At 69.3% G+C, this 55964-nt stretch carries 51 protein-coding genes, 4 tRNA genes and 3 rRNA genes (1 of these 58 only partly in view); 32 read left to right on the top strand and 26 right to left on the bottom strand.

Translation table 11 applies throughout. The annotated features are described in order from the left end of the window. Window positions 1–6: 6 nt before the first annotated feature. Complete coding sequence (locus ACMCNK_RS20660; protein WP_412738034.1) at window positions 7–1086, bottom strand: Glu/Leu/Phe/Val family dehydrogenase; 1080 nt, start codon at window positions 1084–1086, stop codon at window positions 7–9. Between the two features lie 148 nt (window positions 1087–1234). Here ACMCNK_RS20660 and ACMCNK_RS20655 point away from each other — a divergent pair, with 148 nt between their 5' ends. From ACMCNK_RS20655 to ACMCNK_RS20630, 6 genes are all read left to right on the top strand, one after another. Further along, on the top strand, window positions 1235–2074 hold the full coding sequence (locus tag ACMCNK_RS20655; protein WP_412738033.1) for a hypothetical protein: 840 nt from the start codon (window positions 1235–1237) through the stop codon (window positions 2072–2074). Window positions 2075–2376: 302 nt separating this feature from the next. Then, window positions 2377–2586 (top strand): BldC family transcriptional regulator, encoded by a 210-nt coding sequence (locus tag ACMCNK_RS20650; protein ID WP_014687221.1) that lies wholly within the window; start codon window positions 2377–2379, stop codon window positions 2584–2586. Window positions 2587–2722: 136 nt separating this feature from the next. Continuing rightward, a complete protein-coding gene (locus ACMCNK_RS20645) occupies window positions 2723–3499 on the top strand; it encodes a class I SAM-dependent methyltransferase (RefSeq protein ID WP_412738032.1) in 777 nt (258 codons plus the stop codon). Beyond that, on the top strand, window positions 3496–4071 hold the full coding sequence (locus tag ACMCNK_RS20640; RefSeq protein ID WP_412738031.1) for an RNA 2'-phosphotransferase: 576 nt from the start codon (window positions 3496–3498) through the stop codon (window positions 4069–4071). Before ACMCNK_RS20645 ends, ACMCNK_RS20640 begins: the two co-directional genes overlap by 4 nt. Before the next feature lie 45 nt (window positions 4072–4116). Then, a complete protein-coding gene (locus ACMCNK_RS20635) occupies window positions 4117–4680 on the top strand; it encodes a hypothetical protein (RefSeq protein WP_412738030.1) in 564 nt (187 codons plus the stop codon). Continuing rightward, window positions 4677–5972: a PrsW family intramembrane metalloprotease gene (locus ACMCNK_RS20630; RefSeq protein WP_412738029.1), complete on the top strand. Its 1296-nt coding sequence runs from the start codon at window positions 4677–4679 to the stop codon at window positions 5970–5972. The genes ACMCNK_RS20635 and ACMCNK_RS20630 overlap by 4 nt, the downstream gene beginning before the upstream one ends. A 7-nt stretch (window positions 5973–5979) precedes the next feature. Here the strand turns inward: ACMCNK_RS20630 and ACMCNK_RS20625 are convergent, their stop codons facing one another. Beyond that, window positions 5980–6228 (bottom strand): hypothetical protein, encoded by a 249-nt coding sequence (locus tag ACMCNK_RS20625; RefSeq protein ID WP_412738028.1) that lies wholly within the window; start codon window positions 6226–6228, stop codon window positions 5980–5982. A 214-nt stretch (window positions 6229–6442) separates the two neighbouring features. Here ACMCNK_RS20625 and ACMCNK_RS20620 point away from each other — a divergent pair, with 214 nt between their 5' ends. Then, window positions 6443–6793 carry a hotdog fold thioesterase gene (locus ACMCNK_RS20620; RefSeq protein ID WP_412740932.1) on the top strand — a complete coding sequence of 117 codons (351 nt, stop codon included), beginning with the start codon at window positions 6443–6445 and terminating at the stop codon, window positions 6791–6793. Between the two features lie 48 nt (window positions 6794–6841). After that, window positions 6842–7234, top strand: a complete 393-nt coding sequence (locus ACMCNK_RS20615; RefSeq protein WP_412738027.1) for a hypothetical protein — start codon at window positions 6842–6844, stop codon at window positions 7232–7234. A gap of 7 nt (window positions 7235–7241) precedes the next feature. Here the strand turns inward: ACMCNK_RS20615 and ACMCNK_RS20610 are convergent, their stop codons facing one another. Continuing rightward, window positions 7242–7559 (bottom strand): hypothetical protein, encoded by a 318-nt coding sequence (locus tag ACMCNK_RS20610; protein ID WP_412738026.1) that lies wholly within the window; start codon window positions 7557–7559, stop codon window positions 7242–7244. A gap of 108 nt (window positions 7560–7667) precedes the next feature. Between ACMCNK_RS20610 and ACMCNK_RS20605 the strand changes: the two genes are divergently transcribed. The 3 genes from ACMCNK_RS20605 to ACMCNK_RS20595 all read left to right on the top strand — a co-directional run bounded on the left by ACMCNK_RS20605 (window position 7668) and on the right by ACMCNK_RS20595 (window position 10463). Continuing rightward, the gene (locus ACMCNK_RS20605; RefSeq protein ID WP_412738025.1) at window positions 7668–8312 is read left to right on the top strand and encodes an HAD family hydrolase; all 645 of its coding nucleotides are present in this window, start codon (window positions 7668–7670) and stop codon (window positions 8310–8312) included. A 57-nt stretch (window positions 8313–8369) separates the two neighbouring features. Then, on the top strand, window positions 8370–8786 hold the full coding sequence (locus ACMCNK_RS20600) for a hypothetical protein (protein WP_412738024.1): 417 nt from the start codon (window positions 8370–8372) through the stop codon (window positions 8784–8786). 75 nt (window positions 8787–8861) lie between these two features. Further along, the gene (locus tag ACMCNK_RS20595; protein ID WP_412738023.1) at window positions 8862–10463 is read left to right on the top strand and encodes a diguanylate cyclase; all 1602 of its coding nucleotides are present in this window, start codon (window positions 8862–8864) and stop codon (window positions 10461–10463) included. A 13-nt stretch (window positions 10464–10476) separates the two neighbouring features. Here ACMCNK_RS20595 and ACMCNK_RS20590 read toward each other — a convergent pair whose 3' ends face one another. Both ACMCNK_RS20590 and ACMCNK_RS20585 read right to left on the bottom strand, forming a co-directional pair. Then, complete coding sequence (locus tag ACMCNK_RS20590) at window positions 10477–10791, bottom strand: winged helix-turn-helix domain-containing protein (protein ID WP_412738022.1); 315 nt, start codon at window positions 10789–10791, stop codon at window positions 10477–10479. Then, on the bottom strand, window positions 10788–11261 hold the full coding sequence (locus ACMCNK_RS20585) for a hypothetical protein (protein WP_412738021.1): 474 nt from the start codon (window positions 11259–11261) through the stop codon (window positions 10788–10790). Before ACMCNK_RS20585 ends, ACMCNK_RS20590 begins: the two co-directional genes overlap by 4 nt. A gap of 34 nt (window positions 11262–11295) precedes the next feature. Between ACMCNK_RS20585 and ACMCNK_RS20580 the strand changes: the two genes are divergently transcribed. Then, on the top strand, window positions 11296–12435 hold the full coding sequence (locus tag ACMCNK_RS20580) for a hypothetical protein (RefSeq protein WP_412738020.1): 1140 nt from the start codon (window positions 11296–11298) through the stop codon (window positions 12433–12435). A 286-nt stretch (window positions 12436–12721) separates the two neighbouring features. Continuing rightward, window positions 12722–13195, top strand: a complete 474-nt coding sequence (locus tag ACMCNK_RS20575) for a hypothetical protein (protein ID WP_412738019.1) — start codon at window positions 12722–12724, stop codon at window positions 13193–13195. A 404-nt stretch (window positions 13196–13599) separates the two neighbouring features. Here ACMCNK_RS20575 and ACMCNK_RS20570 read toward each other — a convergent pair. From ACMCNK_RS20570 to ACMCNK_RS20540, 7 genes are all read right to left on the bottom strand, one after another. Further along, window positions 13600–13673: transfer RNA gene (locus ACMCNK_RS20570), tRNA-Phe, on the bottom strand. Window positions 13674–13687: 14 nt separating this feature from the next. Then, window positions 13688–13761 (bottom strand) — tRNA-Asp (locus ACMCNK_RS20565). Between the two features lie 44 nt (window positions 13762–13805). Further along, a tRNA-Glu gene (locus tag ACMCNK_RS20560) sits at window positions 13806–13878 on the bottom strand. A 133-nt stretch (window positions 13879–14011) separates the two neighbouring features. Beyond that, window positions 14012–14980 (bottom strand): MerR family transcriptional regulator, encoded by a 969-nt coding sequence (locus ACMCNK_RS20555; protein WP_412738018.1) that lies wholly within the window; start codon window positions 14978–14980, stop codon window positions 14012–14014. Further along, complete coding sequence (gene idi / locus ACMCNK_RS20550; RefSeq protein ID WP_412738017.1) at window positions 14970–15536, bottom strand: isopentenyl-diphosphate Delta-isomerase; 567 nt, start codon at window positions 15534–15536, stop codon at window positions 14970–14972. Before idi ends, ACMCNK_RS20555 begins: the two co-directional genes overlap by 11 nt. 34 nt (window positions 15537–15570) lie before the next feature. After that, window positions 15571–17058 (bottom strand): phytoene desaturase family protein, encoded by a 1488-nt coding sequence (gene crtI, locus ACMCNK_RS20545; RefSeq protein WP_412738016.1) that lies wholly within the window; start codon window positions 17056–17058, stop codon window positions 15571–15573. Between the two features lie 46 nt (window positions 17059–17104). Continuing rightward, the gene (locus tag ACMCNK_RS20540; protein ID WP_412738015.1) at window positions 17105–18268 is read right to left on the bottom strand and encodes a polyprenyl synthetase family protein; all 1164 of its coding nucleotides are present in this window, start codon (window positions 18266–18268) and stop codon (window positions 17105–17107) included. Between the two features lie 70 nt (window positions 18269–18338). On the opposite strand from ACMCNK_RS20540, the gene ACMCNK_RS20535 reads away from it, so the two are divergent. From ACMCNK_RS20535 to rrf, 6 genes are all read left to right on the top strand, one after another. After that, window positions 18339–19235, top strand: a complete 897-nt coding sequence (locus ACMCNK_RS20535) for a phytoene/squalene synthase family protein (RefSeq protein WP_412738014.1) — start codon at window positions 18339–18341, stop codon at window positions 19233–19235. 1 nt (window position 19236) lies between these two features. Then, on the top strand, window positions 19237–20601 hold the full coding sequence (locus ACMCNK_RS20530; RefSeq protein WP_412738013.1) for a cryptochrome/photolyase family protein: 1365 nt from the start codon (window positions 19237–19239) through the stop codon (window positions 20599–20601). Between the two features lie 375 nt (window positions 20602–20976). Next, complete coding sequence (locus ACMCNK_RS20525; protein WP_412738012.1) at window positions 20977–22341, top strand: dihydrolipoyl dehydrogenase family protein; 1365 nt, start codon at window positions 20977–20979, stop codon at window positions 22339–22341. Window positions 22342–22779: 438 nt separating this feature from the next. Next, a 16S ribosomal RNA gene (locus ACMCNK_RS20520) occupies window positions 22780–24298 on the top strand. Window positions 24299–24742: 444 nt separating this feature from the next. After that, window positions 24743–27851, top strand: a 23S ribosomal RNA gene (locus ACMCNK_RS20515). Between the two features lie 131 nt (window positions 27852–27982). Continuing rightward, window positions 27983–28099, top strand: a 5S ribosomal RNA gene (gene rrf, locus ACMCNK_RS20510). Together the 16S, 23S and 5S rRNA genes form the textbook arrangement of a ribosomal RNA operon. A gap of 207 nt (window positions 28100–28306) precedes the next feature. Here the strand turns inward: rrf and ACMCNK_RS20505 are convergent. From ACMCNK_RS20505 to ACMCNK_RS20485, 5 genes are all read right to left on the bottom strand, one after another. Next, window positions 28307–28633 (bottom strand): STAS domain-containing protein, encoded by a 327-nt coding sequence (locus tag ACMCNK_RS20505; protein WP_412740931.1) that lies wholly within the window; start codon window positions 28631–28633, stop codon window positions 28307–28309. Window positions 28634–28763: 130 nt separating this feature from the next. Beyond that, window positions 28764–29435 (bottom strand): NADPH-dependent F420 reductase, encoded by a 672-nt coding sequence (locus tag ACMCNK_RS20500; protein ID WP_412738011.1) that lies wholly within the window; start codon window positions 29433–29435, stop codon window positions 28764–28766. Between the two features lie 335 nt (window positions 29436–29770). Continuing rightward, on the bottom strand, window positions 29771–30412 hold the full coding sequence (locus ACMCNK_RS20495) for a DUF6518 family protein (RefSeq protein ID WP_412738010.1): 642 nt from the start codon (window positions 30410–30412) through the stop codon (window positions 29771–29773). A 186-nt stretch (window positions 30413–30598) separates the two neighbouring features. Continuing rightward, complete coding sequence (locus tag ACMCNK_RS20490) at window positions 30599–31147, bottom strand: DUF6194 family protein (RefSeq protein WP_412738009.1); 549 nt, start codon at window positions 31145–31147, stop codon at window positions 30599–30601. Between the two features lie 89 nt (window positions 31148–31236). Next, a complete protein-coding gene (locus ACMCNK_RS20485) occupies window positions 31237–32091 on the bottom strand; it encodes a hypothetical protein (RefSeq protein ID WP_412738008.1) in 855 nt (284 codons plus the stop codon). Between the two features lie 256 nt (window positions 32092–32347). On the opposite strand from ACMCNK_RS20485, the gene ACMCNK_RS20480 reads away from it, so the two are divergent. The 5 genes from ACMCNK_RS20480 (at window position 32348) to ACMCNK_RS20460 (ending at window position 39848) form a co-directional block, all read left to right on the top strand. Beyond that, complete coding sequence (locus ACMCNK_RS20480) at window positions 32348–33943, top strand: methyl-accepting chemotaxis protein (RefSeq protein ID WP_412738007.1); 1596 nt, start codon at window positions 32348–32350, stop codon at window positions 33941–33943. An 89-nt stretch (window positions 33944–34032) separates the two neighbouring features. After that, window positions 34033–34563: a hypothetical protein gene (locus ACMCNK_RS20475; protein ID WP_412738006.1), complete on the top strand. Its 531-nt coding sequence runs from the start codon at window positions 34033–34035 to the stop codon at window positions 34561–34563. Window positions 34564–34580: 17 nt separating this feature from the next. After that, on the top strand, window positions 34581–36113 hold the full coding sequence (locus ACMCNK_RS20470; protein WP_412738005.1) for a flotillin family protein: 1533 nt from the start codon (window positions 34581–34583) through the stop codon (window positions 36111–36113). 230 nt (window positions 36114–36343) lie between these two features. Then, complete coding sequence (locus ACMCNK_RS20465) at window positions 36344–38593, top strand: ATP-binding protein (protein ID WP_412738004.1); 2250 nt, start codon at window positions 36344–36346, stop codon at window positions 38591–38593. Window positions 38594–38630: 37 nt separating this feature from the next. Further along, window positions 38631–39848 carry a PP2C family protein-serine/threonine phosphatase gene (locus ACMCNK_RS20460; protein ID WP_412738003.1) on the top strand — a complete coding sequence of 406 codons (1218 nt, stop codon included), beginning with the start codon at window positions 38631–38633 and terminating at the stop codon, window positions 39846–39848. Window positions 39849–39911: 63 nt separating this feature from the next. Here ACMCNK_RS20460 and ACMCNK_RS20455 read toward each other — a convergent pair whose 3' ends face one another. Continuing rightward, window positions 39912–42074, bottom strand: a complete 2163-nt coding sequence (locus tag ACMCNK_RS20455; protein WP_412738002.1) for an FG-GAP repeat domain-containing protein — start codon at window positions 42072–42074, stop codon at window positions 39912–39914. A 545-nt stretch (window positions 42075–42619) separates the two neighbouring features. Here ACMCNK_RS20455 and ACMCNK_RS20450 point away from each other — a divergent pair. Next, window positions 42620–43738: a hypothetical protein gene (locus ACMCNK_RS20450; RefSeq protein WP_412738001.1), complete on the top strand. Its 1119-nt coding sequence runs from the start codon at window positions 42620–42622 to the stop codon at window positions 43736–43738. Between the two features lie 349 nt (window positions 43739–44087). On the opposite strand, the gene ACMCNK_RS20445 is transcribed toward ACMCNK_RS20450, so the two are convergent. After that, window positions 44088–44159, bottom strand: a tRNA-Lys gene (locus ACMCNK_RS20445). Window positions 44160–44607: 448 nt separating this feature from the next. Here ACMCNK_RS20445 and ACMCNK_RS20440 point away from each other — a divergent pair. The 3 genes from ACMCNK_RS20440 (at window position 44608) to ACMCNK_RS20430 (ending at window position 48265) form a co-directional block, all read left to right on the top strand. Beyond that, a complete protein-coding gene (locus tag ACMCNK_RS20440) occupies window positions 44608–45360 on the top strand; it encodes a ParB/Srx family N-terminal domain-containing protein (protein WP_412738000.1) in 753 nt (250 codons plus the stop codon). Window positions 45361–45660: 300 nt separating this feature from the next. Then, on the top strand, window positions 45661–46065 hold the full coding sequence (locus tag ACMCNK_RS20435) for a hypothetical protein (RefSeq protein WP_412737999.1): 405 nt from the start codon (window positions 45661–45663) through the stop codon (window positions 46063–46065). A gap of 250 nt (window positions 46066–46315) precedes the next feature. Then, on the top strand, window positions 46316–48265 hold the full coding sequence (locus ACMCNK_RS20430; RefSeq protein WP_412737998.1) for a VCBS repeat-containing protein: 1950 nt from the start codon (window positions 46316–46318) through the stop codon (window positions 48263–48265). Between the two features lie 59 nt (window positions 48266–48324). Here ACMCNK_RS20430 and ACMCNK_RS20425 read toward each other — a convergent pair whose 3' ends face one another. From ACMCNK_RS20425 to ACMCNK_RS20405, 5 genes are all read right to left on the bottom strand, one after another. Then, window positions 48325–48882, bottom strand: a complete 558-nt coding sequence (locus ACMCNK_RS20425) for a hypothetical protein (protein WP_412737997.1) — start codon at window positions 48880–48882, stop codon at window positions 48325–48327. Window positions 48883–49053: 171 nt separating this feature from the next. Further along, entirely contained in the window at window positions 49054–49365 is a 312-nt protein-coding gene (locus ACMCNK_RS20420) for a hypothetical protein (protein WP_412737996.1), read from the bottom strand. A 51-nt stretch (window positions 49366–49416) separates the two neighbouring features. Continuing rightward, window positions 49417–50235 carry a tryptophan synthase subunit alpha gene (gene trpA, locus ACMCNK_RS20415; RefSeq protein WP_412737995.1) on the bottom strand — a complete coding sequence of 273 codons (819 nt, stop codon included), beginning with the start codon at window positions 50233–50235 and terminating at the stop codon, window positions 49417–49419. After that, window positions 50232–51428, bottom strand: coding sequence for a tryptophan synthase subunit beta (gene trpB / locus ACMCNK_RS20410; protein WP_412737994.1), 1197 nt, complete (start codon window positions 51426–51428; stop codon window positions 50232–50234). The genes trpA and trpB overlap by 4 nt, the downstream gene beginning before the upstream one ends. 26 nt (window positions 51429–51454) lie before the next feature. Further along, window positions 51455–51811, bottom strand: a complete 357-nt coding sequence (locus ACMCNK_RS20405) for a winged helix-turn-helix transcriptional regulator (RefSeq protein WP_412737993.1) — start codon at window positions 51809–51811, stop codon at window positions 51455–51457. A gap of 179 nt (window positions 51812–51990) precedes the next feature. Between ACMCNK_RS20405 and ACMCNK_RS20400 the strand changes: the two genes are divergently transcribed. Next, complete coding sequence (locus ACMCNK_RS20400) at window positions 51991–52884, top strand: SDR family NAD(P)-dependent oxidoreductase (protein WP_412737992.1); 894 nt, start codon at window positions 51991–51993, stop codon at window positions 52882–52884. Between the two features lie 4 nt (window positions 52885–52888). Here ACMCNK_RS20400 and ACMCNK_RS20395 read toward each other — a convergent pair whose 3' ends face one another. Further along, on the bottom strand, window positions 52889–53500 hold the full coding sequence (locus ACMCNK_RS20395; protein ID WP_412737991.1) for a DUF4360 domain-containing protein: 612 nt from the start codon (window positions 53498–53500) through the stop codon (window positions 52889–52891). A gap of 76 nt (window positions 53501–53576) precedes the next feature. Then, window positions 53577–54227 carry a DUF4360 domain-containing protein gene (locus ACMCNK_RS20390; protein WP_412737990.1) on the bottom strand — a complete coding sequence of 217 codons (651 nt, stop codon included), beginning with the start codon at window positions 54225–54227 and terminating at the stop codon, window positions 53577–53579. Between the two features lie 349 nt (window positions 54228–54576). Between ACMCNK_RS20390 and ACMCNK_RS20385 the strand changes: the two genes are divergently transcribed. The 3 genes from ACMCNK_RS20385 to ACMCNK_RS20375 all read left to right on the top strand — a co-directional run. After that, entirely contained in the window at window positions 54577–55242 is a 666-nt protein-coding gene (locus ACMCNK_RS20385) for a DUF4360 domain-containing protein (protein ID WP_412737989.1), read from the top strand. Between the two features lie 253 nt (window positions 55243–55495). Then, window positions 55496–55807 carry a hypothetical protein gene (locus tag ACMCNK_RS20380; protein WP_412737988.1) on the top strand — a complete coding sequence of 104 codons (312 nt, stop codon included), beginning with the start codon at window positions 55496–55498 and terminating at the stop codon, window positions 55805–55807. Between the two features lie 36 nt (window positions 55808–55843). After that, window positions 55844–55964 carry the 5' portion of a BTAD domain-containing putative transcriptional regulator gene (locus ACMCNK_RS20375; protein ID WP_412737987.1) on the top strand. It continues 2255 nt past the right edge of the window, so only the first 121 of its 2376 coding nucleotides appear in the window; its start codon is at window positions 55844–55846; its stop codon lies beyond the right edge, outside the window.

Raw genomic sequence — 55964 nt, 5'->3', positions numbered from 1 at the left:
GGCGGGTCAGCCGAGGTAGATGGTGCGCAGCCGGCCGACCTCAGCCATGCGCCGCTCGGCGAGCCGGTCGGCGGCGACCGCCGGCGGCACACCCTCGTCGTCGGCGAGGCGCAGGATCTGCCGGGTGGTGTCGAAGATCTTGGTGGCACGCAGCTTCGCGCGCTCGAAATTGAATCCCTCGATCTCGTCGGCCACCTGGATGACCCCGCCCGCGTTCACCACGTAGTCGGGGGTGTAGAGCACACCGCGCTCGGCCAGCAGCTTCTCGATGCCGGGGTGAGCGAGCTGGTTGTTCGCCGCGCCGGTGACCACCTTGGCACGCAGGCGCGGGACGGTGTCGTCGTCCAGCGCGCCGCCCAGGGCGCACGGGGCGTACACGTCGATGTCGCCGCTGATCAGGGCATCGGTGTCGGCCACCAGATCGATCTGCGGGTACGTCGTGCGCGCCCACTTCAGCGCGGTCTCGTTGACGTCCGTGGCGACGACCGACGCGCCGTCGTCGATCAGATGCGCGACCAGGTACCGGCCGACCTTGCCCAGACCCGCGACGCCGACGCGGCGCCCGGCCAGGGTGGGGCTGCCCCACAGGTGCTCGGCGGCGGCACGCATGCCCTGGAAGACACCCCACGCGGTCAGGATGGAGGAGTCCCCGGCGCCGCCGTGCTCGACGCTGCGGCCCGTGACGTAGCGGGTTTCGCGGGCGATGACGTCCATGTCCGCGACGTACGTGCCGACGTCGCAGGCGGTGTAGTAGCGGCCGCGCAGCGAGTCGACGAACCGGCCGTACGCCCGCAGCAGCGCCTCGCTCTTGAGCTCGCCCGGGTCGCCCCAGATCACGGCCTTGCCGCCGCCGAGGTCCAAGCCTGCGAGGGCGTTCTTGTAGGCCATTCCGCGCGACAGGCGCAGCGCGTCGGTGACGGCCTCCTCCTCGGTCGCGTACGGGTAGAAGCGGGTGCCTCCCAACGCGGGCCCGAGGGCGGTGGAATAGATGCTGATGATCGCCCGCAGGCCGGTGTGCCGGTCCTGGCAGAACACGACTTGTTCGTGCCCGTCGGCGTCGCTGCCGTCGTTGATGAACACGCCCATCGCTTGCTCTCCTGATTCTTGGTGAGGGCCCTCGTGAGGCCCTGATCGGCGGGGTGTGCCGACACCGCGAGCCTAATCGGGAAATCGACCTTCGGATTGCCCCCGCGCGGGAAGTCAGCTGGGGCCGATTTCGTGAAAGACTCGCGCCGTGCCGTCACTGTTCGCGTCGTACCTGCGGGTTTACGAGCCGCTGACCGCCTTCGACCGCGACCGGCAGGTTTTCTGGCGCCGGTACGCCAACGAGGGGCGTGCGTTGGGGCCGGTGGAAGGGCCGGTCCGGCAGCGCACCGCGGTCCTGGAGGCGCTGGGCGCGGGCTGGACCCGGCTGCCTGATCTGCCCGACGAGGCGTATGTCCTGGAGTGGGAGGACACGCTGCTGGTGTGCCCGTGGAACCTGCGGCTACGGGTGGCCGAGGCCGCCTTGAACGCGCGCAGCGGGGTGCCCAGCGTGCTGGCGGATGCGTTCGTGCCGCCGGTGCTGGCCGGGCAGGCCAAGGCGATCGTGGAGGACTGGCGCAACGGCGCGAAGGTGCTGGAGCGGGGTGTGCCGAGGGTGCACGAGCAGATCGCGACGTGGGGCGTGCCGTTGCGCTGGTTCGCGTTCGTGGATCTGGAGGAGCGGGAGATCGCCCTGGGCGGGCGCCGTCGGACGCTGCGGTACCGGACCGAGATCAGCAAGGCGCGCCGCCGCGCCCATCGCGGGGTTTCGGTGCTCCGCAAGGCACTGGGCGAGGCCCCGATCACCGAGGCGGTCGAGGAGGGGGCGCGGTGGCTGGAGGAGTTCCATCCGCGTTCGATCGTCGAGCTCGACTACGGCGGCCTCGTGAATCTGCTGCCGGACGAGATCCTGGCCGAGGACGACTCGCCCGGGCTGGTGGCGGCGGGCCTGTCGGCGCTGTCGCGGGGTGACGCCGAGGCGGCCACGGAGGCGTACGAGAAGTTGGTCGCGCGGTGGCGGGGCGTGCAGTTGCTGGAACGCTGCAACTGATCGATCACCGTTATCACTCTGACGTGGTGAAATCGGACGAACGGGCATGATCGAGGCGTGAGAGAGCGCTCCCAAGACGAACACTCTTCGTAATCGCCGCCCCTCGAAGCGTGATTTTCGGTCCAAACGGGACACTTTCTGGCGTAGAAAACAGGGATAAATCGGTCATGCTTCAACCGTCTATCTAGGGACGTTCGGCCGTTCGGCCCATGTCGGACATCGGGGACTAGCCGGACCATGAGAGACGCACCGGCCGGCGGGACCCCGGCCGATGTCTTTAGGTACCTGTGGAGGAGTAACCGATGGCATCGCGTACGCACGATCCTGAGCCGCTGTTGACCCCAGCCGAGGTGGCGTCGATGTTCCGCGTCGACCCGAAGACCGTCACCCGGTGGGCGAAGGCCGGCAAGCTCAGCGCAATCCGCACGCTGGGCGGGCACCGTCGCTACCGGGAGTCGGAGGTTCGCGCACTGCTGCAGGGGCAGATTCCCACGCAGCGACAGGGCGACTGACGCAACCAGTCGACCAAGGGACCGGAGCAAGGGGCGAGCGCTGGGGTAGGCGATCGCCCCTTCTTCGTGTCCGGGATCAGATCCGCTCCCGGGTGGCAAGTTGCTCCGGCGGCGCCAGGCGCCAAGAGTGGTGACAATGGACCAGCCACCCATCGGTGACGTGATCGGCGAGTTGCTCCGCGACGCGTACGCGGTGCAGACCGGCAAGGGGCCGCGCCCCCTCGCGGGTGGCCGCCTGCCGCGGCCGGTCATCGAGATCATCGAACGCGACGACGGCCTGATCAACGGCGCCCCCGCCGACCAGTACCTCGGCGGACCCGACCAGTGGCAGCCGCACGACCACCGCGCGCTGCGCCTGGTTCGTGGCGCGGTGCTCGACATCGGGGCCGGGGCCGGACGCATCGCGATCGAGCTGCAACGCCGGGGCACGCCGGTCACCGGGCTGGACGTCTCCGCCGGGGCCATCGAGGTCGCCCGGCGGCGCGGCCTGCGCGACACGGTGCGGTGCACGGTCGACGAGTACGCCCGAGCCCCTGCCCGCTACGACACGTTCCTGCTGCTCGGCAACAATCTGGGGCTGCTCGAGAGCCGCGAACGGGCGCCCGCGTTCCTCGCCGCGCTGGCGGCTCTGGCCCGGCCCGGCGCCCGGATCGTCGCCCAGGGCACCGACCCGTACGGCACGACCGATCCGGTGCAGGTGGCGTACCACCGGCGCAACCGGGCGTGCGGGCGGCTCGGCGGCCAGCTGCGCCTGCGGCTGCGGTACCGGCTGCTGGCCACCGACTGGTTCGACTATCTGGTCTGCTCCGTCGACGAGCTGGAAACGCTGCTGGCCGGCACGGGCTGGCGGCTGATATCGATCGACGACACCGACCGGCCGTACTACCTTGCCGTCATGGAGCTGACCGGATGACCCCACTCACCCGCGAGCAGGTTCGCGTGAGCCGGCGCATCTCGATGCTGCTGCGGCACCGCCCCGAACAGGCCGGGCTCACCCTCGACCACAACGGCTGGACGCCGGTCGCCCCGCTGCTCGTCGCGCTCGGCATCGACCGGGCCGTACTGGACGTCGTCGTCTCCGGGAACGACAAGCAGCGCTTCGTGATCGAGAAAGGGCCCGACGGGGTGGACCGCATCCGCGCCCGGCAGGGCCACTCCCGCCGGGTCGCGGTCGATCTGGACCTGCCCCCGGCCGAGCCCCCGGTCACGCTGTACCACGGCACCCCGGCGACGAACCTGCCGTCGATCCGGCGCGACGGGCTGCGGGCCGGGAGCCGGCACCACGTACACCTGTCGCCGGACGTGCCGACCGCGGTGGCCGTCGGCCGGCGTCGCGCCGCGGACGTCGCGGTGCTGCGCGTGGCCGCGGCCGAGATGGCGGCCGCCGGGCACGTCTTCCACCGTACGGACAACGGGGTCTGGCTCACCGCGGTCGTCCCGTCCGGCTACCTCGCCGGCGACCGGTTCACGGAACTCGCCACCTAGCCGGTCCGACCGGCACCGCCCCCGCTGAGCCGTTAGCGTTTAGTGATGCGGGGGTTCACTCGGCAGCAGCTGACGAATCTCCTCGGTGTCCTTGCCATCGCCGTCACACTCGCCGGACTCGCATTCGGGCTGCCCGCGCTGGATCGCTCGCTGCCCGCGGAGCGGTTCGTCGCGGACGACCGGCCGTACGCGATCGGGGCCGGGGTCAGCATCGTGCCGCCACCGGGCGCCACGGTCGACGTGACCGGGACACGGCCCCGCGACGACCGCGGCACCGCATTGTTTCGCCTCGGCCCGGTCCGGTACGCGATCTCCGTGCAGCCGTTCGACGGCACGCTCGCCGCCGCCGCGACCCGGCTACGCGAGCGCATCACCGGCACCCCCGGCTACCAGGTCACGGGCACGCAGCTGGCGATCGCCACGGCCAGCGGGCTCGCCGGCCTGGAAGGCGGATACAGCGCACCCGGGCGCGGCGGCCGGTACGCCGTCTTCGTCGCCGACGGGCGCACCATCGAGGTCACGGTCAGTGGCAGCGAACTGGACCTGGGGCTGCGGCTACCGATGATCGACACGAGCACCCGTACGCTCAGCTACCGGGCGGTCTCGTGATCGAGCACGCCGGCGTGCAGCCCGGTGGCGCGCCGATGGCCGGGCTTGCCCGGCAGCCGGCCGCCTGGATCGTTGCCGCGTTGCTGATCGCGGGCGGGCTGCGGATCGCCCAGATCGGCGGGCGGTTCGTGACCACGTTCCCGTTGGCCACGCTCACCGCCACCGCGCTGTTCGCGCTGCTCGCCGTACCGTTCTGGTGGTTCGTCACGGAGCTGGACTTCCTCGAACGTGAGCCGGCCGTGCTGCGCGCGGTCGCGTTCGGGTGGGGTGGGCTGGTGGCCACGACCGTGTCCATCCCCGCGGGCACCGCCCTGGAGAACATCGTGGCGAAGCTCGCCTCGCCCGGCTTCGCGGCCGGCTGGGGCGCGGCCCTCACCGGCCCCACCGTCGAGGAGATCGCCAAGACCCTCGGCATCGTGGCGATCGTGCTGATCGCCCGATCACAGATCAACAGCGTGCTCGACGGCGTCGTCTACGGCGCGCTGGTCGGGCTCGGCTTCCAGATCGTCGAGGACATCGTGTTCTCGCTCGGCGCGGTCGCGCTGGCCGGACGTACCGACGACGTGCAGCCCGTGGTGACCACGTTCCTGCTGCGTGGCTTTCTGTCGGGGGTGTGGAGCCACACCCTGTTCGGGGCGCTGGCCGGGGCCGGGATCGGCTACCTGGTCGTCGGAACGGACCGGTCGCGGGCGGCCCGGCTGTCCGTGGCGCTGCTCGCGGTGTTCGGCGCCTGGTGCTCGCACGTGCTGTGGAACGCACCCCTGTTCGGCGACGGCCTCGGCAACGGCGCCGCCGGGCTGCTCGCGGTGCTCCTGCTCAAGGGCCTGCCGCCGCTGCTGCTGGTCATGTTGCTGGTGCGGCGGGCGCACGACCACGAGGCCGACTTCTACTCCGCGCACCTGGCCGGGCTGCGCGACCCGGGCCTGATCACTCGCGGGGAACTGGCCGTCCTGCGCTCGGGCGCCCAGCGTGCGGCGGCCCGGCGGCATGCGCAGCTCCGGCACGGCCGGCGCGGCTTCGTCGCCGTACGCCGGTTGCAGCGCGCCCAGGCCCGCCTCGCGGTCGAGCTGAGCCGCGCCGCCCGGTGGCCCGGCCCGGGCGGACCCGCGGTTGCCCGGCGGTGTGCCGAGATCCGCGCCCAGCGTGCCGTGCTCACCGGGCTCGGCCTGCCCGAGGCGGTCGCGCCGCGCGGCGGCCGCGACGCGTGGGTCAGACACGCCTGGAGCGTGGTGACCGTGGCGGCGGCCGTCGTGATCGTCTGGGCGGCGCTGACCGCCCTGGGCGGCCATTGAGATCGACTCAGGATGTCGGCGGGAGGCCGCCGTCGCCGTCCACCACCGCGTCGGGGGTGCCGTCCTGGTCGAGGTCGACCATGGTGATGTCGACCTTGCCGTCCTGGTCCGTGTCGAACTGGAACAGGTCCGGCTTACCGTCGCCGTCCGTGTCCGACACCCACACGTCCGTGCGGCCGTCGCCGTCGGTGTCGCGCGCGATCAGGTCGACGCGGTCGGTCCCGCGGGTCTCGATGATCTCCCGGGGTTCAGTCATGAACTGCCTCCTCCTGTGGATGGGCTGCTTCGATACCCACCAAACGTAAGGTCGAAGCACAACACCACGCGCGGCGCGGTGTGACCGTGGTCGCAGGCCGGGCCCGACACGGCCGGTAACGTCTGCCGACGTGGACACAGCGGCGAACGGAACACCCGCCAACGGATTCGTCGAGCTGAGCGGCAGCGGCAGCGCCGGGGCCCTGGGCGACCGGATGGGCATCGAGATCCTCGAGGCCACCCCCGAGCGGATCGTCGGCCGGATGCCGGTCGACGGCAACACCCAGCCGTACGGCCTGCTGCACGGCGGGGCGTCGTGTGTGCTCGCCGAGACGCTCGGCTCCGTCGGGGCCGCCCTGCACGGCGCGACCGTCGACCGCCCGTACGCGGTGGGGGTGGACATCAACGCCACCCATCACAAGGCGGTGCGCGCCGGTGTCGTCACCGGGGTGGCCACCCCGGTGCATCGGGGCCGGACCGCGGTGACGTACGAGATCGTCATCACGGACTCCGACGGTGCCCGGGTCTGCACCGCCCGGCTGACCTGCCTGCTTCGGGGGGCATGAACCCGGGTTCCGGCGCGATTCTTGACCGATCCACGTACCTTTTTTCTCGTGACGCACGTACCCCAGCACGCCTTCGACGACGCCGCGCAGGTGCTGCACTGCGCGCTCAGCGGGGACAGCGATGCCGTGGTGGGCACGTTCGACGCGGTGGTGGACCGTTCCGGGGTGGTCGGGGCGTGGGATGTCGCCTGGTGCCTCGCCGCCACGATGGTCGGCCGCAACGTCGTACGCGGCGGCGCGTGGACCCTCGACTTCCCCGGCATCGACGACGCGCGGTACGACAAGCGCTGGGTGGCGCGGTTCGTCAGCGCGTACGTCAACGGCGACGTGCCGACCGGGGAAGCCCTGTTCAGCGCTGCGATCGCGGACGGGCAACTGCCCGACTGCCTGCTCACGCTGGCCGGCTCGACCGTGGCGACACTGCGCCACCGCGCGGCCTGACGTACGGTCAGAGATCGTCGCTGTTCCTCAGGTACAAGGCCTTGGCGTACTGTGCCGCAGCGGCCTGGTGGTACATCGTCGCCTGGGACATGTACCACCCGTTGTCCGACAACGCCTTTTTCGCCCGGGTCATCCCGGACCACCTGATGTCCGCGTCCACCTCGGAGCGCCCACGTTCCTTGAACGCCTGCCGCATCTGCATCTTCCCCGACCGGAAGATCTCCGCGGCCTCCTCCGCCTGCTTGATGCAGGCGAAACCCTTCTCGTTCAGGGCCTCCGCCAGCGTCCAGGCCGCCTGCTCCGCCGCGTTCGTGAACTTCGGCACGTCGCTCCTCCCCAAACCGGTGGCAGAGATCGATACTCCCTGACAGCGGACAAGAACCGGGGTATCCCGCGCCCGCGTGCCGCGCAGATTGCACGAACGGTCAGACTGATGGCCGTGCTCCTGCTCCTCGATCTCGACAACACTCTCGTCGACCGTACGGCCGCGTTCCGCCGGTGGGCGGCGCACTGGGCAGCCGGTCACGGTGGCGGTCCGGACGACATCGACTGGTTGATCGCGACCGACAACGACGGCTACGAGCCACGGGAACGGTTCGCCCGCCGCATCGCCGAGCGGCTCGGCCTGCCGCGCTCCGAGCCCGTGCTCGACGAGCTGCGCGCCGGAATGGTCGCGGAACTGCAGCTCGACCCACGGGTGCCGCGGGCGTTGGCCGCGGCGACCGCCGCCGGCTGGTCGCCGGTCGTGGTCACCAACGGGACGGTACGGCAGCAGGAGGCGAAACTACGGCACACGGGCCTGGACCGGCTCGTCACCGGCTGGGTGATCTCCGAAGGCGTGGGCGTCCGCAAGCCCGACGCCCGGATCTTCGCGCACGCGGCGGCCGAAGCCGGGCTGCCACTGCGCGGCTGGATGATCGGCGACCACATCGAGTACGACGTGGGCGGCGCCGCCGCGGCCGGACTCGACACGGTCTGGCTGTCCCGGGGCCGGCGCTGGCCGGGCGAGCTGCCGTACCGGCCGGACCGGGTCGCCGACGACTGCGCCTCGGCGATCACCGCGCTGCTGCAGGCCTGAGCCGGGCCGGGGCCGTTGAGCGGGTGCGGCAGCGGTCCGGCTCGGTAGCCTTCGATGATGACCGAGGCCCCGAGCCGGACGATGCCGGCCACCCTGCTCGCCGGGGCGGCGGCCGTACTGGTGGTGCCGGGCGGCATCTGGTGGACGCGAGCCGCGCCCCGGGAACCCCCGACCGTCCCGCCGCGCAGCGACGGCAGTGTGGTGGTGCTGCAGCTCGACGACGGCGCGGCCGTCTCGTACGACGGCGGGCGTACCGCGATCACGGACCCGGCGAGCCAGTTCGCCCTGCTCCAGACCCTCGTCGACGCCGGGTGGCCGTGCCGGGTGCCGCGGCGTGCACCGGCGCCGCGCATTGGTGGCATGGGCGGCCCCGACCGCCGGATCCTGATCCCGGATGCCGTGCCGGGCACGGTGGTCCGGCTGCCCCGGTGCACCGGCCTCGACGGTGCCGCCACGCTGGGCCCGGCCCGATAGCCGTGATCCGGGACGATGGCCGTCAAGAGGACGTCGTTCGAGCCGATGGGAAATGCTGAGGACGGGGGTGGACCGGTGACCGAACTCACGAGGAGCGCCGAAGAGCTGTCCGCCGCCCTGCTGACTCTGGAAGAGCAGATCGTCGCGGACGCCGAGGCCGGATACCACGCCGCAACCGAGCTCGAACAGCAGGCGCTGGCGCTGGGCGACGAAGGCCTGCTCATGCGGGCCCGGCTGTGCCGCGCCTACATCGGCATGCGGATGGGCAACCTCGCCGGGATCGCCCGCCAGGTTCAGGACGTCCAGGACTGGGCGGCGCACCACGGTGACCGCCTGTTGCAGGCCCGCGCCCATCTCGCCGGCTCGGTCCTCCAACGGCTGGCCGGTGACGCGGCCAAGTCGCTGGAGCACTCGCTGAGCGCGGTGGAGCTGCTCGACGAGACCGCCACCGCGTACACGCAGATCAACCACCGCACCAAGCTGGCCGATGCGCTCGCCCTGACCGGTGCGATGGACGCGGCACGCCAGCGCTACCGCCAGGCCGAGGAACTGGCCCGCGCGGAACACCAGTGGGAACGCCTGATGGTCCTGCTCAACAACTGGGCGTACGCCGAGTACGAAGCCGGCGACTACCCGCGTGCCCGGCACGTCGCCGCCCGGATGGTCGAACACGCCGAGGCGCACGGCTTCGAGCTCGACCCGTCCGCCCTGCATACGCTCGCGGACATCCAGGTCGCGAACGGCGAGTACACCCAGGCCGAAGCGACGATGCAGACCTGTGTCGCCCGGTGCGAGGCAGGGTTCGTCGACGACGCAGACGATCTTGCGTGCTTCCTGCTCACGCTGGCCCGGGCCCAGCGCGGTCTCGGAGCGCACGGCCGGGCCCAGGAAAGTCTGAATGCCTGCCGCGCGCTGTGCCTCGACAGTGAGCTGCACGGATTGCTGGTCCGGGTGCACGAGGAGCAGTCCGAGCTGCACGCCGCGCAGGGCGACTTCGCTGCGGCGTTCGCCGCGCAGAAGTTGTTCGTCACCGCCCAGGAGCGGCTGCGCTCGCTGGAGCGGGACGCTCAGGTGCAGACCCGGCATGCGATCTTCGAGACTGCCGAGGCGCGGGAGGAGGCCGAGCGCTTCCGCGAGCAGGCCCGCCGCGATCCGCTGACGGGACTGCGAAACCGCCGCTTCGTCGACGAGGAACTGTCCGCGCTGATCGCCACGGACCCCGAGCTGACCGTCGCGGTCGCCGACATCGACCATTTCAAGCGGATCAACGACCAGCTGTCGCACGACACCGGCGACCAGGTGCTCACGTACGTCGCGAAGCTGCTGGAGACGGGGCTCGCCGCCGTCGCGCCGGACGGTTTCGTCGCCCGGCTGGGTGGGGAGGAGTTCCTGCTCGTCCTGCCCGCGACCCCGGTCGCCGTTGCGACCACCCAACTCGACGGCGTCCGGCAGGCCATCGGCAGCCACGACTGGCGGGGCATCACCGGCGACCTGCCGGTCACGATCAGCATCGGCGTGGCCGGAGTGGGCGAAGCCTCGCCGCGTAGCCAATCGGCCGCACTGTCCACGGCCGACCGCAATCTCTACGCCGCGAAGCGCGCAGGGCGCAACCGCGTCGTCGCCGGTACGCCGCCCGAGCAACTCCCGCGCGCCTACCGGGACCGCGACACCACCTGAGTCCGCCCGGGCCTCACGCGTCGGTGCCCTGCTCCTGGTCGGCCGCCGCGACGATGGAATTGAGCGCGGCGACGTAACTGCGCAGTGCCGCACGGCCGCTGGCGGTGAGCCGAAGCCAGGTGCGGGGCCGCTTGCCGACATAACCTTTGCGCACGCTGATGTACCCGGCGGCTTCCAGCGCGGATGCCTGTTTCGACAGGGCGGAGTCGGACAACTCGGCGGCATCGCGCACCGTACCGAAATCGACCTCGTCCGCGGCGGCCAGGAGCGCGACGATCGACAACCGGGTGGTCGTGGTCAGAACCGGGTCGAGCGGGAGCCTCCTCATGCGACATTCCGCCGCAGGGCCAGCCACCGGAAAACCCGTGTCGTCATTCGGTGAGACCCGAGGATCACCGCCACCACGACGATCCCCGCGGCGGTGTGTGGCAGCGGCACGGATGCCGCCCGGAACAGCATCGCCGCCGCCCACCACGTCGCGTAACAGCCGCCTATCAGGACGAGCAGGAACAGCCACCCGGCCGGGCCGGAGGCGCCCCATCGCAGCCGTACGGCCCGTCGCCGGTCGAGCACGAGACCGGCGACTGCTACTGCGGACGCCGAGAGGTGCGCGATCATCCACCAGGGGCTCGGGCCGGAGCGATCCTGGAACGCGGTGGCCACGAGCACCATGGGAAAGGCCGCGACCTGTGAAACCCAGGACACCGGGCTGGCCCGGTCGAGCAGGCGTCGCCGGCTGGCGGCCGCACTGTCCAGGGCGGCACGGGCCTGCTCGGCGGTGATTGCTTCGTCGGTCATGACGTCCTCCCCGGGTACACCCTCACACTTGCCTATGAGGAAAGTACTTTCTGCTTGCCTCATAGGCAAGTACTTTCCTGCTGCTGGCCAGGGTCCAGGCCGGTCGCCGGCGCCGCCCGCCGTTCGGCCGATTACCCATGGTGATCTTGGTGGCCATAGTGGAGCGGTGCTGAACGCCTTCTCCCGTGCCGTCCACCGCTGGCGACACCCGGTGATCGCCGCCGTTCTGGTCGCCACCCTGGGAGGCGCGGCCGCCGCCCAGTACGCGCCACCTACCCGCCGCACCACGATTTACCTGGGCATGTTCGGCGTACTCGTCCTGATGTTCGTGGTTTCAGTGATCGTCGGGAACGTGGTGAACAGGCGCGCACCACGGACCCTGGACGTCGTTGCGGGCGGCTACGAGACCCCACAGCACGGTTACGGCGTGTTGATGGCGGCCAGCATGTTCCCGATGATCGGGGTCGGGCTGGGGCTCTGTGTGGAGGAAGTCCGCTCAGGCCGGCATGCGTGGGCCGGAACCCTCGGTGCGGCCGTTGCCGTGGCACTGCTCGGATGGCTCAGCTGGCTGCTGCGAACGACTCCCAGCATCCGATTCGCCCCAGCCGGCCTCACCGTGCACCGCGTGATGAGCACCGTTGTCGTCCCCTGGGACGCGCTGGATCGCCAGGAGCCGGTCATCCGGGAAACGGAGCCGGTCTCGCTCAAGCTGGTGATCGGCCGAGCCGATCTGGTCGAACGCCATGGCCTCACCGCGAAGTCCGACCGGCTCGGCTTCGACGGTGCTGACATCGAGTTCGTCATGGCCGTGACCCGCTACTACGTTGCACATCCCGAACACCGCGCCGCCATCGGCGTCCCGGGAGGACTCGTCCGGCTCGGGGCCGAGCTGCCACCGCCCGCTCCCGTACCCGTTGCGGACCTGCCAGTTCGCGAACCCGGCGTCACCCGGGGCGGCATCGTCACGCGCGTCGTGTTTCTCTGCGGCGGCATTGCCGTGCATACGACGGCAACCTGGTGGTGGCTCAGTGTCGTCGGCGACGGCGTTGCCATGCTGGCCGCGTCCAGCCTGGGGCGCAGTCTGCACCCGGTCACGTGGATCAGGCAGCAGATCGCCCGACGCCGAGCGAAGTCGGCGCGGCGAACGGAACCCGTGCCGATCGCACGGCGATAGACGCGGGTGGAGGCGCCCATGGGCGGGACGCGTGATCCCTGAGTGACCGGGCCGTCCGGGACGTCAATGGCCGACAGGGTCTGACCGACGCCGCAGCCCTTCGGACACCGTGCAGAGGAAGATCCCGGCGAAGAGCCAGGCGGTTCGGTCGCAAGCACGTCGCCCAGGCGTCCGCCGGTCACCGCCGCACCGTCAGCAGGTGCCGCGCCCGGCGTCGTCCCGGCCGGGTCGCGGTGACACGAGATCTGCCTTGCCAGGTCCCCGGGCTTGCCTCACGATCGCGTTCGTGGAACCGGTAGCGCAGTGGGTACGAACCTCGTACACCAAGAAGTCCCGGGGTGGCCCGGCAGCAGCCCGGCGTAACGGCGTGCCCATCGCCTTCCGGCTACCCGCCGACGGTGCACCGATCGTGCACGAGGTGACGATGGGCGAACACGAAGACTTCGCAGTGCACGAAGTGCTACATACCAAGCCGCCGTCGGGCACCGAGGCGGAGCTGCGCCTGGTCGAAGGGCGGTTGCGGGTACGGCTGCTGCCTTCGGCGTGGGGGATGCCTCGGCGTCACCGTCGGCCACCCGCTGTGTTCCTCCAACCGGGCGAGTGGATCCGCTGGCAGATCAACTACCGGTTCGTCGACTGCTGTACCGGCGCGTGGTCGTACCGGAGCGACACGTTGAACCTTGCGCACGGGCCGGTCCACCCGGACAGGTTTCTCGGACAGCCGACCCGCCTCGTTGACGAGCGAGCGCGGCTACGTTGATCCTCGCGCCGAGGCAATCGGATGACGCGGACACGTACGCGTGGGGAGCGGCGGCAGCATGATCCGGCCGTGGCGATCGCCTCGGGGGCTGCACTTACGGGGCGCCGGCGCAGGAGACGCAGCCGGCGCCGACGTCGAGGGCCGGGCGATCGGCCGCCGCGCCAGCGAGCTGGCCTCCCCTCGGATCCCCGGATCCGCGGATCGCCCAGCGCTCCGGTCGGGCATCAGGACGAGGCACCGGGCGATGGCGGCAGAACGGCGCCAGCCGTGCGATCTGCATGCGAATAATGGCGGTGATCATGGGTGATCGGCGGTGAGCAACGGTCACCTGTCGAAGCTCGACCGACGCCGCAACGACGAAGCGCCGACCTGCGTTTCCGCTGGTCGGCGCTTTGATGCAGAGGTGGCCAGGGGCGGGGTCGAACCGCCGACCTTCCGATTTTCAGTCGGACGCTCGTACCAACTGAGCTACCTGGCCGTGATGGCGCTTTGCGGTCCTGACGGGACTTGAACCCGCGACCTCCGCCTTGACAGGGCGGCGAGCACTCCAACTGCTCCACAGGACCTTGCATGGTGCCGTACTAACCAAAACCCGACCGAGGTCGGTCCGTACCCCCAACGGGATTCGAACCCGTGCTACCGCCTTGAAAGGGCGGCGTCCTAGGCCACTAGACGATGAGGGCAACTCCGCCATCATTGCATACCTGCAATCCCGGCGGCGTGGGCCCTAACCGCCCCGCTTGAGGCGTGGAAAGCATACGTGATGGCCCGCTGGGTCTCCAAACCGGTATCCCCATCGTCGTGGCGGTGCTCCGATCAGCACCAACGGAGATCAATCTTGGGTCGTGCCGGATCCGCCGCGGCGGCGACCGCGGTGATCGCCTCCGGCAGGCTCGCGAGTACGGCTGCGCCGTCGGGCAGCTCGGCCCCGTCCCATCCGGGTCCGGCCGCGGCCACAAGCAGCGGACGGTGCGGAGCCCCCAGCACGCGGCGCAGCTGATCGGGATTCGCGGTCTGCCGCAGCTGCGACCAGATCACCACCGCGGTCGGCCCGGTCTGGGCGACGACATCGTCGAGCGTCTGCGGCGGGACGCGGGCACCCAGGAACCGGCAGGGCACCCCCGACTCGGCCAGGGCCGCGGCGAGCGCCTCGAGTGGGAGGGTGTGCTGCTCCTCGTCGGCAGCGGTGAGCAGGACGCGGGTCGGCGTTCCCGGTGGCGGCCGGGACACCGCGCCGAGCACCTCGGTCACACAGCGGGAAACGAGGTGCTCCACCTCGATGAAACGTCGAGTGGCCGCGTACCGCTCGCCGATCCCGACGAGCACCGGCATGACCACGTCGTGCCACGCCGCGACCACGCCGTGGTCGGCGATGGTCAGCTCCAGCAGATCACGTACGGATGCCGCGTCGAGTCGCATGGCGGCCCGGGCCAAGCCGCGGGCGGCCGGTCCGGCTCGGGCACCGGCGACGGTCGGGCCGCCGTCGCGCCGGGCCCCCACGGGTGCGGGCGCGGCATCACGGCCGGGCTGAGGCACCACGGCCACATCCATCGGTACGGCTGCCCGACGCGCCCACGCGGCGGCCTCGGCCGGGGTGACACCGCGGGTGGTGAGCCGCCGCATCACTTCGAGGCGGTCCATGTCCTCGGGTGTGTACCGCCGATGCCGGCCGGGGCTGTGCTGGCTGGGGCCCAGCCCGTACCGCTGGTGCCAGGTGCGCAGCGTGGTCACGGCGACGCCCAGCCGGCGAGCGGCTGCGCCGGCGGTCAGCGCCTCATCGATCACCCGCGGACTCCTCGCCGCGGCGTAGATACCGGGCCAGGCACTCCGCGACACCGGCGAGCCAGGGTGCGTACGACTCGGGGTCCGCTGCCAGCGCCCCACGGAGTTCTGCCAGGTCAACCCAGCGCAGCGCGGCGACCTCGGCGGGGTCGGGCCGGGGCACCTGACCGCCGGGCAGGTCACCGATGAGGACGTGGTCGTACTCATGCTCGACCCGCAGGGTGTCCGGGTCCTGCGCGCGGTAGGTGTACAACCCGGCCTCGACGAGGCTGACGCCTTCGACACCGATCTCCTCGGTGAGACGGCGGCCGGCCGCCGCGGCAAGGTCCTCCCCGGGCGCCGGGTGCCCGCAGCACGTGTTGGCCCAGCGCAGCGGGAAGCGGGTCTTGGCGGATGCGCGTTGCTGGAGCAGCAGCCGCCCGTCGGGGCCGCTCAGGAAGACCGAGAACGCTCGGTGCAGCTCGCCTGGGGGCTGGTGCGCCTGCTCCACCGTGGCGGCGCCGACGGGCCCGCCGTGGGAGTCGACCAGCTCGACCAGGTGATCCTCGCGGGATGTCATGCTGCGCCTCCCGGCGCGCCCACATCGCGCCGGATCATGCGATGCCTCCGATGATCCGCCTTGCGGCGAGCTTGCCCGAGATCAGCACCATCGGCACGCCGACGCCGGGTTGTGTGCCGGAGCCGGTGAACACGACGTTGGGCAGGGCCGGGTGCAGGTTACCGGGCCGGAACGGGCCGGTCTGCCGGAACGTGTGTGCCGCCGCGAAGGGTGTGCCCGCAGCCATGCCCTGCTCGGCCCAGTCGGCCGGTGTGACGATCCGCTCGACCTCGGCACCGGCACGAAAGCCCTGGTAGCCGCGCCGCTCCAGCACCGTGAGCAGCTCATCGGCATACCGGCGGCCCAGGCCGCCGCGCCAGTCCAGCGGAGCCGTCTGCAGATTGGGGGTCGGTGCGAGCACGTAGTACGTGTGCCGACCGGGCGGGGCGACCGACGGGTCGGTCCGGCTCGGGTTCGTGACCAGCAGGGACGGGTCGCTCATCAGCAACCCGCGACGGATCACCTCGTCGAAGGTCCCCCGCCACGCCGTGCCGAAGTGGATGTTGTGGTGTGCAGCCCGGGTATATGCCTGTCGTGACCCGATGTGCAGCACCACGCACGAGGGCGAATAGCGCACCCGGCGCGGCCGTCGACCGGTCGGGGGAAGCAACTCGCGGTAGGCGACGGGCAGGTCGGGGTTGAGCACCACCACGTCCGCGGAGATCAGATCGCCGTCGGCGGTGCGCACCCCGGTGGCACGGCCGTTCCTGATCTCGACGCCGGTGACCGCCGTGCCGTACCTGATGTCCACGCCGTGCTTCTCGGCCGCGCCCGCCAGCGCTTTCGGCACCACGTGCAGGCCGCCCCGCGGGTGGTACACGCCGGCGACCGCGTCCAGGTAGGCGATGACGGCGTACAGCGCGAGCGCGTCATTCGGGGCCAGGCCCGCATACATCGCCTGGAAGGAGAAGATCCGCCGGGTACGCGGATCTCGGAAGAACTCGTTGATCTTTGGCTGGAGCCGCCGGAAGCCGCCCATGGCCAGCAGTTTCAACAGGTTGAGGTGGAGCAGGTCAGCGGGGCTGTCGAGATTGCGGTCGATGAAATGATCCCGTTCCAGCCGCCACAGCCGCCGGGCGAAGTCGACGAACCGCAGGTATCCGTCGGCCTCCCGGGGCCCGCACACGCGGGATATCTCGGCAGCCATCCGCACCGTGTCCGTGCGCACGTCCAGCGTCGAACCGTCCGGATAGTACGCCCGGTACGCCGGGTCCAGCGGGGTCAGCTCCAGCCAGTCCCCCAGCTCCTCCCCGACGGCTGCCAGTGGCTCGGCGATCAGCTCCGGCATGGTGAGCACGGTCGGCCCGGTGTCGAATTCGTACCCGTCGACCGAGATCCGCCCGGCTCGCCCGCCCGGCGCGGCCTGCCGCTCGACCAGGGTGACCTGCCGTCCCGCCCCGGCCAGGTGCAGCGCGCACGCCAGCCCGGCCAGTCCGGCGCCGACGACCACCACGCGATCGGTGGGTCCAGTTACGGTGTGCACGTCAGCGCCTCCAGGGTTTCAGCCCGGCGAAGCCGCGGGGCGCTCATCATGCCGGTCGGTACGTGGCAGTCACGGCCAGACGGGTCAGGGCGGCACGAGCGTCCGGATGGATCGCCAGGTCCTCCAACGCGGCCATGCCCTCGGCGACCCGGCTCCGGATGAGCGACTCGATCCGCGTGACGGCCCCGGTCTCTTCGATGAGCCGGGCGACGCGGGCCACGTCGGCGGCCGCCCACCCCGTCGCGGTCCGCTCGCCCGCCGGTCGGCGTGAGGCACCGTCTGCGGCGTGGAGCCGGGCCAACTCGGCGTGCTGGGCCGGCGTGGCGAGTTGGAGGGCCAGCATCAGCAGGGCGGTGGGTTTGCCGGTACGCAGGTCGTCCCCGGCCGGCTTGCCGGTCAGCGCCGGGTCGCCGTACACGCCGAGCAGGTCGTCACGGAGCTGGAACGCCTCGCCGACGGCCGTCCCGTACCGGTCGTACGTTTCGGCCGTGTCCTGGTCGCGGGTCTGCCCGGCCAGCGCCAGGCCGAACCGCAGGGGGTGGCGCACGGTGTAGCCCGCGGTCTTGTGGCGGGCGACCAGCAGGGCCCGGTCGACCGACCAGCTCTGCGGATCGGCGTCGCCGAGCACGTCCAGATACTGGCCGGCGACCGCCTCGACGCGCATGCGGTCGTAGCAGGCGCGCGCCGCGAGCACCGTGGCCGCGGCGAGTGGGGTGCGGGCCAGCAGTTGGTCGGCCCAGATCAGGCACAGGTCGCCGACGAGCACCGCGGCGGTCTGCCCGAAGTGGACCGGATCACCCCGCCGCCCGGCATTCACGTGCTGGGCGGTGAAGACCTGGTGCATCGTCGGATGGCCCCGCCGTGTGGCGGACTCGTCCATCACGTCGTCGTGGATCAGCGCGAACGTGTGCATCAGCTCCAGTGCGGCCAGCGCCGGTAACACCGACTCGATCGGCTCGGTGTTGCCGACCGCGCCCCGCCAGCCCCAGTACGCGAACGTCGGCCGCAGCCGCTTGCCGCCCGCGAGCACCAGGTCACGTGCTGAGCGGGCGAAACCCCCGAGCGCCGGGTCGACCTCGTCCAACGCGAGGATCTCGCCGGCGAGGAAGTCGGCGAGCGTGCCTTCCACCGCGCCGAGTACATCGTCGCGGCAGGCGCCGCGGCCGGGCGCGGCCCGCCGCGGATGCTCCGTGAGGATGTCGTTGGCCACGCGATGAGAGTACGCTGTGTCTGGCAGTTGCGTCGATCCGTGCGTCGATTTTTCGAGAGGCGAGGACCACATGGACCTGGCGGATGCGTACGAGCGATGTCGTGACCTGCATCGACATCACGGCCGGACGTACTACCTGGCCACCCGGATGTTGCCCGCCTGGAAACGCCGACACGTGCACGCGCTGTACGGATTCGCCCGCTATGCCGACGAGATCGTGGACGGCACCGAGGCACTTCCGCCGCCCGAGCGGGCCGCCCGGCTCGCGGCCTGGTCCGACAGTTTCCTCGCCGGCCTGCGCGGCGCGCCCGTCGACGACGATCCGCTGCTGTCCGCGGTGCTGCACACCATCGCGGTCTTCGACCTCGACCTCGACGACTTCGCCGCGTTCCTGCGCAGCATGGCGATGGATCTCACGGTCACGTCCTATGCGACGTACGCCGACCTGCTCGACTACATGGAGGGTTCGGCCGCGGTCATCGGCACGATGATGCTGCCGATCCTCGGCTCGACCGATCCGGTCGCGGCCCGTGAGCCCGCCCGCCAGCTCGGCCTCGCCTTCCAGCTCACCAACTTCATCCGTGACGTCGCCGAGGACCTCGACCGCGGCCGCACCTACCTGCCGGACGCCCACCTCGCCGAGTACGGCGTCACCCGCGACGCCCTGTGCGCCGCCCGCGCCGCCGGGCGGGCCACCCCGGCGATCAGGGCCCTGATCCGTGCGGAGTGCCGGCGCGCCCGCGCGCACTACGCCGCCGCGGCCCCCGGCATCCCGTTACTCGCGCCCGCGTCGCAGGCGTGCATGCGCACCGCGTTCCGCCTGTACGCCGGCATCCTCGACGAGGTCGCCGCGGCGGACCACGACGTCTTCGCCCGCCGCGCCACCGTGCCCCACCGGCGCCGGGCCACGGTCGCCGTGCGGTGCCTGTTCACCCGCCCCGGGACACCACTCGCGACGGTGGCCTGACATGCGTACCGCGATCGTCCTGTTCACGCGGGATCTACGCGTCCACGACCATCCCGCGCTCGCCGCGGCCTGCGCCGGCTCGGACCGCGTGGTGCCGCTGTTCGTGCTCGACCCGGCGTTGCAGGCGATCTCCGCGAATCGGACCAGTTTCCTGCATCAAGCGCTCGCGGATCTGCGACGCACCTTGCGCGGTCTCGGCGGCGATCTGGTGGTCCGCCGTGGCGAGCCGGTGGCCGAGACGATCCGCCTCGCCCGGGCCGTCGCCGCCGAAACCATCACGGTCAGCGCCGACATCAGCCGGTACGCGCGCAGCCGTGCGCGTCGCCTCGCGCGGGAAGGCAGCCGCCACCGCATGGACGTGCGGGCGTTCCCGGGCGTCACCGTCGTCGAACCGGGGACCGTGCACCCCGCCGGCACGGACCACTACCGCGTCTTCACCCCGTATCACCGGGCGTGGCTGGCGGCACGATGGCGCAGCGAGTCAGGCACGCCCCGAGCGATTCGACTGCCCGGCGGGCTGGACCCCGGCGAGTTGCCCAGGCCCCCGTCCGGCGTGTCGCCGGGCGCCATGTCCGGTGGTGAGACCGCGGGGCTGAGCCGTTGGCGCGCCTGGCTGGTCCCGTCCGACAGCTCCGGGCCGGGCGCGCCCGACCAGGTCTGCCGGTATGCCGACGACCACGACGACCTTGCCGCGGAAGCGACTTCACGGCTCAGCCCGTACCTGCGGTTCGGTTGTGTCTCCCCGCTGGCGTTGGCCAACGCGGCACGGGCACTGGACGGCCCGGGCCCCGCGGCGTTCGTCCGCCAGCTGTGCTGGCGCGACTTCTACCACCAGGTGGCATTCGCGTTTCCCGGCCTGGCCACGAAGGCACTTCACGCCACCCGCGAGCCCGTCTGGCGCCGTGACGCCGACGCACTGCGCCACTGGCAGGACGGACGGACCGGAGTGCCCGTCGTGGACGCCGGTATGCGGCAGCTTCAAGCAGAGGGGTGGATGCACAATCGGGCCCGGCTGATCACAGCAGCGTTCCTGACCAAACACCTCGGCCTGGACTGGCGCGACGGCGTGCGATGGTTCTTCCGGTGGCTGCTCGACGGCGACATCGCAAACAATTCCGGCAACTGGCAGTGGGTCGCCGGGACGGGCAACGACACCAGACCCCATCGCGGTTTCAACCCGATCCGCCAGGCGAGGCGTTTCGATCCGGACGGCGCGTACGTCCGGCGTCACGTCCCCGAGCTCGCGGCCATCGAGGGCGGCGCCGTCCACGAGCCGTGGCGCCTGTCCGATGCGGTCCGCCGGGACCTGGATTACCCCGCACCGTTGGAATCGCCTCGCGACGAGCCGGCCTGGCTGCGCGCCTGATGCCCGCGACCGAAGCCGTCCGATGGCTGGGACCTGGTCAGGTTGTGAAGACCGGAAGCCGTGCCGGGAAACGCGTCCCGGCCGTGAAGGCGGGAGCCCGTGCCGTAACTCGTCCGGCCCGATATCGCGGGCGCTGCGGCGCCGCGGCCCGCGCTGCCCCGGGCGAGATGCCAAGGGCAGCGCGAGCGCGGTCCGCGGCCATGAGGTTGGCGGGCACCAGCCCTGCCCACCATCGCCCCCTCATGGCCGCACCTCGGTGTGACCTCTTCCGCGGCGTTGAGAATCGGCGAACGGCGACCGCACTCAAGGATTTCCCGGAGAAATGTCCGGTGACGCTCCCGTGGAGACGCCGGCCGCGGTGCCAAGCTGTTGCCCATGGGCGAACTTCAGCACGTTGACGCGGTCGTCGTCGGCCTCGGCGTCGGGGGCGAGGAGGTCGCGGGCCGGCTGGCCGAGGCCGGCCTGTCCGTGGTCGGGATCGAGCACACCCTGGTCGGCGGCGAGTGCCCCTACTGGGGCTGCATCCCGACGAAGATGATGATCCGCGCGGGCAACGCCCTCGCCGAGGCACGTCGCATCCCTGGCCTGGCCGGCACCGCAGACGTGAAACCGGACTGGGCGCCGGTCGCCCGCCGGATCCGCGCCGAGGCCACGGACTCCTGGGACGACAAGGTTGCGGTCGACCGCTTCACCGGCAAAGGCGGCCGGTTCGTGCGGGGCCGGGCCACGATCGTCGGTCCCGGCCGCGTCCGCGTCGACGCACACGAGTACGCCGCCGCGCGCGCCGTGGTCATCGCGACGGGTACGGCGGCGGTCGTGCCACCGATCGACGGCTTGGCGGGTACGCCGTTCTGGACAAACCGCGAGGCCGTCGAGGCCGAGCGCCTGCCCGGGAGCTTGCTGGTGCTCGGTGGTGGCGCGATCGGCCTCGAACTGGCTCAGGTCATGGCCCGGTTCGGCGTGGCCGTCACGATCATCGAGGGCAGCGAACGGGTCCTCGCGATGGAGGAGCCCGAGTCCTCCGCGCTGGTGGCGGAGGTGCTGGCCCGCGAGGGGGTGAGCATCCGTGCCGGAGTGCGCGCCGGACATGTCGCTCATTCGGTCGGGGGTTTCGCCGTGACATTGACCGACGGGCAGACGGTCACCGGCGAGCAGTTGCTGGTCGCCACCGGCCGCACGGCCCGTCTAGCCGACCTGGGGATCGACTCCGTCGGCCTGGACCCCACCGCACGCAGCCTGAAGACCGATGAGCGCATGCGGGCCGCCGACAAGGTCTGGGCGGTCGGCGACGTCACCGGAAACGGCGCCTTCACCCACATGGCCATGTACGAGGCCGACGTGGCGGTTCGCGACATCCTCGGACAAGGCGGTCCCGGCGCCGACTACCGGGCACGCCCCCGGGTGACGTTCACCGACCCCGAGATCGGTGCGGTGGGCCTGACGGAGAGCCAGGCCCGCGACGCCGGCATCGACGTACGGGTCGGTCACGCGTCCCTGCCGTCGTCGTCGCGGGGGTTCATCCATGGGCCAGGAAACGACGGCTTCATCAAACTCGTCGTCGACGGCGCACGGGACGTGCTGGTCGGCGCCACCTCCGCCGGCCCGGCCGGCGGTGAGGTGCTCGGAGCGCTTGCGGTGGGCGTGCACGCACAAGTGCCGATCGGGACACTGCGCAGCACGATCTGGGCCTACCCGACGTTCCACCGGGCCATCGGCGACGCGGTGCGTTCCTTGGGCTGAATCCCATGCTGAGCTGCGGATTCGACGGACGGAGGGGGGCCGATTTGGAGCCCCGGATACGACCGGGTAATGTTCTCTCTCGGCAGGGGAACGGACGAGCCAGCGGTTAAGACCGCGGCGGCCGGCCTGCCAAGCCCAACGACTTGAGTGTGTAGTAGTGCTGCGCGCTTTGGTAGATGGGCGTACCGGGTCAGACAGGACCTAACCGGGAGAATCCGGTTGACAGGGACTGAAAGAGCCGGTAAAGTTGAACGAGTGCCCCGAGGTTGGGCCTCCGGTTGGGGGTCTGGTTTTGGTGTGTGGTTGTTCTTTGAGAACTCAACAGGGTGTTTGATAAGCCAGTGCCAATTGTGATTGTTATGTCCCTGGCCAATCTTTGTGGTTGGTGGGGTTCCTTTGGCAACATTTGTTTGTTGCCGGGATGATTTCTTCAAGTTTTTGTTGGAGAGTTTGATCCTGGCTCAGGACGAACGCTGGCGGCGTGCTTAACACATGCAAGTCGAGCGGAAAGGCCCTTTCGGGGGTACTCGAGCGGCGAACGGGTGAGTAACACGTGAGTAACCTGCCCCATGCTTTGGGATAACCCCGGGAAACCGGGGCTAATACCGAATATGACTTCCGGCCGCATGGTTGGGGGTGGAAAGTTTTTCGGCGTGGGATGGGCTCGCGGCCTATCAGCTTGTTGGTGGGGTGATGGCCTACCAAGGCGACGACGGGTAGCCGGCCTGAGAGGGCGACCGGCCACACTGGGACTGAGACACGGCCCAGACTCCTACGGGAGGCAGCAGTGGGGAATATTGCACAATGGGCGGAAGCCTGATGCAGCGACGCCGCGTGAGGGATGACGGCCTTCGGGTTGTAAACCTCTTTCAGCACCGACGAAGCGAGAGTGACGGTAGGTGCAGAAGAAGCGCCGGCCAACTACGTGCCAGCAGCCGCGGTAAGACGTAGGGCGCGAGCGTTGTCCGGATTTATTGGGCGTAAAGAGCTCGTAGGCGGCTTGTCGCGTCGACTGTGAAAACCCGCGGCTCAACTGCGGGCCTGCAGCCGATACGGGCAGGCTAGAGTTCGGTAGGGGAGACTGGAATTCCTGGTGTAGCGGTGAAATGCGCAGATATCAGGAGGAACACCGGTGGCGAAGGCGGGTCTCTGGGCCGATACTGACGCTGAGGAGCGAAAGCGTGGGGAGCGAACAGGATTAGATACCCTGGTAGTCCACGCTGTAAACGTTGGGCGCTAGGTGTGGGGAGCCTCTCCGGTTCTCTGTGCCGCAGCTAACGCATTAAGCGCCCCGCCTGGGGAGTACGGCCGCAAGGCTAAAACTCAAAGGAATTGACGGGGGCCCGCACAAGCGGCGGAGCATGCGGATTAATTCGATGCAACGCGAAGAACCTTACCTGGGTTTGACATCACTCGAAAACTCGCAGAGATGCGGGGTCCTTCGGGGCGGGTGACAGGTGGTGCATGGCTGTCGTCAGCTCGTGTCGTGAGATGTTGGGTTAAGTCCCGCAACGAGCGCAACCCTCGTTCGATGTTGCCAGCGCGTTATGGCGGGGACTCATCGAAGACTGCCGGGGTCAACTCGGAGGAAGGTGGGGATGACGTCAAGTCATCATGCCCCTTATGTCCAGGGCTTCACGCATGCTACAATGGCCGGTACAAAGGGTTGCGATGCCGTGAGGTGGAGCGAATCCCAAAAAGCCGGTCTCAGTTCGGATCGGGGTCTGCAACTCGACCCCGTGAAGTCGGAGTCGCTAGTAATCGCAGATCAGCAACGCTGCGGTGAATACGTTCCCGGGCCTTGTACACACCGCCCGTCACGTCACGAAAGTCGGCAACACCCGAAGCCGGTGGCCTAACCCCTTGTGGGAGGGAGCCGTCGAAGGTGGGGCTGGCGATTGGGACGAAGTCGTAACAAGGTAGCCGTACCGGAAGGTGCGGCTGGATCACCTCCTTTCTAAGGAGCAACTAGACACTGAAAGGTGTCCAGTGGCCCGCGGTCTGCGAATGCCGGACCGGGGTGCTCGATGGCGGAGACACTGGCTAGTCGGGTTCCGGCAACGGCCGGCCCTTCCTAGTACGCATCCCGTTCGCGGGGTGGGGGAACGGGTGGGCGGGTGCGGCTGGATCTGGCGGTGAACACCCTGTTGGGTCCTGAAAGAACAACCAGGCCCGGTACCGCGTGAGACGTGGTTCGGGCACCCCGGCCGGGAGGCTGGTGGGTCGGCCGGGAGGCCGGGGGTTGTTGTTTCAGTGCCAGGCACGACCTGGCCCTCCATACCATTTCAGCGGATCAGCCCTGTGGGGTTGGTGTGTTGGGGGTTTGGTGGGGGGCGTTGTGGGTTGTGGGTTGGTTGTTGGTTGAGAATTGCACAGTGGACGCGAGCATCTTGTTTTCTGTGGTTAAGTTGTCAAGGGCGAACGGTGGATGCCTTGGCACCAGGAGCCGATGAAGGACGTGGGAGGCCGCGATAGGCCTGGGGGAGCTGTCAACCTAGCTGTGATCCCAGGGTGTCCGAATGGGGAAACCTGGCACGAGTCATGTCGTGTCACCATCATCTGAATTCATAGGGTGGTGGGGGGAACGCGGGGAAGTGAAACATCTCAGTACCCGTAGGAAGAGAAAACAACAGTGATTCCGTGAGTAGTGGCGAGCGAAAGCGGATGTAGCCTAAACCGGTGGCGTGTGATACCTGTCAGGGGTTGCGTTGCCGGGGTTGTGGGATTCGTGGGGGAGATCTGACAGTCTCCCGGAGAGTTACAAAGTCGTGGGTTAGTCGAACGACGTGGGAAAGTCGGCCGTAGACGGTGAGAGCCCGGTAGACGAAAATCTTCGACCTCTTTGGCGAGTGTCCCGAGTAGCGGCGGACCCCTGTAATCTGCCGTGAATCTGCCAGGACCACCTGGTAAGGCTGAATACTTCCTGGTGACCGATAGCGGACTAGTACCGTGAGGGAATGGTGAAAAGTACCCCGGGAGGGGAGTGAAATAGTACCTGAAACCGTTCGCCTACAATCCGTCAGAGCCTTTCGGGGTGATGGCGTGCCTTTTGAAGAATGAGCCTGCGAGTTAGTGGCATGTGGCGAGGTTAACCCGGGTGGGGTAGCCGTAGCGAAAGCGAGTCTGAATAGGGCGTTGAGTCGCGTGTCCTAGACCCGAAGCGGGGTGATCTAGCCATGGGCAGGTTGAAGCGTGGGTAAGACTGCGTGGAGGACCGAACCCACCAACGTTGAAAAGTTGGGGGATGACCTGTGGTTAGGGGTGAAAGGCCAATCAAACTCCGTGATAGCTGGTTCTCCCCGAAATGCATTTAGGTGCAGCGTCGCGTGTTTCTTGCCGGAGGTAGAGCACTGGATGGTCTAGGGGGCCTACAAGCTTACCGAAATCAGCCAAACTCCGAATGCCGGTAAGTGAGAGCGCGGCAGTGAGACTGCGGGGGATAAGCTTCGTAGTCGAGAGGGAAACAGCCCAGATCACCAGCTAAGGCCCCTAAGCGTGTGCTAAGTGGAAAAGGATGTGGGGTCGCATAGACAACCAGGAGGTTGGCTTAGAAGCAGCCACCCTTTAAAGAGTGCGTAATAGCTCACTGGTCAAGTGGTTCCGCGCCGACAATGTAGCGGGGCTCAAGCACACCGCCGAAGCTGTGGCACTCACACATGAACTTCGCGGAAGGACTTGATCCTTTCGTGCAGGTGTGTGGGTGGGTAGGGGAGCGTCGTATGGCGGGTGAAGCGCCGGGGTGACCCAGGTGTGGACGCCATACGAGTGAGAATGCAGGCATGAGTAGCGAATGAAGGGTGAGAAACCCTTCCGCCGGATGACCAAGGGTTCCAGGGCCAGGCTAATCCGCCCTGGGTGAGTCGGGGCCTAAGGCGAGGCCGAGAGGCGTAGTCGATGGATAACGGGTTGATATTCCCGTACCCGCGTAGGAGCGCCAGCGATGAACCTCACTGTGCTAACCACCCGATCCTGCTGATCCCTTCGGGGTGAGGTGGGGGAGGCTGGGATCCTGGTGGGTAGTAGTTGAGCGATGGGGTGACGCAGGAAGGTAGCTGATCCCGGCCGGTGGTTGTGCCGGGGTAAGCGTGTAGGCCGTGCCATAGGCAAATCCGTGGCACATGTGGCTGAGACGTGATGCCGAGCCGATTCAGGTGAAGTCAGTGATCCTATGCTGCCGAGAAAAGCCTCTAGCGATGTTCCGAGCGGCCCGTACCCCAAACCGACACAGGTGGTCAGGTAGAGAATACCGAGGCGACGGGCGAACTGTGGTTAAGGAACTCGGCAAATTGCCCCCGTAACTTAGGGAGAAGGGGGGCCGGACGCGTGAAGCCCCTTGCGGGTGGAGCGTGGTATGGCCGCAGAGAGCAGGGGGAAGCGACTGTTTACTAAAAACACAGGTCCATGCCAAGTCGTAAGACGATGTATATGGACTGACGCCTGCCCGGTGCTGGAACGTTAAGGGGACCTGTTAGCTCTTCGGGGCGAAGCGGAGAACTTAAGCGCCAGTAAACGGCGGTGGTAACTATAACCATCCTAAGGTAGCGAAATTCCTTGTCGGGTAAGTTCCGACCTGCACGAATGGCGTAACGACTTCCCCACTGTCTCAACCACAGGCCCGGCGAAATTGCAGTACGAGTAAAGATGCTCGTTACGCGCGGCAGGACGGAAAGACCCCGGGACCTTTACTATAGCTTGACATTGGTATCCGAATGCAATTGTGTAGGATAGGTGGGAGCCGGTGAAGCTCGGACGCCAGTTCGGGTGGAGGCAATCTTGAAATACCACTCTGTTGGATTTGGGTATCTAACTTGCGGCCCTGATCGGGTCGAGGGACAGTGTCTGGTGGGTAGTTTAACTGGGGCGGTTGCCTCCTAAAAGGTAACGGAGGCGCCCAAAGGTTCCCTCAGCCTGGTTGGCAATCAGGTGTTGAGTGTAAGTGCACAAGGGAGCTTGACTGTGAGACTGACAGGTCGAGCAGGGACGAAAGTCGGGACTAGTGATCCGGCACTTGCGTGTGGAAGCGGTGTCGCTCAACGGATAAAAGGTACCCCGGGGATAACAGGCTGATCTTCCCCAAGAGTCCATATCGACGGGATGGTTTGGCACCTCGATGTCGGCTCGTCGCATCCTGGGGCTGTAGCAGGTCCCAAGGGTTGGGCTGTTCGCCCATTAAAGCGGTACGCGAGCTGGGTTTAGAACGTCGTGAGACAGTTCGGTCCCTATCCGCCGTGCGCGTTGGATACTTGAGAAGGGCTGTCCCTAGTACGAGAGGACCGGGACGGACGAACCTCTGGTGTGCCAGTTGTCCCGCCAGGGGCACGGCTGGTTAGCTACGTTCGGAAGGGATAACCGCTGAAAGCATCTAAGCGGGAAGCCTGCTTCGAGATGAGGTATCCCACCACCTTCGAGTGGGTAAGGCCCCCAGCTAGACGACTGGGTTGATAGGCCGGAGATGTAAGCCAGGTAACTGGTTCAGTCGACCGGTACTAATAGGCCGAGGGCTTAACCACAACCATAAATTTGGTGCTCAACGCGTCCACTGTGTGATCTCTCAGCAAACAACCACCCCCCCAACACCACCACCACAACATGGTGGCAAACGGTGCAGGGGAAACAATGGTGTGGTTGGCTGGCACATTGTGCCGGTGGTCATAGCGGAGGGGAAACGCCCGGTCTCATTCCGAACCCGGAAGCTAAGCCCTCCAGCGCCGATGGTACTGCACCCGGGAGGGTGTGGGAGAGTAGGACGCCGCCGGACTCAAACCACAAGTGAGGGCCGTCCCGAACCCGGGACGGCCCTCACTGCTATGCCCAGCCACCCCCACCACCACAAAACGTCCTCCCCGGACGGCAACACCACGCAGGCAACACACCGCGCAACGGAAAACCGCTGCCCCCGGCACACCAGCCCCCAGAACGGCAAACGCTGCCCTCGGCCGAAGACCAGCACCGGAAACGCAGCCGGCTACGCCGCAGTGGAACCCAACCGCTGCAACGGCACACCCGCCGCCGCCAGCTGCCCCCCGACCGCCGCCGAGCAGTTCTCCATCGACACGATGACGTGATGATCCTCAGCGAGATCACACAAGGCGGCGAGAGTCCCGAGGTTGATGGCGTCCATCGCGGGTACGTCGCCCAGGTCAAGGACGAGACGCACAGGCCTCACCCTGCGGACCGCGTACACGAGGATCTGGCGAAATGCTACGGCGCTGTCGAAGTCCATCGCGCCGTGCGGCTGCACGACGAGACTGCCATCCGCGCCCGCCTGAACATCGACCGAAGTGTTTTCCACCGGTCTGCCTTCCGTCACCGCGCGTTTTGCCGGGCGGCAAGCCTATGACGACTCTTCGCGCACGTCGATAGCCGAAAGGGTGAAATACGTACAGGCGCAGACACCGTGGCCTGCGCCTGTACGTGATGGATCAGCCCCGGGTTGCCTCGTCGACGGCCTTGCGTACCGTCTGGGCATCGGCGGGGGTGCCGACCGGGTCGGGGAACGTGCCGTACGGCGTCACGTAGACCGGGGTGTCACGCTGGGTGCGCCAGTTCTCCGCGAGCGGTCCGACGTCGACCGTGTCGTACCCGATGCTGTCGAGGAAATCCGTGACGGTGCGCTTGGCGCCTTCGTCGTCGCCCGCGATCGGCAGCGCCGTACGGTCGGCGGAGCCGGCGGGGCGGCTCAGGCTCGCCAGGTGCCTGAAGAAGATGTTGTTGAAGCCCTTGACCACGTGCGCGTCGGCGAGGTGGTGTTGAAGGAGCTCGCCGGTCGTCGTCGAGCCGTCCTCCAGCTCCGGGATGGTGCCGTCGCGGTCCGGGTAGTAGTTGTTGGTGTCGATGACCACCTTTCCCGCCAGCGGCGCAGCGGGCACGTCACGGTAGGCCTTGAGGGGAACCGTGACGATGACAATGTCGCCGGCGGTGGCCGCCTCGGTGGGGGTGCCTGCGCGGGCCCGCGCGCCGAGCTCGGAGACCAGGTCCTGCAGCGTTTCCGGGCCGCGGGAATTGCTCAGGACCACGTCGTGTCCGGCGGCGACCGCCAGCCGCGCCACGGTCGAGCCGATGTTCCCGCTGCCGATGAGTCCGATTGTCGTCATGTCTGCGCGAACCTCATTGCCGTGCAGCGGATTCCTCGTCGGGCCGCGTCGTGACCGGCGGCACAATCCCTACCGGGGAACGCCTTCCGGTCGGTGACGTCCGGAATGGGTGGTGGCACGGAGCCGCCACCCTCGCCGGGACTGCCACGTCGCCGGGTCTTGCCTCGTCGCGGTTGCCCTGGCCACCCGCACCGGCGTCGACGGCGAACGGCACTTCGGCGATCGATCATGCAGGGCCAGGCCTTGGTCCGCGGCGACATGGCCGCCCTGGTGTTCACGCTCTTGCTGGGCAAGATCTGCCTAGGCCGGACAAGGAGAGGCCGACTGCCGGCCGGTCAGGCGCCGAATCCGGCGGTGAGGAAGAGGCCGAAGCAGAGTGGCGCCAGCACGCAGGTCGCTGCCAGCGCCTGCACCAGTACGGTGGTGCCGCGGGTGGTGAGGACGACCAGCGTGATCCCGAGTGCTGCCTCGATCGCGGCGGTGACCGGGGCGTCCGGACGCTGCGCGCGGCCGGTGTGCCAGAGCAGCAGTGCCTCGGCGAGCAGCACCGCTCCTGGCATGGCCGCCGCGATGCCCCGCCATCGCGCTCCGGGCCGAGCGCTGAGCGGTCCGGCCGCCCCGAAAGTCGCCCCCGCGAGAAGGCCGAACACCATCCAGAGCAGGGTTGAGGGGGCCCACATCACTGCGGGACTGTCGTGGAGCAGCACGGTCGCGGAAGCGTAGTACGCCTGGACGGCCACGATCAGCAGAATTGCCCCGGCGGCTGCCGCTCGCACCGGTCCGATGCGCAGCAGTCGTGCGGCGGTGAACGCGGCCACCGCCCACACGGCGCTGGAGTTTGCGAGATTCGCCCAGGGATAGGGCAGGTTTCGCTGCAACAGCAGGTCGACAAGACCCAGCAGTACCCCGCCGCCGGCCGCGGCCACCCACCACAACCGGCACCGAACTTGGGCGGTCTCGACCATGGAATCCGTCACGGCGTCGAGCTTGGCAGGGGTGCCCGGCCGGCACATCCCGCCGAGGGCAGATTCACGGTGATGACCTCGGCCGTGCGGCAGAGTCGGCGCGGCTCCACCGTTCTCGATGGGCGCCCGTGCTGGGGCGTTGCTGGCGGTTGCGATCGCGGGCAGCCGGGAGGGACGTGACGCGGGTGTGTACGGCGTTCAGTCGGATTGGTCGGTGTGGCGAGCTCGGCGTGCGTCGTGGTGCCGGGCGGCGCGGGCGTGGGCGGCGGAGAGCAGTTCTGCCACGCGGGCGCTGGTGCGGGGGCCCGGGTTGAGGACGGACACCCAGCCGGCCGTGGCGTACACGGGGTGGGGAATCAGCTGGTCGAGCGCGGAGTAGTCCCAGTCGTCGGCGTGGGTCGGATGCTCGGCGGGCGGGTAGCCGACGGTTTCCGTGAACAGGTCGCGGCCGGGGTCGAGGTTGAGGCGTACGACGCTGGGGCGGTGCAGCTGGGAGGCGGTGTCGAAGCCGGGGTAGTCGTTGATGACGAGCGTGGCGAACGGCATGCGTCGATCGGCGGGTGTGTCGTCGTTCGGGTCGTAGAAGAAGAACGAGTCGCCCCATGCCATCTCCGGTGCTCCGTTGTCGGCGCCGGCGCGGACGACGGTTACACCGGGCAACCTGGCGATCATGGCGATGAGGGGTTTCTCGACCTCGCTCTCACCGGACTGCCCGGCCGTCGGGCCGTGCGCGTGGTCACCGGTCATGGCGCCCACCCTATCGCCGTGGCCGGGCACGGCGGGACGAACCGGGACGGGGCCCGGTCGCGCCCGGCTCGGCTTCGTTGCGGCGGAGGTCAGGCCGGCAGGGTTCGCCAGCCGTCGTAGTCGTGCACCGCGATGCCGTTGAACGCGAGCGATGTGCGGGTGGCCGCGTCGACCCGGGCCAGCGCGTTGCCGAGAGCAGTCGCCCCCTCTTCGGCGAACGTGCAGTACGTACAGTCCGGCAGCGGGCGGGTCTCCGCGCCCAGCCGGACCCGCTTGCCTGCTGCTGCACCGCGCGCCAGCCAGTCGCGGCTCAGGGCGTAGATCGAGTTGCGGCCGGTGCCGGTGTCCCGGTAGCTCATCACGGTGACCGCGGTGACCCGGCGCAGCGTCTCGGTGGCGAGGTTCTTGCCGGCCACGGTGATGGTGCCGTACCAGAACGGCACGTCGGCTTCGACGGGCAGCGGCGAGGCGGCGTTGCGCATCCGCTGGAGCAGGGTCAGGTAGGCGGTGGCGGTGGCGGTGCGGTTGGTGGTCCAGCCGGGGAGCAGGTACGGCTCGACGTCTACGTGCAGCGCGGCGAACAGCCGGGTTGCCGCGGCCGCCTTCTGCCAGGCGAGGGCTGCGGCGTGGTCGGTGGTCCACGTGTGGTCGCCGCCGAGCGCGCTGAGCCGGATGCGGGCGACGTCGGCCTGCCGCTTCAGCTCCCGCAACCGGGGCAGCGAGCCGTCGGTGGCGACCGTGGGGGTGACGTACGCGAAGATCTCTGTCACGTGGTGGCGTGCCGCCCAGGCCACGACGTTCGCGGGGTCGGTGGGGTGCCACAGCCACATGGCCCGGGTGCCGGGCGGGGCGGGTGCGCTGCCGGCCTGCGCGTGTATGCCGGAGGCCGTCAGCAGACCGGCGGCCAGCAGCGACACGAGCAGCATTCGTGAGCCTCGGGTCACCGAACCGCCTCCTTGCCCGCCTCGACCCGGCCTTCCGTGGCCGTGGTGCAGCGCAGGGCAAAGAATCGGCCGGTGTCTTCGCCAACTGAGGTGTTGCGGGCTCCGGTGTGAACGGGCGGGACGCGGCGTGCTGTGGGGCAGGACACGGGCGGCAGCCGTCAGGACGCGGGCACGAAAACCGATCGGACCGGTTGATCGGACTTTTCCCCCAGCCGACGAGAGACGTGCCATGCGCAGAGTTGTTCGTACCCTGACCATGAACCGGCTGCTGACCAGCCTGCCGATTCGCCGTTCGCTGCGGCTCGGATTCGCCGTGGTCGTGGCGCTGCTGGTGCTGCCCGGGCTCGCGTCCGCGGTCAGTCTGGCGCAGGCGACCGGGCGCATCGGGTCGCTCGCCGACGCGTCCATGCCGGGCGAGCAGATCGTCGGTCGCATTGACGGGCTGATGAACAAGTACCGCAAGGAGCAGTGGGAGTATCTGGCGCTGCCCGCGGGCGACAAGGATCTCGCCGACACCCTGTCCTCCATGCAGGAGGAGGACGCGGACATGAAGGGCCTGTTCGCGGACTACCGGAAGTTGCCTGTCGACGCCGCGAACCTCAAGGCGCTGGCCGCGTTCGAGGGGCATTGGAACGCGTACGTGCGGGCGACCGCCGGGGAGACCGGGCTGGCCGACAAGGGTGACAAGGCGGGGGCGCGGGCGGCGTTCGACGACGGCGACGGTGGCGACCTGTGGGACTCGCTCAAGTCCGACCTGAAGTCGTGGCGTGCCACGGCCACCAAGGTGGCCACGGCGGACCGCGACGCGGCCCGGGTTTCCGCGATCGTGGCGTTCGGGTTGTTCGGGGTGCTGCTGGCGATTGCCGCGGGGGCGGCGTTCGTGGTCTGGCGGACGCTGTCGCGGCGGATCGCCGACGGGCTGGACACGTTGACCGAGGCGGCGGAGGGCATCGCCCGCGGTGACCTGGCGCAGCGGGTGGAGACGTCGGCGGACGACGAGATCGCGGCGGTGGCCGCAGCGTTCGACCGGATGGTGGAGTACCTGACGGGGATGGCCGACGTGTCGCAGCGGATGGCCGAGGGCCAGTTGGCGGTCAACGCGCGGCCGAAGTCGGAGCAGGACCGGCTGGGGCACGCGTTCGCGGCGATGGTGGCGAACCTGAACGATTCGATCGGCCAGGTGCACCTGGCCGTGGGGGCGCTGGACGAGGCGTCGCAGGATCTGACCGAGGTGTCGGATGGCGTTCGTGGCGCGTCGGGCGAGGTGGTCGACAACGCCGGCAAGCAGGTGACGCTGGTCCGCGAGGCGCAGCACGCGGCCGAGCAGACCGTTGACCTGGTCAGCGGCGGCATGGACACGGTGCAGCAGCTGGCCCGGGTGATGCGGGAGCTGGACAGCAAGTCGACGGAGATCGGCGGCATCGTCGAGGCGATCACGCGGATCGCCGCGCAGACCAACCTGCTGGCGCTCAACGCGTCGATCGAGGCGGCCCGTGCCGGTGTGCACGGTTCCGGGTTCGCGGTGGTGGCCGGTGAGGTGCGGGCGCTGGCCGAGGAGAGCGGTACGTCGGCGCAGTCCATTGCGGACCTGGTTGCTGACATCCAGCGGACCAGCGGTGACGCGGTGCGGATGGTGGACGAGCACGCCCGCGGTGCGTTCGAGCGGATCGCCAGCGGTACGTCGTCGCTGCGGGCCGCGCTGGACGAGGTGGGCGCGTTCGCCTCCGCCAATGTGCACTCCACCGAGCGGATGGCGGCGGCGACCGCGGCGACGGCCAGTTCCGTACGGCAGCTCGGGGCTACCGCCGATCAGTTGCGTGGGGTGGCCGGCCGGTTCACCGTGCAGCAGTAAGGGTGCCGCGATTCCCGTCCTGAGCTGGGATTTCGTGGTGGTGCGGCCCGGCTATCCTCGGCAGTCGGGACAGTGGGAGGGCGGGCGTGATGGACACGGCTACGGTGGTGTTCCTGGCCGTCGGCGGCGCCGGTGTCGTCGTGCTCGCCCTGGGTTTGCTCGGTGCCGAACTGCTGCATTTCGGGCATCCCGATGTGGATGGGCCGGTTTCCACGGAGACGGTCGCGGGTGTGGTGGGTGCGTTCGGGTTCGCCGCCGCGATCACCAGTTCACTGCTGGGTGCCCGTACGTCGGTGGAGATCCTGGTGGCGGCGGCCGTGGGCGCGGCAGTGGCGGTGCCGGCCGGTTACCTCGCGATGCGTCTGGGTCGTGCGGCGCGCACCATGCGCACCGACGGCACCCCCACCCGTCAGGACATGATCGGGACGCTCGGCGTGGTGGTCACCCCGATCCCGGCGGGCGGGTACGGAGAGGTCCGGCTGCGGATGGGCGGTCAGCCGGTGAAGGTCAACGCCCGTGCGGACCGGCCGGTCCCGATCGGCGCCGATGTCTTCGTGATCGAGGCGCCCAGTGATACCAGCGTCGTGGTCGAGCAGACCGGGGCGTTTCAGCAGAACTAATCCCCCGAGGAAGACCCGTGACCCCTCTGCTTCTGTCGATCGGTGGCTCCGTGCTGCTGGTCGTGCTCGTCGTGCTGTTCATCCTGTCCCGGATCAAGGTGGCCGGGCCCAACGAGGCGTTCATCGTGACCGGCCGTAAGGGCCGTGCGGTCGAGGCGGCCGACGGCACCCGGGCCACCGACCTGTCGGGTCAGAAGGTGGTGATGGGCGCGTCGGTGTTCGTCGTGCCGGTGGTGCAGAAGTTGCAGTCGCTGGACCTGTCGAGCCGGCGGATCCACGTGGAGATCACGGGCGCGGTCAGCAAGCAGGGCATCCGGGCGAACCTGCAGGGCGTCGCGATCGTCAAGGTCGGCGGGACCGAGGACGCGATCCGGGCGGCCGCGCAGCGCTTCCTGCACCAGCAGTCGGAGATCGAGGAGTTCACCCGTGAGGTGCTGGCGGGTGCGCTGCGGTCGATCGTCGGGCGGCTCACGATCGAGGAGATCATCCGGGACCGGGCGGCGTTCGCGTCCGCGGTGGCGGAGGAGGCCGAGCATTCGATGACCAACCAGGGTCTGGTGCTCGACACGTTCCAGTTGCAGGACATCATCGCGGAGGGGTCGTACCTGCAGGATCTGGGCCGGCCGGAGGCCGCGCGGGTGCTCAAGGACGCGGCGATCGCGGAGGCCCGGGCCCGGCAGGCGGCCGAGCAGGAGCGGCTGCTGGCCGAGGAGGCCATCGCGGAGGCGAACCGTAACCTGTCGCTGAAGCAGGCCGCCATCCAGGCGGAGATCGACGCGGCGAAGGCGAAGTCGGCTGCGGCCGGCCCGCTGGCCCAGGCCGAACGCGACCAGGCGATCCTGGCGGAGCAGCAGAAGGTGGCCGAGCGTAACGCCGAGCTCAAGCAGCGGCAGCTCGACACCGAGGTGCGCAAGCCCGCAGACGCGGCCCGGTACAAGGTCGAGCAGGAGGCGGAGGGTGCGCGGCAGGCCGCGATCCTGCGCGCCGATGCCGAGCGGCAGGCCACGATCGCTGCCGCGCAGGCGTCCGCCGAGCAGGCGCGGCTGACCGGTGAGGGTGAGCGGGCGCGGCGTGCGGCGCTGGCCGAGGCGAACGCGATCGAGGGCGCCAAGGAAGGTGAGGCGGAGCAGCTTCGGCGTACCGCGATCGCGGACGCGACGGAGCGAGAGGGCGCGGCGGACGCATCCGCGATCCAGGCGCGCGGCCAAGCCGAGGCCGAGGCGATGCGCGCCAAGGCCGAGGCGTTCTCCGAGTACGGCGACGCCGCGGTTCTCGACCTGATGCTGCGGGTGCTGCCGCAGGTGGTGGACGCGGCGAGCCGGCCGATGAGCGCGATCGACAAGATGACCGTCATCTCCACGGACGGCGCGTCGACGCTGACCAAGTCGGTGGCCAGCAATGTGGCGCAGGGGCTGCAGCTCGGCAGCGACCTGACCGGGGTGGATCTGGCGGCGTTGCTGGCGCGGTTCGGTGCCTCCCGCAACGGTGGTTCGGCGCCGGTCGTCAACGGGGGTGCCGTTCCGGCCGTGGAGCCGAAACCGGCTGATTGATCCGGTCTCAAGGGGGCCCAGGAGCGCGGTTTTCGTGCCCTGGGCCCCTCTTTTTGCGGTGCAGCCGCCGCCCGTTCGGGCGGGCCGGTCCGGCCGGGCCAAGTGGATCACCTGACCGAAAGTACGACCTGCAACCTCGTCGCACCCGAGCGGCACCGCGGGTGCACCCGGCGGCCCCGAACCTTCTTCGGAGGCCATCCGGGGTGGCATGGCCGATCGGGGGATACGGCGTGGATCGCACGAGCACGGGGACGTGGGTGACCGCGGGCGACACGGTGCCTGGCGGTGCCGCGAAGGCGAACCGGACACAGACGTATCGCGGAGGACGAATCGCCCAGCCGGGCATCCCGGCCTCGTTGGCGCGTACGGCCGGGTTCGCCGTCGTCTACGCGGCCGCGATCCTTGCCGGTCGGATGACCGTGATCAGCGGCAGCAGGCTGGCCCTGATGTGGCCCGCCGCCGGTGTCGCGATGATCTGGTTCTGTGCCCAGCGCCGTTCGCGGGTCCGGTGGGCCGACTATGTCGCGCTGACCGTGATCGCGTTCGTCGGAAACTCGTTCACCGGGACCGGCCCGGTCCTCGGCGTGTTCCTGGCGATGGCCAACCTCGTGCAGGTCAGCGTCTTCATGATGCTGTTCACCTGGAGGAAGCCCACGCTGTGGGGGGCGGGCGGCAGTGCCCGTCTGTCCAGCCCGCGGGATCTGGGCTGTGTGCTCGGCATGATCGTGGTCGCTGTGGTCTGCAGCGGGATGATCTGTCACGCGGCCCTGTGGCTGTTCCTCGGGCAGGCGCCCGGGCTGTCCGTCATGGCGTGGCCGGCACGCGAGCTCGCCAGTGCCGTCGTGCTCGGTACGGCCGGGCTGTGGTTCGGTCCGGCGGTCAGTGCGTTCCGGGAGCGGCACGGGTCCGTGGCCGGCTGGTGGCGCAGCGCCGACCGGGCGCTGCGGGCCATGTCTGCGTGGCGGGTCGCCGAATATCTGGCGGTCGCGCTGTGCTCCGTCGTCGCGTACCTGATCGGATTCGTCTACGACGACGGGCTGCCGCTGGCCTTCCCCCTGATGGCGTTCACCGTGTGGGCCGCGGTCCGCCTGCGCACCGGTTTCGTCGTGCTGCACACTCTCGCCCTCGGCGGCGCCGCGGTGGTGTTCACCATGCACGGCGAGGGTCCGATGGCGGAGGTGGCCGACCCGCAGATGCGGGCGCTGCTCGCCCAGTTCTTTGTCGTACTGGTCGCGGTGGTCGGGCTGGCCCTGGCGCTCGGCCGCGACGAGCGGGCCTCCCTGGTGAAGGAACTGGCCGCGCAGAAGGAGCTGGAGACGCGGCATGCCGCGCTGATGGGTGCGGTCATCGATTCCATGGCGGACGGCCTGTCGGTCATCGACGCCCAGGGCCGCGTGGAACTGCGCAACCCGGCCGGCGTGCGCCTGTTCGGCGACGGGACGGAGACGGCCGAGGCGGTGCACCGGGTACGCCAGCTCGACGGCACCGCGCTGACCAGCGACTCGCTTCCCTCGGCGCGCGCTCTGGCCGGCGAGAAGGTCGAGCCGGTCGACGTACTGGTCACCGACCCCGAGGGCAATGACCCGCGCATCTTCCGGGTCTCCGCGACCCCGCTGCAGGACGCGTGCGGCGCCCGCCGCGCGGTTGTCCTGTTCCACGACGTCAGCGCCGAACGCCGCCATCGCGAGCAGCTCGCCGGGTTCGCCGGTGTGGTCGCCCACGACCTGCTCAGCCCACTGACCGCGGTGGAGGGGTGGACAGACGTCGCCGCCGAGGCGTTGGACGCCGCCCCGGAGCACGCCGCGCTCGACCGGTCCCGGGACAGTCTGACCCGGGTGACGCGGGCGGCGACCCGGATGCGGGGGCTGATCAACGACCTGCTCGCGTACACGACCGCGCGTGACGCGGAGCTGGCGCAGGACCTGGTCGACCTGGGCACCATGGTGGCCGACATCGCCGCCGTACGGACCGACGCGGCGGTCGCCGCGGGCAGGCCGGCGCCGCAGGTGACCGTGGGCCGGCTCGACCCGGTGCACGCCGACGTGGGGGCGGTGCGTCAGCTCCTCGACAACCTGATCGGCAACGCCGTGAAGTACACCGCCCGGGGGGTCGTCCCGCAGGTGCACGTCACCAGCGCCAGCGTCGACGGGATGGTGCAGGTCACGGTCGCCGACAACGGTATCGGCATCCCGGCCGGGCAGCACGCGGCGATCTTCGACGACTTCCACCGGGCCCACGAGGGCGCCGGGTACGCCGGCACCGGGCTGGGACTGGCCATCTGCCAGCGCATCGTCGCCCGCCAGGGTGGCACGATCCGGGCGGAGGACAACCCGGGCGGCGGATCCCGGTTCACGTTCACCCTGCCGGAGGTGGACCCCCCGGCCCCGGGCGGGCACGCGGAGCTCGCGGCGCTCACCGCCACGCTGCCGACCACATCGGCGCCGACGCGTGGCGTGTTCACGGCCGCTGCAGTGGTGTGAGCCGCACGCCGCAAACGCACCACCTACCCTGATGATCGTGGAAAACGGCGGCGGGACACCGGACAACGAGCGCCTCCGTCGTCTCGAGGCGGTCACGGACGCGACCCTGTCGCGCCTGGACGTCTCTGACATGCTGGACGAGCTGCTCGATCGTGTCCGTGACCTGCTGAACGCGGACACGGCTGCGATCCTGCTGCTCGACCCGCATTCGCAGCAGCTGGTCGCCACCGCGGCCAAAGGGCTGGAGGAAGAGGTGCGCCGCGGCGTACGGATCCCGCTCGGGCGTGGCTTCGCGGGCCGGATCGCCCGGTCCCGCCAGCCTCTGCTGCTGACCGACGTGACCGCCAACGACGTGATCAACCCGATCCTGCTGGAGCGGGGGATACGGTCGCTGCTCGGCGTGCCGATCTTCCTCGGGGGTGACGTGGTCGGTGTGTTGCACGTCGGGGCGTTGAGCCGGCGGGAGTTCAGCGCCGAGGATGTCGGCCTGCTGCAGCTCGCCGCGGACCGCGCCGCGGTGGCCGCGCAGATCCGTACGCGCAAGGCGGAGCAGACCGCCGCACTCGCGTTGCAGCGGAGCCTTCTTCCGCCGACGTTGCCGACCCTGCCGGGGCTGTCGTTGGCGGCCCGTTACGTGCCCGGCCACGAGTTCGGCATCGGCGGCGACTGGTACGACGTGTTCGCCCATCCGTCGGGCTGGCTGGGTGTGGTCATCGGCGACGTCGCCGGTCACGGGCTGGCCGCGGCGGTCGTGATGGGACGTGTTCGCAGCGCGTTGCGGGCGTACAGCCTCATCACCCATGATCCGGGCGAAGTGCTGACGATGCTGGACCGCAAGGTCCGCCACTTCGAGGCCGGGAGTCTCACCACCGCGCTCTACGCGATGATCTCACCGGACCGGGAGACCGTGCTGATCTCGTCCGCCGGGCACCTGCTGCCGGTGCTGGCGGTGCCGGGCCGGCGTACGGCCCTGGTCGACGCGCCGGTCGACGCGCCGCTCGGGGTGGGCCGTACACGTCGAGGCCGCCACACGACCACGGTGGCGATGCCCCCGGGCGCGCTGCTCGTGTGCTACACCGACGGTCTCGTCGAACGACGCGGCGAGATCATCGACGTGGGTGTTGACGCGCTCATCGACGTCGTGCGGCCGGACGATCCCGAGTCCACCTGCGGCAGCATCATGGCCCGGCTCGGACGGGCACAGCCGACCGACGACATCGCGATCCTGGCCATCCGGCGCGAGCCCGAGAACTGAGAAGGCGGTGTGCGCGGAGCGGATTTCCCGCCCCGCGCACACCGCCTCGGTGTGCTACTGGTTCTACTCGCCGGCCATCCGGATGCCGGACAGCCACCCGAACTTGCCGGGTGCCGAGGTCCAGCTCTGGAGCGGCGTGTTGAAGCCGCCGTCCGCCTTCGAGGTGAAGGTCTGCCAGGTCAGGGTCTCGTCGTCCTTGCCGACCAGGGCCGCCAGGTCGTCGCGGCCGTCGCCGTTGTAGTCCGCGGCGGCCAGCTTGGTCCGCTCCCACTTGCCGAACTGGGCGGCGTTCGAACGCCAGGAGCTGAAGGCCCCGTTGAAGCCGCCGTCGGTCTTCGCGGTGAACGTCATCAGCGCCAGGTCGCCGCTGGCGTAGTTGTACATGCCCGCGACGTCGGTGCGGTGGTCCCCGTTGAAGTCACCCGCGACGATCTTCAGGCGGGGGATCTCGCCCCAGTACGGCTCCGGGGCGCGGTACCAGGACCGGAACGGGTTCTGGAACGTGGTGCCGTCCGGGTTGGACAGGAACGAGATCAGGCCGACGCTGTGGTCCGCGTACTGGTAGAACGTGCCCACGTCCGCGCGGCCGTCACCGTTGAAGTCGCCACTGAAGATCTTCATACGGCCCAGCTCGCCCCAGTACGGCTCCGCGGCGTGGAACCAGGCGCGGGTGGGGGTGCCGAACGTCCCGTCGGCGCGCGCGGTCCACAGGAACAGCCCCATGCTGTGGTCGGAGTAGTTGAAGAAGCCGGCCAGGTCGGTACGGCCGTCGCCGTTGTAGTCGCCGCTGGTCATCCGCAGCCTGTCCCAGGAGCCGAACGACTTGGACGTCCAGGAACGCGCCGGCGCCTGGTACGAGCCGTCCTGCTTGCCCAGGAACGTGTCCAGCGTGTACCCGTTGTCGGTGGTGCCCTGCAGCACCGCCTGGTCGGTCACCCCGTCGCCGTTGAAGTCGCCGTTGAAGTCCGTGAGCCGGGCGATGTTGTAGCTGCTCGCGGCGCTCTTGTAACCGCTGCGCGGGTAAAGCGCGCCGTTGCCGTCGGAGTTGAAGCTGAACGGGCCGACCGCGCCGTTGGAGTACGCGTACAGAAGGGTCGGCTTCTTGCGGGCGGCCGTGTCCTTCGCGACGGCCTCGTCCTGGCCCTTGAGCAGGAACGTCTGCAGCGCGAGCAGCGTGCCGGTGTCGAGGGCCTTCTGCGCGGCGGCGGTCAGGTTGGGCTGGAAGCCGGAGCGGCGCGCGGCGTCCAGGGTGTCGGACACCCGGGACTTGTAGCCGGCCAGTTCCTTGGCATCGGCGGCCTGCTCGTCGCGGGTGTTCGCGGCGGCGCCGCCGGTGAAGATGAAGTCGGACAGGGCCTTGTCCAGGTCGCTGTCGCTGCCCGCGGTGAGGAGCGCGGCCTGCGCGGCCAACTGCACCTCGGTGCCCTTGGCCTGCTTGCGGATGGCCTGCACGAACTCCTTGTTCGGCGCGACGACCAGTTCCTCGGAGACCGGGATCAGCAGGAGCTGCAGCAGGGCCCGCTTGCCGTCGGCGAGCTGTGCGGCGCGCAGCTTCGCGGCCTTGTCGCCGTCCGCCTTGGCGATGGCGTCGGCGCGGTCCTGCTCGGCGGCGTTCTGCGCGCCACCGGCCAGGAACGCGGTCCAGTCGTCCTGGGTGCTGCCGTCACGGATCGCCTGCTTGGCGGCGGCCCACACGCGGCTGTCCGGGTCGACCCGCTGCCACACGCTGAAGATGAAGTCGCGGTCGTTCTTCTCGATCAGCGCGGTGTCCTTGGGGTCGAGCCCCACGGTGACCGCCACGGAACGGCGGACCGCCTTGGCCTTCTCGGCAGCGATCTCGACCTGGGCGTCGTCGGCCTCGGCCGCGAAGATGCCGGTCTTGATGAACGCGTACGCGGCGTCCGAATCCTCGTCGGTGTATGCCCGCAGCGCGGCGGCCTTCACGAACGTGCCGTCTTTGGCCGCTCGCCACAGGGCGAGCACGAACTGCTGGTCGTTGTAACCCAGCATTCCCGAGTCGGGGTTGATGCCCAGCACACCGGCGGCCTTGACCTTGTCGACGTCGTCGGCCCGGTTCGTCGGTTCGGCGACCGCCGCCGCGCCGGCCTGCGCGCCCGCGGCGGGCGTGGCGGCCATGCCGGCCGTGGCCGGAAAGACCGCGGCCAGGGCGGCCGTCACGCCGGCCGTGGCCGCCTTCGCGCCGGCCCAGCCTCGGGCACGGCCCATCACTTTGCTTCGTGACACTGTGAATGCTCCCCGATTGCCTGCCGGTACCACCGCCGCCGTCGGGGCGTGTGCGGCAGGAAGCCCACGCCCGGTTCGAGTACGGCTACGGATGTCGACGTGTCGACCGCGATCGTCCGATGCGGTCGTCACCCCGCGCAGGCTGAGAACAGCGTCGGCGGAGTGACCGCAGGCAATGTAAGCCATCCGTGCACGTCGCGCCGCCGGGGGCGGTCCGGGGGCCGGACGGCACACACGTCGTTTCGACGCGCAGCGAGCGGCGCGCCACGCATGGCTATCGCAGCCCGGCGCGGCGGTCCGGTTTGCACGCTGATGGTCACGTACGGCGGTGCCCGGCCCGCCGCGGAGGGCAGCGGCCGAGATAAATGTGATTTTCGGCTCCATCGACGAACATGGTCGGCGCAAATCATCCGTAAAACGGCATGGATTGATGTGCGATGTCGCCGCCCCCTGTTATTACTATCCGGCGACGTCATCCGTGGTCGTCGACGTGCCGCAGCGGCGGCACACCACGTGGAACTTCTGTCATGGGGGAAGCTTTGCTGCGTACGCGTACTCGCATGTGGGGGATGCTGGTCGTGCCGGTCGCCCTGGTCTCCGGGGTGACGGTGGCGTCCGGTGCGGCGCTGGCGGTGCCGAGTGCCGCGGTCGCGGCCGACGCGGGTTCCAGCACCAATGACCGGTACAAGCAGTTGGTGCGCCGGCTCATGGACAAGGACCCCCGCTGGGAGGTGCGCTCCGCCGCCCGTTCCGCCTTCGTCAGCGACAACGCGAACGCGGCGACGGCGTTCTTCGCCTCCGGCGGCGGGTACGAGGCCGCCCGGGACCGCGCCAGCAAGAACGCGTCCCGCAACGACCTGATCATCTCCCGGACGATCGCGACCACCACCGAGCAGACCTCGCCGATCGTGCACCTGACCGCGATCCGCGCCTCGCACGGCACCCTGGACGAGAAGGACCGGTACGTGCGTACGGGGCTGAAGGAGGCGCAGGACCTCGACGCCAAGCACTCGCCGGTGGAGCGCGCCAAGCAGCAGGCCCAGCAGGACCGCGACTACGTGGCCGACCTGGCGCTGCACGCGGCGGGCCCGTGGGTGCGCGCGGCAGCGCAGCGGGCCGTCGACGTGGGCACCAACGACGAGATCGCCGAGTTCTTCAAGTACTCGTGGGCCAGCGCCGCCGACTGCGACCAGCAGGCGCACCGGATGGACGCCGCGGAGCAGGACATGCGGTTCCGGCACCGCCTGGACCAGCTGGTCGTTACCGCGCAGCAGGCGCAGGAGGCGTACCTGGCGGCGTCCGGGGCGGCCAAGGACAAGGCGGCCGAGGAAGCGCGCTCCGCGTGGCAGGGGGCGGCTGACCTGGCGAACACCACCCAGGCGTCGTGGGAGGCCGAGCAGCAGCTCGCCGCCACGCAGGCGCAGGAGTGGGCGCGGGTGCACGACTTCGCGCTGACCGCGACCACCGGCCAGGACTGGAAGACGATCGCGGCCCGGGCCGAGGCCACCGGCGGATCGTGGGCCGAGGAACTCGCGTGGGCGCAGGATCAGTCGCGACAGTGGACCGAGCTGTCGCAGGCCATGCTGGCCAACGCCATGGCGATCCCGGTTCCGGCCCCCAGCAGTTCCGCCCCGGCCGGCGCCTGACGCCGCCCTCGAATCGGTGCAGGGCCTCGTCGGCGACGACGAGGCCCTGTCTGCGTTTCGTGTCACCCGACGATTGCCCGCCATTACCGGCGGATCCCGATCACAGAGGATCTGACCCCGTGCGCATGCCGTTGACACATAGAATCCGGCGCGGCGTCGTCACCATCACTGCCGGCCTGCCGGCCTGCCGACCGCGGTGTCACGGCGCACCCGGCGGCCGCGGTGGCCGTACCGAAGCAGGCCACTGCGGCGCGCCCCGCCCTCCGGCAGCTCACGTGGTCGGTTCGCCGCCGGCATGGCGAGCGGGCGAACGTGACTTCGGTGATCCGTCGCTAATCGAGGTGAAGAGTGGGCCGCCGGGGACTCGAACCCCGAACCTATGGATTAAAAGTCCACAGCTCTGCCATTGAGCTAGCGGCCCGCCGATTCAACAGGCTACCCGAGCCTCTGGCAGGGAGTCGCGCGGCTTTCCGGACAGCCGGTCGGGCCGGTCCATCCCGGCGACCGTGCGGCTGTTTCCGCAGCGTGGCGGACTGCACCCTGGCCCAGATCCGCAGTACGGGCGAGGGAGCCGGGCGGGGGGTTCGGTGATCGTCTCCCGCAGCGGTGCGATGGTGCCGTGGCAGGCTGGGGTACGTCGGCCGCCCATGCGTGGTCACCTGCTGTCGATCTCCCGCGCGTACCGGTACGGCAGTCTCCCCAGGTCAGCAAAGGTTGGTAGCGCTTGGGGTGCCCGTCTCGTACAGGTGTTTGTCATCGAGGCTCCAGGGTCCACCGAGCGCACCCGTGCATCGCGGTCCTGAGCGACAAACGAGGGCGGCGTCCCCTGGTGCAGGAAATGCGTACCGCGTGACGTCTAGGCTGTGGCCGTGTCGCGGGAGACCTCAGGCGTGTTGCTGGAGATGCCCAGAACCCGCACGCCGGGCCTACGGTTCGAGGTGGCAGCCGGCAACCGGATGCTGCTACGGCAGCACGACAACATCGTTCTCTTCGCCCGGGTGCTTCGGAATCACTTTGGGGTGAGCGTCTACCGCACCAGCGCGTACGAGTCTCCGATTCCTCCCATTGAGGCTGCGATGGCTCGCCGGTTCACGGCCGAGAAGCCGAGCTCTTCCGCGTGGCTCGACCGGTGGGCTCATCGGTACGCCGGTTGGTTGGTCGACGCGGAAGATGGCCCGCTGCATTGCGGCATCTGGCTGCTGGGGCAGCGCGATCTGCCGGAGTACTGTCTGACGACGGACCTGGTCGCCGATTTTCCGGCCGCCCATCTGGATTGGATGGCGCAAGGGTGGAACGGCGTGCTGCCGTTGCGGAAGCTTCCCGACCGTGACGCGGCTCGCGTGAAGGCGTTCCGTAAGCAGGCAAGGGATCGTGTGCTGCCGCCGCTTCTGCTCTGGTCCGTGAGTGGACTCGACGGTTACCTGCTCCTCGACGGACATCACCGGCTGGCCGCAGCGAAAGCCGAACAGATCCGCCCCGACGTGCTGCTGTTGGCGCGCCACACCGCCTCGGACCAAGCGGCCGAGCCCAAAGCCAGGGCATGGCTGCACAACGGCGGCGCCGCAGCGTGGGAGCAGAATGTGCAGCGGGCGGCTCCAGGATGGGAACGCCGTGGCGAGTGACCGCCGTGCCACACAGTGGGACGACGAGCTGCCGATGCCACGCGGGTATTGCGACCGGGCCGGCGGTGGCCATGACGAATCAAGATCTCGCCTCTGCACTGAATGCGGAATTAGGTATGGACTCGCCGTACCGTTTCGTTCCGGTTGGCCGCGAGCAAGGTGATGAAATAGCGATACTGAGTCATATGGGCAAGGCCGTGGCCGTGCGCCCTTCGATGGCCGACGGATATCGGTGTACCTTCTGGTGGAAGGGCCGACAGCAAGCACACGGAACGACGGCAGAGACGCCTTCTGTCGCCGATGCGGCGCGCCTATGGGTTGAAGGAGTGGGTCTGCGCAGGTTATCCGCCCCATCATCCTTTTGTCGGGTATTCCGAGTTCCAGCTGGCCTACGAACGGGGAGATGCCCTTGAGTATCAGTGGCAGGTCGTCCTCCAGGACGTAGAGGGCAATTTCCGAAATTATCGCGATCTTGTGATTTTGGCTTCTGAGGAGCCTGGCCTGCGGCGGCGCTTTCCGAGGCTGGGACATCGTTTTGTGCTATCCGAGAATGAAGACAGTGCGAACGCGCTTTTCTCGATCTTCATGATTCGACCAGGATGGTATGCGTCTTACACGTCGGATGGTCGCGGGTTTGAATTCGAAGGCACCGCACGTGAAATCGTTGCCATCATGACCCAGAGCATCCGGACCCGAGGCGCCTGACTGTCTGTACGACTGGCCTGCGGGATCTGTCCACGAGGCACCCGTCGCGTGTCGTCACGTCCCCCGGCGGGCGTGCCTGCCCAGATGTGATTCGGGGGAAGGCGCCTTGCGCTGGATCGCTGGTGGATGTTCAAGTATCCCGGACGATCAACTCAGTCGATGGCGGTCGCGGCGTCGCGGTTGTGGAAGCCGCACCACGCAGGACCGCTCGCTGCGTGATCCACAGGCTCGATACGGGGAGAAACCTTCAGTGTCATCACACAGATTCACCACCGGCGTGCTCGCGGCCGGGCTTGCTCTGACAGTCTCGCTGTCCGGCGGGGCGGCGGTACCGGCCTGGGCGGCCGGCGGGGCCCCGTCCGCGGGGGCGTCCGCGCTCGTGGCCGACCCCACCAACCGGGCCACCGACGAGGACAAGGTCAAGGCCGCCGGTGCGCTCGGCATCAACCCTGGCTCGGACATGCTCGTGCTGAACGACCAGGACTTCGTGCTCTCGCTCTGGCGTCAGGCCAAGGACGGCTCGTTCGTCAAGGCCGCGGCGCTGCGCGCGTACGACACCAGCGAGCCGGACGCCGCGTACGAATTCATCAAGACCGGGATCTTCAGCGCCGCGCAGGTCGACGCGGAGGCGGAGATCGCCGAGGCCCGGGCCCGCGCGGTGCGCCGGTCGGTCGCCGTCACGGTCGGGCTGGACCCGTCGGACACCGCGCTGATCGAGAAGGGTGACCGGGACTTCATCTTCAGCGTCTGGCAGCGGGTCACCCCGGAAAGCCATGTGTGGACCGCCGCCAAGCAGGCGATCCGTGACGGCAGCACCCAGGACGACTGGACCGCCTTCCTCACCACCGGCGCGCAGGCCGCGGCGGAGCGGGACATGAAGGAGGCCATCGAGAAGGCCGACGCCGAGCAGGCCGCGAAGCTGGCCGCGCAGCAGCTCGCCACCGCGAAGCGTTCGCTGCTGCAGCTCCTGCTGCTGCCGGTCACCGACGAGCTGATCAACGCGCCGAACCGGCAGTACGTGTTGAGCATCCACAATGCCGCGAAGGGCACCGAGGTGGTGCTCGCGTCGCAGGCCGCGCTCAACGCGGCGGACGCCGACCTGGACAAGGCGCTGAAAGACTTCATCTTCACCGGCGGCGCCGCGGCCAACAAGAAGGACGAGGAGGCCGCGGCCGCCAAGGAGCTGGCGGCTTACCGTACGCGGGTCACCGCGATCCGCGACGCCGCCAAGCTGGACGGGTTGGAGACTTACCTCGTCGAGGCCGCCAACGCGGCCCTGACCTCGGGTACCTTGCTGGCGCTGCAGACGTTCGTGCTGAAGGGCCAGGACGAGGCACGGGTGAAGGACCGTCAGGCGCGTGCGACAGTCGTCCTGTCCGGCACCCGCGTCGGTGTGCTCGACGTGGACGGCAACGCGTACGTGAAGGAAGGCGCCGTCGGCTCCACCGCGTGGGTCAAGCAGTACGGCGGGGTCAAGCAGATCGTCCTGGCCGGCAACCGCGTCGGCGTCCTGGCCTACGACGGCACCGCGTACGTCAAGGACGGCGCGCTGGCGTCCGCCGGGTGGACCACGATGTACACCGGCGTGAAGCAGCTCGCGTTGACCAGCAACCGGGTCGGCGTCCTCACCTATGACGGCACCGCGTTCGTCAAGGAAGGCGGCCTGAGCACCGGCTGGGTCAAGGAACAGACCGGTGTGAAGAAGCTTGTCCTCTCCGGTAACCGGATCGGCATCATCAACACCGCGAACACCGCCACCGTCAAGGACGGCAGCCTGAGCGCGGGCTGGGACGAGCAGCACACCGGCGTCACGCAGCTCGAACTGACCAGCAACCGGGTCGGCGTGCTGACCAGCGCCGGTGTCGCGAGGGTCAAGGACGGTGCGCTGAGCAGCAACGCGTGGGTCAACGAGTACACCGGCGTCAAGCAGCTCGCGCTGGCCGGTACCCGGATCGGGGTCATGCAGCCGCCGAACATCTCGGTCCCCGAGAAGACCATCCCGGACAATGCGCCGGGGCGTGGTTTCGTCAAGGAGGGCGCCCTCAACGCCGGCTGGACCGTGGTGCAGCCGAACGGCGTCATCCGGATCGTCTTGGACGGCAACCGGATCGCCGTGCTCCTCGACGCCGGCACGGTTTTGGTCAAGGAGGGTGCCGTCAACGCCGGATGGGTGACGGTACGCACCATCGACGGCCTCTGATCGACGGCAGCAACGAGCCGGTCACGCTTCGGCGTGACCGGCTCGGTCATTTCCGGGTGTTACACCCGGCACTGCCAGCTTCGTGCGTTGTAGTAGTTGACGAACCGTTCGACCGTGGCGGTCCGGGCGGTCGTGTACTGACACACCGCGAGCACGTTGATCTGGAAGTACGTCGGTCCGGCGCGGCTGTACGAGACGCATTGCCAGTCGTACACGCTCGATCCGAGCAGCACCGACGCGCTGTGCCCGGTGGACGTGCAGTAGCGCTCGAAGTCCGGGGTCGTGACGGTGGCCGTCACGCGCCAGCATTCGACGGACGCCGGATCGCGGAAGCTGCCGATGCGGTCGACGGCGCTGTCGGTCGCGTACGTCCACCGGCAGGCCTCGTCGAAGCGCAGGTCGCCTCGGCTGCCGTCGGAGCGGAAGCAGTGCCAGTCGTACGCGGTCGCGCCGGTCAGGCCCGCGTCGGCGTAGCCGAGCCAGCGGCAGTAGGCGCCGAGATCCAGCCCGCCGAGCCGCTGGGGTGATGGGGCTGCGGCGCTGGCGGGGCTGACCGCGGTCAGCATGCCCGCGAGCCCGATGAGCAGGGCGAGCAGGACCTTGCCGATCGAACGCATGGCTCTCCTGGGAGGCGTGCGGGAGCTCCGGCCGGAGTGACCGGATGGTCCCGTTTGGATGATTGATGGCAGCCTATGCGCCCGCAGGAAATCTGCAAACCCTTGCAACGAGAACGTAATTGCTTTCACTGGTGGAGACATCTTGCGGCGAAGCAGGGGGTGTGGGCCAGGTCAGGCCACCCCGTGCCGGGCGTCACCCGGCACGGGGTTCGCCGCACCGGGCGCCTCGGCCCGGCCGGGTCGGCGTTGCGGCTGCGCATATCGCGGCGCTGACACCGGTTGCGCCGCGGACTGGACTTCGGCGAGGTCGGCCAGGTCGATCCCTGCGTCGGCCAGGATGCGGTGCACCGCGGCGATGCTCAGCCAGTCGATCTCGTTGTCGTCGTGCCGGACGCGATACCAGCGGGATCGGCCGCGCTTGACCACCTCGACGCACCAGGCGCCGTCCGGGGTCTGCATCGCGTATTCGATCACCGCATCCATCCGGCCGACGCTACGCCCCAGCTCAGCCACGATGCATCGGGTCGCCGGGAACTACCCCGTGGTAGTTCCCGGCACCCGGTCGAGTTCCGCCCGGAATTCCGCCACGATCTGCCGCAGGCGGGCCGGCCCGGCCCCGTCCAGCACCTGCCGCATGAGCGCGGAGGCCACCACGACCCCGTCGGCGGCGGTCGCGGCCTGCGCCGCCTGCGCGGGCGTGGACACGCCGAATCCGATCAGTACGGGCGGCCCGCCCGCCTGGCGCGCCGCCGCCGCCAGCCCGAGTGCGCGTGCGTCGAGCGTGTCCCGTTCACCGGTCGTGCCCATGGTGCTGACCGCGTACACGAAGCCACGGCTGCGGCGGCAGATCTCGCGTACCCGGGTGGGTGGGGTGCTCGGCGCAACGAGCTGGACCAGGTCCACGCCGTGCTCGGCGGCGGCCGCCGCCAGTTCCGTGGCCTCGTCGCCGGATCCGGCGGGGAGGTCCGGCACGATCAGGCCGGCGACTCCGGCCGCGGCCAGCCGACGGCAGAACTGCGTCACGCCCGCATGCACGACCAGGTTGGCGTACGTCATGACGACCGCCGGCACGCGCAGGCGGTCCCGCACCGCGGCGATGTCGTCCAGAATGCTCTGGACCGTGGCGCCGCGGGCCAGGGCGCGGTCGGACGCCTGCTGGATCGTGGCGCCGTCCAGCATCGGGTCGGAGAACGGCAGCCCCACCTCGACCGCGTCGGCGCCGCCGTCCTGGCAGGCGAGCAGGTACGTCGTCCAGTCCGCAACGAGGCCGCCGGTCACGTACGTCACGAGGCGCGGGCGGGAAGCGTCGCGCATCGCCTGCTCAAGGGGAGCCACCGCGTGAGGGGCGCTCATCGGGCGTCCGCCGTCATCAGCGCGGGCATGTCCTTGTCGCCGCGTCCGGACAGGGTGACCAGCACGGTGGATCCGGTGGGCAGTTCGGCCGTGCCGGCCGCGCGCAGCACCCAGGCGATCGCGTGCGCCGATTCGAGGGCGCACAGGATGCCTTCGGCGCGGGCGAGCCGCCGCAATGCGGGCACCACCTCGTCGTCGGCGACGGTGACGTAGCGGGCGCGCCGGATGCCCCCGAGGTGGGCGAGCTCGGGGCCGACGCCGGGGTAATCCAGCCCGGCGGCCATGGAGTGCGCCTCCGCGACCTGCCCGTGCTCGTCCTGCAGGACGAGGGTGCGGTAGCCGTGCACGATGCCGACGGCCCCGTCCGACATCGCGGCCCCGCCGGCGGCCTCGACGCCGATCAGCCGTGCGTTCGTGTCCACGAATCCGGCGAACGTCCCGGCCGCGTTGGAGCCCCCGCCGACGCACGCGACGACGTGGGTGGGCACGGCGGTGGGCAGTTCCGCGGCACACTGTGCGCGGGCCTCTTCGCCGATGACGCGCTGGAATTCCCGGACCATCCACGGGTACGGGTGCGGGCCCATCACGGACCCGACGCAGTAGTAGGAGTCGTCGACCGCGGTGACCCAGTGCCGCATGGCCTCGTTGCACGCGTCCTTGAGCGTGCGGCTGCCGCTGCGGACGGGGACGACCTCGGCCCCGAGCATCTTCATCCGGAACACGTTGAGTTCCTGGCGTTCCATGTCGCGTTCGCCCATGAAGACCGTGGCGTCGAGGCCGAACAGTGCGGCGGCGGTGGCGGCAGCCACCCCGTGCTGGCCCGCGCCGGTCTCGGCGAGCAGGCGGCGCCGGCCCATCCGGTGGGCGAGCAACGCCTGACCCAACACGTTGTTGATCTTGTGTGAACCGGTGTGGGCCAGGTCCTCCCGTTTGAGAAGGACCGTGACGCCGAGTTCCGCGGAGAGGTTCACCGCCGGGGTCAGTGCGGTCGGGCGGCCCGCGTGCACCGCGCGCAGCCGTTCCAGCCGGTGGTGGAACGTGGCGTCGGACCAGGCATCCCGGAATGCCTGCTCGACCTCGGCGCACGCCGCGACGAGGGACTCGGGTACGAAGCAGCCACCGAACTCGCCGAAGCGCCCACCGGCGTGGGGCTCGGCCATCAGTCCGTGGGGGGCAGCGCTGACCAGCGACATGTCATCTCCCAAGAGTTCTATAACTCTTAGAGAGAATGCCCGTGAGTTCTAGAACTGTCAAATGGTTCGGCGGGGCAGTTCACCCGGGCGTCGAACGCGGCACGCGCCTCCAGCACGTCGGCGAGATTGGCCTCGGCCCAGTCCCGTACGCCGAAGAGCAGGACGACCGCGCGCCGGCCGAGATCGGTCAGCGCGTACTCGACGCGCGGCGGAATCTCGGGGTACTGGGTGCGGGTGACGAGTCCGTCGCGTTCCAGGGCGCGCAGCGCCTGGGTGAGGCTCTTCTGGGTGATGCCGTCGAGGCGGCGGCGCAGCTCACCGAACCGGAGCGGTCCCTCCTGGAGCGCCGGGACGATCAGCACCGTCCATTTGCTACCGATCACCTCCAGTACGTTGCGGGACGGGCACGCTCGCAGATATGCGTTGGCGCCACCACGACTTCGCAGATCGCTCAAAGTATCCATCAGGTACCTATATACCTTCCAGGTGCCTACTTTCCACCGGACCCCCGCATGCGAAACGATCGATGCCGGGCGCGATCGGCGCCACGGGGGGAGCCGTGATGGGCGATCGGCGATCAGCAGAACCATGGGCCATGGCCGGGCGGGCGGTCCTGGTGACCGGCGCGACCAGCGGAATCGGGCGGGCCACCGCGCTCGCGCTGCACGCTGCCGGCGCCACGGTGCTCATGCATGCGCGCACACCGGAGCGGGCCGCGGATGTCGTCGCCACGGTGGCGGCGAACGGGGGTCCGCGGCCCGTTCCGGTGTCGGGCGATCTCGGCTCCCTCGCCGGCGTGCACGCCCTGGCGGCCCACGTGCAGGAAGTGGCCCCCGGCGGGCTGCACGTCCTGGTGAACAACGCGGGCGGGGCGTTTGCGCAACGCGGGTTTTCTCCGGACGGCGTGGAACGAACGCTTGCGGTGAACCACATTGCGGTCGCCGCGCTGACCCGGGTGCTGCTCGGTGCGTTACGCGACGGGGCCGCTGCGTCCGGGCGGCCGTCCCGGGTCGTGAATGTGTCCTCATCGCTCGAAAGGCGGGGTAATCCACACCTTGTGGATTGGTCGTATCCGGGCCGGTTCAGCCAATTCCAGGCATATTGCGACGCAAAGCTGATCAACCTGGCATACAGCTACGCGCTGGCGGCCGAGTGGGCCGACATCGGGGTCACGGTCAATTCCGCCGACCCGGGCAGCGTGGCAACCAGCTTCGGGCGAAATTCGGGTGGAGTGTTCCGGATGTTCCAGTCATTGGGCCGTCCACTGCTGGCCACCCCGGAGAAAGGTGCGCGGACGAGTATCCGGCTGGCCGCCGATCCGACATTGGACTCCGAAACCGGCGGCTATTACCGGGCGGGCCGGCCGCGCACGTCGTCCGCGGTGTCCCGGGACCCCGCCTTCTGGGAACGGGTGCGGCGGCGCACCGCCGAGGTGCTCGGCACGCCCGCCCCCTGATCGATCAGCAGGACCTCCAGGCGATCCGGTACGTCGTCCCGAAGCTGCCGTCGGTGGAGTCCATCACGATGAAGTTGCTCTGGGCCGTCGCCGTGCCCGCGTCCACCGTCAGCTCCGTGTCGATGGTGAACTTGCGGGCCTTGCCGCACGGGCCGAACACGACCGGCTCGGTGCGGTCGGTGACCTGCCAGTCGTCCGCCCACGGACCGGGGAACGGGTGCTCGACCGGTGTGGGCTGCGGGTCGCCCTGAAACCGGTAGCTTGCCCGCAGCACGGCGTTCGCGCCGCTCGCCAGCGACGCGAAGCCCCGGTAGTCGGCCTGGGTCACCGCGTACGCGACGCCGTCGGGCACCTGGAGCTGGACGGTGAGCTTGCACTTGCGGGTGGCGTCGCCGGTCTTCGCGCCCGCGCCCGCCGCTGCCAGGTACTCGCTGTAGGTCACCGTGAACGCTTCCCGGTCCGGGGACAGGGCCACTGCGACGGTGCCGGGGCGGCAGCTCGACCCGTTTGCGGTCACCACGTCGATGACCACACCGCCCGGCGGTGGCACCGTCGCCGTACCGGCCAGCACCGGGCCTGACGCGGCGACGACCGCGGCCAGCAGGGTCCACTTCATGGCGTCACTCCCTGGTCGGCTGCACTGCGAGGGCCCCGTCCAGATCGGACGGGGCCCTCGCCTGCGCGGGTAGCGGTCAGCACTGCCGCCACTGGAACTGGACGAGCGTGTAGACGTCACCGTCGGACGCACGCAGCGAGATGGAGCTGGTGTGCGACGACGAGCCGGCGTCGACCCGTAGCTCGGTGTTGACGTTGAGGCTACGCGTCACACCGCAGGGCGCCCAGACCAGCGCGGTGGCGGCGGTGATGTCCGTCGTGCGGAAGCTTCCGTCGAACGGGCCGGAGAAGTAGTGGTCGGCGTAGGTGTTGTTGGACGATCCCTGGAGGTAGTAGTTCGTGCGCTCCAGGGCGGTGGCGCCCGGCTCCAGGTGGGCCCGGCCCCAGTAGTCGGCGCGGGCGATCGCGTACGTGAAGCCTTGCGGGATGTGCACGAGCAGGTTGACCTGGCAGTTCTTGCGCACGTCGGTGGGGTTGGCGGAGCCGCCGTCGGCGGCCCGGAACGCGGAGTAGTTGATCCGGAAGCCGGTGTTGTCGGGCTGCATGGAGGCCCATGCCGAGCCGGCGGGGCAGCCGGAGCCGTTGACGGTCTGCACGTCGAGGGTGACCTCGCCGCTGGGGGGCGCGGACGAGTCGTCGGCGTGTGCCGGGCCGGACAGTGACAAGGTGGAAAGAGCGGTCACGGCGGCGATGGCGAGCCAACGCGCGCCGGTCAGCCTGAAGGTCATGGGGGTTCCCTTCCTGGGCGTGTCCCGGAGATTGCATATCGACCTCAGTCAAAGCCTAGGCCGAATGCTAGCCATACCGCTTCCGAACAACAAGAACTTCCTGCCCGGTCTTCAAAACTGTACGGAGAATGGCGACTTCTGGATCTTGCTGTGCGGCCTTTATTCGGTTATTTCCGACTAAATGGTAGGCCCATGATCGTTTTATTGACGCCCCTGGGGCCTCCTGCCATTCTGGGGAGTCCAGCCCCGAATTCATCTGATGATTCCTCCCTGCACATTGACTGCCTTCGATTTGGTAAATAGCATGGCCGCATCACGGACGCCGCTGAGGCTTTTGGAAGGAGTCCTTATGCGCAAGGCGTTGACCATTTTCTGCGCCATGCTTGGGGTGTTGGCGTCGACCTTGTTTGCCGGCCCGGCATCCGCGGTCGGCTACCTTGACCTGCCGGTGCCCCCGCCGACCGACCGCATCGTCATCGACGTGGTGACCGTCAACGGCACCGGCTGCCCACCCGGCAGCGCCGCGATTGCGGTGTCGCCGGACAACACCGCTTTCACCGTCACCTACTCCGCGTACACCGCTCAGGTCGGCGTCGGGGCTGCCCCGACCGACTGGCGGAAGAACTGCCAGCTCAACATCGTTGTCCACGTCCCGCAGGGCTTCACCTACGCGATCAGCAAGGTGGACTACCGGGGCTTCGCCTCACTCGCCTCCGGCGCCAGCGCCATGGAGCGGGCGAACTACTACTTCCAGGGCTCGTCGCAGACCGCGTACATCAACCACAACTTCAACGGCCCGTTGGGAGACGACTGGCAGGCCACCGACGAGGTAGCGGTTGCCGCCCTGGTCTGGGCGCCTTGTGGGGCGCTGCGCAACCTCAACATCAACACCGAGCTGCGGGCCATGGCCGGCACCTCGGACACCGCTCACACGACGAGCTTCATCGCGATGGACTCCACGGACGGTGCGATCGACACGACGTACCACTTCGCTTGGGCCACCTGCCCCCACTGACCGCCCGACACGGAGCGGACCGGGCTTGATCCGTGAACCCCGCACCAGCGGGGAACGGCCCAAACCTTGGCGGAAGCCCCACGGGCTGGTCAATGAACCACCGTCGCGCCGGCTGGCACCCCAGCCGGCGCGACCCCCGTTTCCCCTTCGCCTTCGGCGCCGCCGCCACCCAAAGGCGACCCAAAGATGATCGCTGATCATGTTCCGACGTACGCGCGTGGCATTTTCCGCGCGCCCGACGAAGGAGGAACACATGCAGCGACGGACGGCCGCCCTGGTCCGGGCCCTGATTGTTCCGGCGGTCATCGCGGTGGGCAGTCTGGCCGTGGCCACCGCCGCACAGGCAAGCACGTCGGTGCCGCTGCCCCAGTGGACGCGCGTGGCACTGATGCCGATCATCGGCTCTGGTACGCACCCGGTGGAGAGCGCCGACGACCTGAGCGTCGCGCTGATGCCGATCATCGGCTCTGGTACGCACCCGGTGGAGAACGCTGACGACCAGATCGTGGCGCTGATGCCGGTCATCGGCTCCGGGACCGTACCGCTGGAGTCCGACGCCTCCTGAGCGGCCCGCAACGGCGGAGGTCGATGGATTCGGCCCGTGCCGAATCCATCGATGGAGGTGGCGCTGTACGGCCATCCTGTCCTCATGCCCGAGGCCGTCTCCGACATCCGCACGCCGACGTTCCGCACCTGCGTGGATGCGGCCGTCGTCGGCTCAC

Origin of the sequence: Krasilnikovia sp. MM14-A1259 (assembly GCF_047159535.1) — a bacterium.
Classification (GTDB): Bacteria; Actinomycetota; Actinomycetes; order Mycobacteriales; family Micromonosporaceae; genus Actinoplanes.
Note: the sequence above shows the minus strand (reverse complement) of the source record. Positions and strands in the feature narration are given on the sequence as shown.

What these genes read in the sequence shown, in the direction of transcription:
- ACMCNK_RS20490 (WP_412738009.1), bottom strand. Translation starts at nt 31,147, where the DNA reads ATGACCGGTGACCACGCGCACGGCCCGACGGCCGGGCAGTCCGGTGAG.
- ACMCNK_RS20400 (WP_412737992.1), top strand. Translation starts at nt 51,991, where the DNA reads ATGGGCGATCGGCGATCAGCAGAACCATGGGCCATGGCCGGGCGGGCG.
- ACMCNK_RS20605 (WP_412738025.1), top strand. Translation starts at nt 7,668, where the DNA reads ATGGCCGTGCTCCTGCTCCTCGATCTCGACAACACTCTCGTCGACCGT.
- ACMCNK_RS20390 (WP_412737990.1), bottom strand. Translation starts at nt 54,227, where the DNA reads ATGACCTTCAGGCTGACCGGCGCGCGTTGGCTCGCCATCGCCGCCGTG.
- ACMCNK_RS20625 (WP_412738028.1), bottom strand. Translation starts at nt 6,228, where the DNA reads ATGACTGAACCCCGGGAGATCATCGAGACCCGCGGGACCGACCGCGTC.
- ACMCNK_RS20420 (WP_412737996.1), bottom strand. Translation starts at nt 49,365, where the DNA reads ATGGATGCGGTGATCGAATACGCGATGCAGACCCCGGACGGCGCCTGG.
- ACMCNK_RS20500 (WP_412738011.1), bottom strand. Translation starts at nt 29,435, where the DNA reads ATGACGACAATCGGACTCATCGGCAGCGGGAACATCGGCTCGACCGTG.
- ACMCNK_RS20435 (WP_412737999.1), top strand. Translation starts at nt 45,661, where the DNA reads ATGCGGCGCGCCTATGGGTTGAAGGAGTGGGTCTGCGCAGGTTATCCG.
- ACMCNK_RS20450 (WP_412738001.1), top strand. Translation starts at nt 42,620, where the DNA reads ATGGGGGAAGCTTTGCTGCGTACGCGTACTCGCATGTGGGGGATGCTG.
- ACMCNK_RS20380 (WP_412737988.1), top strand. Translation starts at nt 55,496, where the DNA reads ATGCAGCGACGGACGGCCGCCCTGGTCCGGGCCCTGATTGTTCCGGCG.
- ACMCNK_RS20620 (WP_412740932.1), top strand. Translation starts at nt 6,443, where the DNA reads ATGGGCATCGAGATCCTCGAGGCCACCCCCGAGCGGATCGTCGGCCGG.
- ACMCNK_RS20650 (WP_014687221.1), top strand. Translation starts at nt 2,377, where the DNA reads ATGGCATCGCGTACGCACGATCCTGAGCCGCTGTTGACCCCAGCCGAG.
- ACMCNK_RS20640 (WP_412738031.1), top strand. Translation starts at nt 3,496, where the DNA reads ATGACCCCACTCACCCGCGAGCAGGTTCGCGTGAGCCGGCGCATCTCG.
- trpA (WP_412737995.1), bottom strand. Translation starts at nt 50,235, where the DNA reads ATGAGCGCCCCTCACGCGGTGGCTCCCCTTGAGCAGGCGATGCGCGAC.
- trpB (WP_412737994.1), bottom strand. Translation starts at nt 51,428, where the DNA reads ATGTCGCTGGTCAGCGCTGCCCCCCACGGACTGATGGCCGAGCCCCAC.
- ACMCNK_RS20645 (WP_412738032.1), top strand. Translation starts at nt 2,723, where the DNA reads ATGGACCAGCCACCCATCGGTGACGTGATCGGCGAGTTGCTCCGCGAC.
- ACMCNK_RS20600 (WP_412738024.1), top strand. Translation starts at nt 8,370, where the DNA reads ATGACCGAGGCCCCGAGCCGGACGATGCCGGCCACCCTGCTCGCCGGG.
- ACMCNK_RS20480 (WP_412738007.1), top strand. Translation starts at nt 32,348, where the DNA reads ATGAACCGGCTGCTGACCAGCCTGCCGATTCGCCGTTCGCTGCGGCTC.
- ACMCNK_RS20455 (WP_412738002.1), bottom strand. Translation starts at nt 42,074, where the DNA reads ATGGGCCGTGCCCGAGGCTGGGCCGGCGCGAAGGCGGCCACGGCCGGC.
- ACMCNK_RS20590 (WP_412738022.1), bottom strand. Translation starts at nt 10,791, where the DNA reads ATGAGGAGGCTCCCGCTCGACCCGGTTCTGACCACGACCACCCGGTTG.
- ACMCNK_RS20385 (WP_412737989.1), top strand. Translation starts at nt 54,577, where the DNA reads ATGCGCAAGGCGTTGACCATTTTCTGCGCCATGCTTGGGGTGTTGGCG.
- idi (WP_412738017.1), bottom strand. Translation starts at nt 15,536, where the DNA reads ATGACATCCCGCGAGGATCACCTGGTCGAGCTGGTCGACTCCCACGGC.
- ACMCNK_RS20580 (WP_412738020.1), top strand. Translation starts at nt 11,296, where the DNA reads ATGAGGAAAGTACTTTCTGCTTGCCTCATAGGCAAGTACTTTCCTGCT.
- ACMCNK_RS20535 (WP_412738014.1), top strand. Translation starts at nt 18,339, where the DNA reads ATGGACCTGGCGGATGCGTACGAGCGATGTCGTGACCTGCATCGACAT.
- ACMCNK_RS20525 (WP_412738012.1), top strand. Translation starts at nt 20,977, where the DNA reads ATGGGCGAACTTCAGCACGTTGACGCGGTCGTCGTCGGCCTCGGCGTC.
- ACMCNK_RS20530 (WP_412738013.1), top strand. Translation starts at nt 19,237, where the DNA reads ATGCGTACCGCGATCGTCCTGTTCACGCGGGATCTACGCGTCCACGAC.
- ACMCNK_RS20585 (WP_412738021.1), bottom strand. Translation starts at nt 11,261, where the DNA reads ATGACCGACGAAGCAATCACCGCCGAGCAGGCCCGTGCCGCCCTGGAC.
- ACMCNK_RS20635 (WP_412738030.1), top strand. Translation starts at nt 4,117, where the DNA reads ATGCGGGGGTTCACTCGGCAGCAGCTGACGAATCTCCTCGGTGTCCTT.
- ACMCNK_RS20660 (WP_412738034.1), bottom strand. Translation starts at nt 1,086, where the DNA reads ATGGGCGTGTTCATCAACGACGGCAGCGACGCCGACGGGCACGAACAA.
- ACMCNK_RS20395 (WP_412737991.1), bottom strand. Translation starts at nt 53,500, where the DNA reads ATGAAGTGGACCCTGCTGGCCGCGGTCGTCGCCGCGTCAGGCCCGGTG.
- ACMCNK_RS20425 (WP_412737997.1), bottom strand. Translation starts at nt 48,882, where the DNA reads ATGCGTTCGATCGGCAAGGTCCTGCTCGCCCTGCTCATCGGGCTCGCG.
- ACMCNK_RS20475 (WP_412738006.1), top strand. Translation starts at nt 34,033, where the DNA reads ATGGACACGGCTACGGTGGTGTTCCTGGCCGTCGGCGGCGCCGGTGTC.